The sequence below is a fragment of the Cellulosimicrobium sp. JZ28 genome, assembly GCF_015327065.1.
Classification (GTDB): domain Bacteria; phylum Actinomycetota; class Actinomycetes; order Actinomycetales; family Cellulomonadaceae; genus Cellulosimicrobium; species Cellulosimicrobium funkei.
On sequence record NZ_CP017660.1, the window covers coordinates 3,255,877 to 3,310,625 of the forward strand.

Annotated in this window: 54 protein-coding genes, 1 tRNA gene, 1 other RNA gene, 2 pseudogenes and 1 riboswitch (2 of these 59 only partly in view); of the genes and pseudogenes, 26 read left to right on the plus strand and 32 right to left on the minus strand. The window is 75.0% G+C overall.

Annotated elements, in window-relative coordinates; genetic code table 11:
• Both BJP59_RS14555 and BJP59_RS14560 read right to left on the minus strand, forming a co-directional pair.
• Nucleotides 1-184: the beginning of a histidine kinase gene (locus BJP59_RS14555; protein ID WP_076404492.1), read on the minus strand. It extends 347 nt beyond the left edge of the window; only the first 184 of its 531 coding nucleotides appear in the window; the start codon lies at nt 182-184; its stop codon lies beyond the left edge, outside the window.
• A 94-nt stretch (nt 185-278) separates the two neighbouring features.
• On the minus strand, nt 279-1,094 hold the full coding sequence (locus BJP59_RS14560) for a TSUP family transporter (RefSeq protein ID WP_194521273.1): 816 nt from the start codon (nt 1,092-1,094) through the stop codon (nt 279-281).
• A 112-nt stretch (nt 1,095-1,206) separates the two neighbouring features.
• Between BJP59_RS14560 and BJP59_RS14565 the strand changes: the two genes are divergently transcribed.
• Together BJP59_RS14565 and BJP59_RS14570 are read left to right on the plus strand one after the other, a co-directional pair.
• Nucleotides 1,207-1,572, plus strand: coding sequence for an ArsR/SmtB family transcription factor (locus BJP59_RS14565; protein ID WP_114553842.1), 366 nt, complete (start codon nt 1,207-1,209; stop codon nt 1,570-1,572).
• Nucleotides 1,569-2,123: an SRPBCC family protein gene (locus BJP59_RS14570; RefSeq protein ID WP_194521274.1), complete on the plus strand. Its 555-nt coding sequence runs from the start codon at nt 1,569-1,571 to the stop codon at nt 2,121-2,123. The genes BJP59_RS14565 and BJP59_RS14570 overlap by 4 nt, the downstream gene beginning before the upstream one ends.
• 51 nt (nt 2,124-2,174) lie before the next feature.
• On the opposite strand, the gene BJP59_RS14575 is transcribed toward BJP59_RS14570, so the two are convergent.
• The 9 genes from BJP59_RS14575 to ffs all read right to left on the minus strand — a co-directional run bounded on the left by BJP59_RS14575 (nt 2,175) and on the right by ffs (nt 11,679).
• Complete coding sequence (locus BJP59_RS14575; protein ID WP_043659926.1) at nt 2,175-2,744, minus strand: DUF5063 domain-containing protein; 570 nt, start codon at nt 2,742-2,744, stop codon at nt 2,175-2,177.
• 15 nt (nt 2,745-2,759) lie between these two features.
• Nucleotides 2,760-3,359: a recombination mediator RecR gene (gene recR, locus BJP59_RS14580; protein ID WP_021483478.1), complete on the minus strand. Its 600-nt coding sequence runs from the start codon at nt 3,357-3,359 to the stop codon at nt 2,760-2,762.
• 86 nt (nt 3,360-3,445) lie between these two features.
• A complete protein-coding gene (locus BJP59_RS14585; protein ID WP_163188675.1) occupies nt 3,446-4,312 on the minus strand; it encodes a hypothetical protein in 867 nt (288 codons plus the stop codon).
• The gene (locus tag BJP59_RS14590; RefSeq protein WP_194521275.1) at nt 4,309-4,905 is read right to left on the minus strand and encodes an RNA polymerase sigma factor; all 597 of its coding nucleotides are present in this window, start codon (nt 4,903-4,905) and stop codon (nt 4,309-4,311) included. Before BJP59_RS14590 ends, BJP59_RS14585 begins: the two co-directional genes overlap by 4 nt.
• 43 nt (nt 4,906-4,948) lie before the next feature.
• Complete coding sequence (locus tag BJP59_RS14595; RefSeq protein ID WP_194521276.1) at nt 4,949-8,086, minus strand: DNA polymerase III subunit gamma and tau; 3,138 nt, start codon at nt 8,084-8,086, stop codon at nt 4,949-4,951.
• 78 nt (nt 8,087-8,164) lie between these two features.
• Nucleotides 8,165-8,827, minus strand: coding sequence for a methionine ABC transporter permease (locus BJP59_RS14600; protein WP_021483094.1), 663 nt, complete (start codon nt 8,825-8,827; stop codon nt 8,165-8,167).
• On the minus strand, nt 8,827-10,035 hold the full coding sequence (locus BJP59_RS14605; RefSeq protein ID WP_082774752.1) for a methionine ABC transporter ATP-binding protein: 1,209 nt from the start codon (nt 10,033-10,035) through the stop codon (nt 8,827-8,829). The genes BJP59_RS14600 and BJP59_RS14605 overlap by 1 nt, the downstream gene beginning before the upstream one ends.
• Nucleotides 10,036-10,205: 170 nt before the next feature.
• The gene (locus BJP59_RS14610; protein ID WP_074803104.1) at nt 10,206-11,108 is read right to left on the minus strand and encodes a MetQ/NlpA family ABC transporter substrate-binding protein; all 903 of its coding nucleotides are present in this window, start codon (nt 11,106-11,108) and stop codon (nt 10,206-10,208) included.
• Between the two features lie 474 nt (nt 11,109-11,582).
• Nucleotides 11,583-11,679, minus strand: an RNA gene (gene ffs, locus BJP59_RS14615) — signal recognition particle sRNA small type.
• 166 nt (nt 11,680-11,845) lie between these two features.
• Here ffs and BJP59_RS14620 point away from each other — a divergent pair.
• From BJP59_RS14620 to BJP59_RS14640, 5 genes are all read left to right on the plus strand, one after another.
• A tRNA-Ser gene (locus BJP59_RS14620) sits at nt 11,846-11,931 on the plus strand.
• Between the two features lie 291 nt (nt 11,932-12,222).
• Nucleotides 12,223-12,924 (plus strand): TetR/AcrR family transcriptional regulator, encoded by a 702-nt coding sequence (locus BJP59_RS14625; protein WP_194521278.1) that lies wholly within the window; start codon nt 12,223-12,225, stop codon nt 12,922-12,924.
• Nucleotides 12,921-13,856 (plus strand): ABC transporter ATP-binding protein, encoded by a 936-nt coding sequence (locus BJP59_RS14630; RefSeq protein ID WP_194521279.1) that lies wholly within the window; start codon nt 12,921-12,923, stop codon nt 13,854-13,856. The genes BJP59_RS14625 and BJP59_RS14630 overlap by 4 nt, the downstream gene beginning before the upstream one ends.
• A complete protein-coding gene (locus tag BJP59_RS14635; protein ID WP_228485081.1) occupies nt 13,853-15,517 on the plus strand; it encodes an ABC transporter permease in 1,665 nt (554 codons plus the stop codon). Before BJP59_RS14630 ends, BJP59_RS14635 begins: the two co-directional genes overlap by 4 nt.
• Nucleotides 15,518-15,581: 64 nt before the next feature.
• Complete coding sequence (locus BJP59_RS14640; protein ID WP_194521280.1) at nt 15,582-16,409, plus strand: hypothetical protein; 828 nt, start codon at nt 15,582-15,584, stop codon at nt 16,407-16,409.
• A gap of 28 nt (nt 16,410-16,437) precedes the next feature.
• Here the strand turns inward: BJP59_RS14640 and BJP59_RS14645 are convergent, their stop codons facing one another.
• The 8 genes and pseudogenes from BJP59_RS14645 to BJP59_RS14680 all read right to left on the minus strand — a co-directional run bounded on the left by BJP59_RS14645 (nt 16,438) and on the right by BJP59_RS14680 (nt 24,979).
• Complete coding sequence (locus tag BJP59_RS14645; protein WP_194521281.1) at nt 16,438-16,932, minus strand: hypothetical protein; 495 nt, start codon at nt 16,930-16,932, stop codon at nt 16,438-16,440.
• 131 nt (nt 16,933-17,063) lie between these two features.
• Nucleotides 17,064-17,774: a response regulator gene (locus tag BJP59_RS14650; RefSeq protein ID WP_194521282.1), complete on the minus strand. Its 711-nt coding sequence runs from the start codon at nt 17,772-17,774 to the stop codon at nt 17,064-17,066.
• Nucleotides 17,771-20,283 (minus strand): annotated as a pseudogene (locus BJP59_RS14655) (ATP-binding protein). The gene BJP59_RS14650 and the pseudogene BJP59_RS14655 overlap by 4 nt, the downstream one beginning before the upstream one ends.
• Nucleotides 20,284-20,285: 2 nt before the next feature.
• Nucleotides 20,286-20,900: a potassium-transporting ATPase subunit KdpC gene (gene kdpC, locus BJP59_RS14660; RefSeq protein WP_194227199.1), complete on the minus strand. Its 615-nt coding sequence runs from the start codon at nt 20,898-20,900 to the stop codon at nt 20,286-20,288.
• A 25-nt stretch (nt 20,901-20,925) separates the two neighbouring features.
• Complete coding sequence (gene kdpB, locus BJP59_RS14665; protein WP_194521283.1) at nt 20,926-23,079, minus strand: potassium-transporting ATPase subunit KdpB; 2,154 nt, start codon at nt 23,077-23,079, stop codon at nt 20,926-20,928.
• Nucleotides 23,080-23,082: 3 nt separating this feature from the next.
• On the minus strand, nt 23,083-24,756 hold the full coding sequence (gene kdpA / locus BJP59_RS14670; protein ID WP_194521284.1) for a potassium-transporting ATPase subunit KdpA: 1,674 nt from the start codon (nt 24,754-24,756) through the stop codon (nt 23,083-23,085).
• Complete coding sequence (locus tag BJP59_RS14675; RefSeq protein WP_021480408.1) at nt 24,756-24,845, minus strand: potassium-transporting ATPase subunit F; 90 nt, start codon at nt 24,843-24,845, stop codon at nt 24,756-24,758. The genes kdpA and BJP59_RS14675 overlap by 1 nt, the downstream gene beginning before the upstream one ends.
• Nucleotides 24,842-24,979 (minus strand): hypothetical protein, encoded by a 138-nt coding sequence (locus BJP59_RS14680; protein WP_163188684.1) that lies wholly within the window; start codon nt 24,977-24,979, stop codon nt 24,842-24,844. Before BJP59_RS14680 ends, BJP59_RS14675 begins: the two co-directional genes overlap by 4 nt.
• Nucleotides 24,980-25,208: 229 nt before the next feature.
• On the opposite strand from BJP59_RS14680, the gene BJP59_RS14685 reads away from it, so the two are divergent.
• The 3 genes from BJP59_RS14685 to BJP59_RS14695 are packed head-to-tail and all read left to right on the plus strand — an operon-like array spanning nt 25,209 to nt 26,840.
• Nucleotides 25,209-25,505: a type II toxin-antitoxin system VapB family antitoxin gene (locus tag BJP59_RS14685; protein ID WP_021480409.1), complete on the plus strand. Its 297-nt coding sequence runs from the start codon at nt 25,209-25,211 to the stop codon at nt 25,503-25,505.
• Nucleotides 25,506-25,530: 25 nt separating this feature from the next.
• Nucleotides 25,531-26,181, plus strand: coding sequence for a LytR C-terminal domain-containing protein (locus BJP59_RS14690; protein ID WP_043652283.1), 651 nt, complete (start codon nt 25,531-25,533; stop codon nt 26,179-26,181).
• Between the two features lie 50 nt (nt 26,182-26,231).
• Nucleotides 26,232-26,840, plus strand: coding sequence for a GNAT family N-acetyltransferase (locus BJP59_RS14695; RefSeq protein ID WP_194521285.1), 609 nt, complete (start codon nt 26,232-26,234; stop codon nt 26,838-26,840).
• A gap of 78 nt (nt 26,841-26,918) precedes the next feature.
• Here the strand turns inward: BJP59_RS14695 and BJP59_RS14700 are convergent, their stop codons facing one another.
• The 3 genes from BJP59_RS14700 to BJP59_RS14710 all read right to left on the minus strand — a co-directional run bounded on the left by BJP59_RS14700 (nt 26,919) and on the right by BJP59_RS14710 (nt 29,732).
• Nucleotides 26,919-28,253, minus strand: coding sequence for a uracil-xanthine permease family protein (locus tag BJP59_RS14700; RefSeq protein WP_021480412.1), 1,335 nt, complete (start codon nt 28,251-28,253; stop codon nt 26,919-26,921).
• 99 nt (nt 28,254-28,352) lie between these two features.
• Nucleotides 28,353-29,276, minus strand: a complete 924-nt coding sequence (locus BJP59_RS14705) for an LLM class F420-dependent oxidoreductase (protein ID WP_031315298.1) — start codon at nt 29,274-29,276, stop codon at nt 28,353-28,355.
• A gap of 156 nt (nt 29,277-29,432) precedes the next feature.
• Nucleotides 29,433-29,732 carry a Dabb family protein gene (locus tag BJP59_RS14710; protein ID WP_021480414.1) on the minus strand — a complete coding sequence of 100 codons (300 nt, stop codon included), beginning with the start codon at nt 29,730-29,732 and terminating at the stop codon, nt 29,433-29,435.
• Nucleotides 29,733-29,755: 23 nt separating this feature from the next.
• Here BJP59_RS14710 and BJP59_RS14715 point away from each other — a divergent pair, with 23 nt between their 5' ends.
• Nucleotides 29,756-30,649 (plus strand): LLM class flavin-dependent oxidoreductase, encoded by an 894-nt coding sequence (locus tag BJP59_RS14715; RefSeq protein ID WP_194521286.1) that lies wholly within the window; start codon nt 29,756-29,758, stop codon nt 30,647-30,649.
• A 32-nt stretch (nt 30,650-30,681) separates the two neighbouring features.
• Here BJP59_RS14715 and BJP59_RS14720 read toward each other — a convergent pair whose 3' ends face one another.
• Nucleotides 30,682-30,975: a hypothetical protein gene (locus BJP59_RS14720; RefSeq protein WP_194521287.1), complete on the minus strand. Its 294-nt coding sequence runs from the start codon at nt 30,973-30,975 to the stop codon at nt 30,682-30,684.
• A 137-nt stretch (nt 30,976-31,112) separates the two neighbouring features.
• Between BJP59_RS14720 and BJP59_RS14725 the strand changes: the two genes are divergently transcribed.
• Nucleotides 31,113-31,313: a DUF2510 domain-containing protein gene (locus BJP59_RS14725; protein ID WP_021482786.1), complete on the plus strand. Its 201-nt coding sequence runs from the start codon at nt 31,113-31,115 to the stop codon at nt 31,311-31,313.
• A 31-nt stretch (nt 31,314-31,344) separates the two neighbouring features.
• On the opposite strand, the gene BJP59_RS14730 is transcribed toward BJP59_RS14725, so the two are convergent.
• Both BJP59_RS14730 and BJP59_RS14735 read right to left on the minus strand, forming a co-directional pair.
• Nucleotides 31,345-31,944 carry a dihydrofolate reductase family protein gene (locus tag BJP59_RS14730; RefSeq protein WP_194521288.1) on the minus strand — a complete coding sequence of 200 codons (600 nt, stop codon included), beginning with the start codon at nt 31,942-31,944 and terminating at the stop codon, nt 31,345-31,347.
• 103 nt (nt 31,945-32,047) lie between these two features.
• The gene (locus BJP59_RS14735) at nt 32,048-33,883 is read right to left on the minus strand and encodes an ABC transporter ATP-binding protein (protein ID WP_194521289.1); all 1,836 of its coding nucleotides are present in this window, start codon (nt 33,881-33,883) and stop codon (nt 32,048-32,050) included.
• A 154-nt stretch (nt 33,884-34,037) separates the two neighbouring features.
• On the opposite strand from BJP59_RS14735, the gene BJP59_RS14740 reads away from it, so the two are divergent.
• The 3 genes from BJP59_RS14740 (at nt 34,038) to BJP59_RS20225 (ending at nt 35,456) form a co-directional block, all read left to right on the plus strand.
• A complete protein-coding gene (locus BJP59_RS14740; RefSeq protein ID WP_143311087.1) occupies nt 34,038-34,673 on the plus strand; it encodes a TetR/AcrR family transcriptional regulator in 636 nt (211 codons plus the stop codon).
• Nucleotides 34,670-34,957 carry a hypothetical protein gene (locus tag BJP59_RS14745; protein ID WP_228485082.1) on the plus strand — a complete coding sequence of 96 codons (288 nt, stop codon included), beginning with the start codon at nt 34,670-34,672 and terminating at the stop codon, nt 34,955-34,957. The genes BJP59_RS14740 and BJP59_RS14745 overlap by 4 nt, the downstream gene beginning before the upstream one ends.
• Nucleotides 34,958-35,195: 238 nt before the next feature.
• Nucleotides 35,196-35,456: a hypothetical protein gene (locus BJP59_RS20225; protein WP_061268988.1), complete on the plus strand. Its 261-nt coding sequence runs from the start codon at nt 35,196-35,198 to the stop codon at nt 35,454-35,456.
• Between the two features lie 43 nt (nt 35,457-35,499).
• On the opposite strand, the gene BJP59_RS14755 is transcribed toward BJP59_RS20225, so the two are convergent.
• The 3 genes from BJP59_RS14755 to BJP59_RS14765 all read right to left on the minus strand — a co-directional run bounded on the left by BJP59_RS14755 (nt 35,500) and on the right by BJP59_RS14765 (nt 40,495).
• Nucleotides 35,500-38,238 carry a polynucleotide kinase-phosphatase gene (locus BJP59_RS14755; protein ID WP_194521290.1) on the minus strand — a complete coding sequence of 913 codons (2,739 nt, stop codon included), beginning with the start codon at nt 38,236-38,238 and terminating at the stop codon, nt 35,500-35,502.
• On the minus strand, nt 38,235-39,803 hold the full coding sequence (locus BJP59_RS14760) for a 3' terminal RNA ribose 2'-O-methyltransferase Hen1 (protein ID WP_194521291.1): 1,569 nt from the start codon (nt 39,801-39,803) through the stop codon (nt 38,235-38,237). The genes BJP59_RS14755 and BJP59_RS14760 overlap by 4 nt, the downstream gene beginning before the upstream one ends.
• 191 nt (nt 39,804-39,994) lie before the next feature.
• The gene (locus BJP59_RS14765) at nt 39,995-40,495 is read right to left on the minus strand and encodes an MOSC domain-containing protein (RefSeq protein ID WP_336244576.1); all 501 of its coding nucleotides are present in this window, start codon (nt 40,493-40,495) and stop codon (nt 39,995-39,997) included.
• Between the two features lie 47 nt (nt 40,496-40,542).
• Between BJP59_RS14765 and BJP59_RS14770 the strand changes: the two genes are divergently transcribed.
• The 5 genes from BJP59_RS14770 (at nt 40,543) to BJP59_RS20175 (ending at nt 45,472) form a co-directional block, all read left to right on the plus strand.
• Complete coding sequence (locus BJP59_RS14770) at nt 40,543-41,301, plus strand: TetR/AcrR family transcriptional regulator (RefSeq protein ID WP_194521292.1); 759 nt, start codon at nt 40,543-40,545, stop codon at nt 41,299-41,301.
• Nucleotides 41,302-41,410: 109 nt separating this feature from the next.
• A riboswitch (FMN riboswitch) is annotated at nt 41,411-41,536 on the plus strand.
• 149 nt (nt 41,537-41,685) lie between these two features.
• A complete protein-coding gene (gene pnuC, locus BJP59_RS14775) occupies nt 41,686-42,396 on the plus strand; it encodes a nicotinamide riboside transporter PnuC (RefSeq protein WP_194521293.1) in 711 nt (236 codons plus the stop codon).
• A gap of 165 nt (nt 42,397-42,561) precedes the next feature.
• The gene (locus BJP59_RS14780) at nt 42,562-43,803 is read left to right on the plus strand and encodes an acyl-CoA dehydrogenase family protein (RefSeq protein ID WP_043652250.1); all 1,242 of its coding nucleotides are present in this window, start codon (nt 42,562-42,564) and stop codon (nt 43,801-43,803) included.
• Nucleotides 43,804-43,918: 115 nt separating this feature from the next.
• Entirely contained in the window at nt 43,919-45,151 is a 1,233-nt protein-coding gene (locus tag BJP59_RS14785) for an acetyl-CoA C-acyltransferase (RefSeq protein WP_061268826.1), read from the plus strand.
• 192 nt (nt 45,152-45,343) lie between these two features.
• Entirely contained in the window at nt 45,344-45,472 is a 129-nt protein-coding gene (locus BJP59_RS20175) for a hypothetical protein (protein ID WP_255179672.1), read from the plus strand.
• Between the two features lie 44 nt (nt 45,473-45,516).
• Here the strand turns inward: BJP59_RS20175 and BJP59_RS14790 are convergent, their stop codons facing one another.
• Nucleotides 45,517-46,014 (minus strand): NUDIX domain-containing protein, encoded by a 498-nt coding sequence (locus BJP59_RS14790; protein WP_043658711.1) that lies wholly within the window; start codon nt 46,012-46,014, stop codon nt 45,517-45,519.
• 172 nt (nt 46,015-46,186) lie between these two features.
• On the opposite strand from BJP59_RS14790, the gene BJP59_RS14795 reads away from it, so the two are divergent.
• The 3 genes from BJP59_RS14795 to BJP59_RS14805 are packed head-to-tail and all read left to right on the plus strand — an operon-like array spanning nt 46,187 to nt 48,031.
• Entirely contained in the window at nt 46,187-46,582 is a 396-nt protein-coding gene (locus tag BJP59_RS14795) for a RidA family protein (RefSeq protein ID WP_194521294.1), read from the plus strand.
• Nucleotides 46,583-46,637: 55 nt separating this feature from the next.
• Nucleotides 46,638-47,336, plus strand: a complete 699-nt coding sequence (locus tag BJP59_RS14800) for a phosphatase PAP2 family protein (RefSeq protein WP_194521295.1) — start codon at nt 46,638-46,640, stop codon at nt 47,334-47,336.
• Nucleotides 47,336-48,031 (plus strand): phosphatase PAP2 family protein, encoded by a 696-nt coding sequence (locus BJP59_RS14805; protein ID WP_194521296.1) that lies wholly within the window; start codon nt 47,336-47,338, stop codon nt 48,029-48,031. Before BJP59_RS14800 ends, BJP59_RS14805 begins: the two co-directional genes overlap by 1 nt.
• 142 nt (nt 48,032-48,173) lie before the next feature.
• Here BJP59_RS14805 and BJP59_RS14810 read toward each other — a convergent pair whose 3' ends face one another.
• Nucleotides 48,174-49,916 carry a glycosyl hydrolase family 18 protein gene (locus BJP59_RS14810; RefSeq protein ID WP_194521297.1) on the minus strand — a complete coding sequence of 581 codons (1,743 nt, stop codon included), beginning with the start codon at nt 49,914-49,916 and terminating at the stop codon, nt 48,174-48,176.
• 141 nt (nt 49,917-50,057) lie between these two features.
• On the opposite strand from BJP59_RS14810, the gene BJP59_RS14815 reads away from it, so the two are divergent.
• On the plus strand, nt 50,058-51,566 hold the full coding sequence (locus BJP59_RS14815; RefSeq protein ID WP_194521298.1) for a DNA polymerase IV: 1,509 nt from the start codon (nt 50,058-50,060) through the stop codon (nt 51,564-51,566).
• Here the strand turns inward: BJP59_RS14815 and BJP59_RS14820 are convergent.
• A pseudogene (locus tag BJP59_RS14820) lies at nt 51,461-52,273 on the minus strand (YbfB/YjiJ family MFS transporter); the annotation flags it as partial. The gene BJP59_RS14815 and the pseudogene BJP59_RS14820 sit on opposite strands and share 106 nt — an antisense overlap.
• On the opposite strand from BJP59_RS14820, the gene BJP59_RS14825 reads away from it, so the two are divergent.
• Entirely contained in the window at nt 52,161-53,666 is a 1,506-nt protein-coding gene (locus tag BJP59_RS14825; RefSeq protein WP_442861513.1) for an MFS transporter, read from the plus strand. The pseudogene BJP59_RS14820 and the gene BJP59_RS14825 sit on opposite strands and share 113 nt — an antisense overlap.
• A gap of 76 nt (nt 53,667-53,742) precedes the next feature.
• Here BJP59_RS14825 and BJP59_RS14830 read toward each other — a convergent pair whose 3' ends face one another.
• On the minus strand, nt 53,743-54,408 hold the full coding sequence (locus tag BJP59_RS14830) for a Type 1 glutamine amidotransferase-like domain-containing protein (RefSeq protein ID WP_194521299.1): 666 nt from the start codon (nt 54,406-54,408) through the stop codon (nt 53,743-53,745).
• Between the two features lie 300 nt (nt 54,409-54,708).
• Here BJP59_RS14830 and BJP59_RS14835 point away from each other — a divergent pair, with 300 nt between their 5' ends.
• Nucleotides 54,709-54,749, plus strand: the 5' portion of a protein-coding gene (locus tag BJP59_RS14835) for a GNAT family N-acetyltransferase (protein ID WP_194521300.1). 472 nt of this gene lie beyond the right edge of the window; only the first 41 of its 513 coding nucleotides appear in the window; it begins with the start codon at nt 54,709-54,711; the stop codon falls past the right edge of the window.

The window sequence follows — 54,749 nt, forward strand, 5'->3', positions numbered from 1 at the left end:
CGGGGGCGAGCTCCGCGGAGATCTCCCCCGCCGCGGCGGAGAGCGCGTCGAGGAGGACGAGACGCACGGCCGCGTCCAGCGGAGCGGTCAGGCGCTCGGCGAGCCGACGGCCGTCGTCACCGGCGGCGTCCGCAGCAGCGGCGAGGCGGTCCTGGAGGTCGTCGACATACGGGGTGAGGTCCATGACGCCATCATGGCACCATTTGTGGTGTCACCGCAACCCCTGAATGACAACACGATGACACCACGGGTGACACCCGCCTCGAGACGCCGGGATCTCAGGCCGTGAGGTCGTGGACGACGTCGTACCCGAGCTTGACGATGAGCGCGCCGACGACGACCACGAACACCACGCGCACGAACGCGCTGCCCTTGGCGACCGCCATCCGGGCGCCCACGTACGCCCCGAGCAGGTTGGCCGCGCCCATGACGAGGCCCAGCCCCCACAGCACCGCGCCGTACGGCACGAAGAAGATCAGCGCGCCGGCGTTCGTGGCGAAGTTCGCGATCTTCGCGAGCGCCGACGCCGGCAGGAACGCGTACCCGAGGATGCTCACGAGCGCGATGACGAAGAACGTCCCCGTGCCCGGGCCGAGCAGGCCGTCGTAGGTGCCGATGACGAGGCCGATCCCGGCCGCGGCCCAGCGGTGGCCGTTGCCCTCCCAGCGCAGGTTCGTGGTGTGCCCGAGCTTCGGCTTCGCGATCGTGTAGGCCGCGACGCCGACGAGCACCACGAGGATGATCGGCTTGAACAGGTCGGCCGGGATGCGCGCCGCGAGCGCCGCTCCCCCGACGGCGCCCACGAGCGCCGCGAGCGCCATGGGCCCGGCGGTGCGCAGGTCTGGCCCGACGCGCCGGTAGTACGTCGCGGCGCTCACCGACGTCCCCATGATGCTCGCGAGCTTGTTCGTCGCGAGCGCCTGCACGGGGCTGATGCCCGGGACGAGGAGCAGCGCCGGGAGCTGGACGAGGCCGCCCCCGCCGACGACGGCGTCGATCCACCCCGCCGTGAGCGCGGCGAGGACGAGCAGGAGGACGGTCACGCCGTCGATCTCGAGCCCGCCGGAGACCGGGAGGGAGAGGGCGGGAAGCACCCCCAGTGGTACCACGCCCACGGGGCGCGCCCGGACCGGGTCCACGGCCGGTTCGCGGCGTGGAGGACGCCGCGCCCTTCCCTATGCGTAACCGCACGGTTACGCTTGGCGCATGGACGTGTTCGAGGCCGTCGCCGACGACGTGCGCCGCGACCTGCTCCGCGCGCTGCGGGCGGGGTCGCTCAGCGCGGGCGACCTCGCGCGCGTGCGCGACGACGTCTCCCGCCCGGCCGTGAGCCGCCACCTGCGCGTGCTGCGCGAGGCGGGGCTCGTGGAGGCCGTCGTCGCGGGACGCCGTCGCGTCTACTCGCTGCGGCCCGCCGCGCTCGACCCCCTCGCCGCGTTCGTCGCGGCGCTCACCAGACCCGCCCCGCCCGTCCCGGCGCGGGCGCTCGACGGCCTCGACCTCGAGGTCCGCCGCACGACCCGAGAACGTCGTGCCGGGCGCGGCACGACCCGGCACGAGGAGAGCGCATGAGCGACCCGACGACCCCTTCGACAGCGCCCGTCCCGGCGGCACCCGGTCTGCCGACACCCGGCGGGACGGTGGAGCGCGGGCCCGCGGGCGACGAGCTCGTCGTCACGCGGACGTTCCCCGCGGCGGCCGACGACGTGTGGGCGAGCCTCACGGAGCCCGACCGGCTCGCGCGGTGGATCGGCTACTGGGAGGGCGACCCCGCGACCGGCCGCGTCGAGTTCTTCATGACGGCCGAGAGCGACGACCCCGATCCCGAGGAGTACCGCATCACCCGGTGCGAGCCGCCGCACCGCTTCGCCGGGGTGACGTCCTCGGGCGACCAGACGTGGCACCTGTCCTTCGAGCTCAGCGAGCAGGACGGCGTCACGACGCTGACCTTCCGGCAGCTCCTCGGCCCCGGCGACGACGCCCGGAACATCGGGCCCGGGTGGGAGTACTACCTCGACCGGCTCGTCGCCGTCCGCGAGGGGCGCGACGCCGCCACCGTGCCGTGGGAGCCGTACCTCGCCGGGCTGGCGGACCACTACGGCCGGGCGGCCGACGCCGTCTGACCGTGGGACGCCCGCGGCGCCGAGGGCACCCCAGGAGCCGGGAGTGACGGCTCAGGACTGGAGGGCGTCGTACTCCGCCTCGGTCGCGACGTCGTCCTCGACGTCGAGACGCAGGTGCGCGAGCGCGAGCTGCAGGACGCGCAGCGCGCTCGCGGCGCGCTCCCCCCACAGCGAGACGTAGGAGAACTGCCACCACCACAGGCCCTCGAGCTCGCGGCCGCCGTCGTAGTGCTGCAGGCCCTTCGCGAGGCACTCGGCCACGCACGCGAGGTCGCCCGAGAGCGACGCCGCACCGACCTCGGCGCCGACGAGCGGGTCGGTGATCTCGGCGTAGTCGTCGAACCCGTCGAAGAGCCGCGCGAGCGCCGTCCGCAGCGGGTCCACGTCCGTGTCGCGGCCGGCGTCGGGCTCGAAGCGCTCGACCGGCACGACGTCGCCCACGGCCCCCAGGCGGGCGCCCGCAGCGAGCGCGTCGGACAGCGCGAGGAGCAGGAGCGGCAGCACCGCGCCGGGAGCCGCGCCGGACGCGACCTGCGTCGTCGTGGTGAGGTAGGCGCGGGCCTGCTCCGCCATGCCCTCGGCGATCTCCCGCAGGTCGGGGTCGTTGTGGATCTCCCCCATGCTCGTCACCTCCCGTCAGCCGCCGACGAGGCGGCGGCCCTCGAACGCCCGGCCGAGCGTCACCTCGTCCGCGTACTCCAAGTCTCCACCGACCGGGAGCCCCGACGCGAGGCGGGTCACGCGCAGGCCCATGGGGCCGAGCATGCGCGCGAGGTAGGTCGCGGTGGCCTCGCCCTCGACGTTCGGGTCGGTCGCGAGGATCACCTCGGTCACCTGACCGTCCGCGAGACGGCTCATGAGCTCCGCGATCCGCAGGTCGCCCGGCCCGACGTTCTCGATCGGGTTGATGGCGCCGCCGAGCACGTGGTACCGGCCGCGGAACTCGCGCGTGCGCTCGATCGCGACGACGTCCTTGGGCTCCTCGACGACGCAGATCACCTCGGGCGAGCGGCGCGGGTCCGCGCAGATGCGGCACTGCTCCGACTCCGCGACGTTGCCGCACGTCTCGCAGAAGCGGACGCGCGCCTTCACCTCGGTGAGCGCGTCGGCGAGCCGGCGCACGTCCACCGCGTCGGCGGCGAGCAGGTGGAACGCGATGCGCTGCGCGCTCTTGGGCCCGACGCCGGGGAGTCGGCCGAGCTCGTCGATCAGGTCCTGGACAGCGCCTTCGTACACGCCCCCAGCCTACGGGGCGCGGCCCGCACGGCGGACCCGGCCCGCCGCCGTCGCGGACAGGCCGGGTCCGTGCCCGGGCACCGGGGTCAGTCCGGGAGCTCGGGCGTCACGGTCCGCGTGGTGCCGTCCGTGTACGTCGCCTCGTAAGCGAGGGTCGGCAGCGGGCCGCCCTCGCCGTCGGGACCGTCCACCGTCTCCGGGTCGAAGATCGGCCCGGGCCACCAGGCCACGAAGCGGCCGTCCTCGAGCGTCGTCTCGACGGCGGTCCCGTCCGCGAGCCGGAGCGTGAGCGCCACGACGTCGGCGCCGGCACGGCCACCCGTCATCGACAGGACGGGACGCTCGCGGCTCCACGGGTAGGCCTTGCCGCCCGACTGGAACATCGCGCCCTCCGCGACGCCCCGGGCGGAGGGGACGAGGTCGCCACCGCCCGCGGACCCGGCGGAGACGTCCTCCGCCTCGTCCGCGCCCGGGGGCAGGTAGCCGACGCACGACGACTGCAGCGTCTGCCCCTGCGCGTCGTCGTGGAGGTACATCACGGCCGCCCACGAGCCGCGACGCTCCGCGAGCACCACGTCGTCGACGGTCACCGCCCGCTCGGAGCCCAGCCGCGCCTGGCACGCCGCGTCGAGCACGGCGAGGTCCTGCGAGGAGAGGGCGTCCGGCTCGGGCGTCCACGACGCGAGCGCGTGCGGTGCCGGACCGACGAACGGGAGCGCGAACGCCGCCGCCGCGGCGGCGGCCACGGCCACCGGGATGCCGATCCGGCGGGCCGCGCGGCGCCGGGCCTGCACGGCGAGGTGCCCGACGGCGAGCGCGCCCGTCGTGCCCGGCTCCTCGCCGGCGAGGATGCGGTCGAGGCCCTGCGCCGCTCGCGCGGCCTCGGCGGCGGAGAGGTCGGACGCGGGGGCGTGATCGAGCCCGCGGAGCATGGTCAGGTCGTCGTGCGTCATCGGAGCGCCTCCTGGGCGGTGACGTCGAGGGATGGGGTCGGGAGGGCGGCGGGCCGGTGGTCCTCGCCGTCCGCGCCGGTTCCCTCGTCGAGGGCGAGCAGCCGGCGGAGCGCCGTGCGAGCGCGGTGCAGGCGGAGCCGGTAGGCGACCGCCGAGATGCCGAGGACGCGTCCGGCGTCAGCGGACGGCAGGTCCTCCCAGAGGAGCAGCGACAGCACCTCCTGCTGCTCCGGGGTGAGCCGGCGCCACGCCGCGGCGAGGTCGGAGCGCGCGGCGGTCTGCTCGTCGGGGGTCGGGAGCATCGGCTCGGGCTGCGCGGCGAGCCGGACACCGAGCGCACCGCGTCGCGTGCTCGCCCGCCGGTCGTTGAGGAGGCAGCCGCGCGCGACCCCGAACAGCCACGCCCGTTGCGCGTCCCGGGTCGGTGGGAGGTCGCGCATCCGCCGCCACGCGACGACGAACGCCTCGTGGACGACATCCTCGGCGTGGTCGTCGTCAGTGCGTCGCCGCACGAAGCGCAGCACGTCGGCGTACGTGTCTCGGTAGAGGTCGCGGAACCGTTCCTCACGGTCCGCCACGGGAGGTGGGCTCATACCTCGTACGTGTCCGGCAGCCGGCCCGCTGTTTCGAGGGGCGTCAGCCCTGGTCCTGGATCTCCTCGATGATCTTGCCGTCGAGCAGGCTCACCACGAGCGCGGTCCCGACGAGGCCCGTCGAGACGATGTCGGGGTCGTCGGCGGACGGGAGGTCGTCCATGGGGTCGGCCGTGGACGGTTCGCCCCGCCGGGCGGGTTCCTCAGCGGGCCGCGGGACGCGGGCCGCCGCGATCGCCGCGCGAGCGGCGGAGACGCCGCGCAACGGTGCGGCCGACGTGCCTGCGGACGCCGGTGCGGCGGGGGCCGCCGCGCGGGCGGGCGCCCCCTGCGACGAGGCCGCGGGCGACGCCGCGGACGGCCGTCCGGGCGCCGTCGGCGCGGTGGCGGCGGACGGCGCGGTGCGGGCGGGGTCCTGCGTGGGGGTCGGGGTGGTCGGCGGGGCCGGTTCGAGCACGGGCTCCGGCTCGGGGCCGTCGTCGAGGTCGGCGGGCGGCTCCGGGGGCAGCCCCGCGAGCCACGCCTCGTCCGCGCTGTCCGCGCGCGGTGCGGGCGCCGGCGCGGACGCCGGGACTGACGCCCCGGCGAGCCAGGCCTCGTCGGCGGCGTCCACCACGGTCGAGCCGGCCGGCGGCGCGGCGGGTGCGGTCTCGGTGCTCGGTCGTTCCTGGAGCGCGACGGAGGCGCGCGGGGTCTCGTGCGCCTCCGCGGCCTCGCTCGCCGGGCGGGAGGTGCTCGCGGAGCGGGCGGCGCCGGGCGCGCTCGGCGCCGCGACGGTCGAGACCGGGACTCCTGACTGCGCGCCGCCCGAGCCGTGGAGGGCGGCAGCCCCGGCGCTCGCCGAGGCGGACCCCGCGGGGCCGGACGCGGCGGGAGCCGCTGCCGTCGGGGCGGACGACGTGGCGACGGGCGACGCAGGGCCCGACGGCGCGGGGCCGGCGGACGGCGCGGGCGGAACCGGCGCAGGGCCGGACGACGGCGCCGAGCCACCGCCCGCCGGGCCGCCCTCGTCGAGGCGCGGCTCGACGCGGACCTGGAGCCCGAGCGTCTGGTAGACGACGTCCTGGACCGCGCTCGTGTGCCGGGACGACGAGAACGTCCGGGCCAGCCCGGGCGAGGGGAAGGCGAGGTAGAGCACGTCGGCGCCGAGCTCCGCGACCTGCGCGTTGGCGCTCACCAGCGACCACGTCACGGGGCTCGCACGCAGGTTCTCGAGGACCTCCGGCCAGCGCCGGCGCAGCTCCTCCGTCGTCAGGGCAGGGCTCGCGCCACCCGCCGCCGGAGCAGACGACGCAGCCGCCTCCTGCCGGGGAGCCGCCTCGCGCGGCGTCGACGGCCGCGGGGTCTCCTCGCGCGGCGCCTCCTCGCGTGACGCCTCCGGGCGCGACGTCTCCGGGCGCGATGCCTCGGGGTGCCGTGCCTCGGGGGCGTGGGAGGGAGCATCCGCCGAGGCAGCAGAGGCAGCGGTCTCGCGGGCGCCGTCGTCCGGGGCCTCGGACTCCGCGACGGACGTCGTGCCGGACTCGGTGCCCGACGTCGCGTCGGACGCGGTGCGGGGCGGGGCGCTCGCCGCACCGGACACGGGTCCGGTCCGCTCGGGGGCGGACGCCTCGGCAGGCGCGGTCTCCTCGCCCCGCGCGGACGAGTGCGTGGGAGCGGACGACCCGACGGCCGACACGGCGCTGTCGACCGCCGACGACCCCGCGCCGTCGGCCGCGCGCGACGCGGCAGCGGGCGACGCGGAGACGTCGCTGGACGGGCGCTCCTGCTCCGGCGCGGCGGGAGCCGCGACGCGCCCGACCGGTGTCGGGTCCTGCGGGGCCGGCGCGCTCGCCGGTGCCGCGGCGGGCTGGCCCGGTCGCGCGGGCCGGAGCGCCGCGCGGACGGCAGCGGCACCGGTGAGGCCCGAGGAGGGCGCGCCGGCCGGAGCAGCAGCCGGGGCCGTCGCGGTGGCCGCGGCGGCGTCGCCCGGGGCGGGCGTCCCCGCGGCCGGGGGGACCACGACGTTGCCCAGGCCTCCGCGCTCGAGCCGGTCGAGGCGCGCCGCGAACCCGGCCGCGCCGTCGTCCGCCCCGGGAAGGAGCAGGCGGGCCATGAGGAGCTCGAGGTGCAGGCGGGGCGACGTCGCGCCCGTCATCTCGGTGAGCGCGGCGTTGACGAGGTCGGCGGCCCGGGACAGCTCGGCCACCCCGAGATGCTGCGCCTGCGTGCGCATGCGGTCGAGCTGGTCGGCGGGCTGGTCGCGCAGGACGGCCTGCGCCTCGTCGCCCGACACCGCGATGACGATGAGGTCGCGCAGGCGCTCCAGCACGTCCTCGACGAAGCGCCGCGGCTCGTGCCCCGTCGCGATGACGTGGTCCACGACCCGGAAGATGCTCGCGCCGTCGCGCGCGGCGAGCGCGTCCACGACGTCGTCGAGCAGGGTCGCGTGGGTGAAGCCGAGGAGCGCGACCGCGCGCTCGTACTCGACGGCGCCGTCCTCGGCACCCGCGATGAGCTGGTCCATGACGGACAGCGAGTCACGGACCGAGCCGCCGCCCGCGCGCGTGACGAGCGGGACCACGCCGCTGCCGATCGACACGCCCTCGGCCGCGCACAGCTCCTCGAGGTAGGGGCCGAGCACGTCCGGCGGAACCAGGCGGAAGGGGTAGTGGTGCGTGCGGGAGCGGATGGTGCCGATGACCTTGTCCGGCTCCGTCGTCGCGAACACGAACTTCACGTGCTCCGGCGGCTCCTCGACGAGCTTGAGCAGGGCGTTGAAGCCCTGCGGCGTCACCATGTGCGCCTCGTCGAGGATGAAGATCTTGTACCGGTCGCGCGCGGGAGCGAACGCCGCGCGCTCGCGCAGCTCGCGCGCGTCGTCCACGCCGTTGTGCGACGCCGCGTCGATCTCGACCACGTCGAGGCTGCCCGGGCCGCCGCGCGCGAGCTCGACGCACGACGGGCACTGCCCGCACGGCGTGTCGAGCGGGCTCTCGGGGGTGTTGCGCTCGCAGTTGAGCGTGCGCGCGAGGATGCGCGCGCTCGTCGTCTTGCCGCACCCTCGGGGCCCGGAGAACAGGTAGGCGTGGTTCACCCGACCGCTGCGCAACGCCTGCATGAGCGGTGCGGTCACGTGGTCCTGACCGATCACCTCGGCGAAGGTCTCGGGCCGGTAGCGGCGGTACAGGGCGGTGCTCACCCCGGTCACTCTAGACGTCGCGACCCACACGCACGAGGTCGCTCCGCCGTCGGTCCCGCCGGTCCCGGCCCGGCCGCGTCAGCGGTGCAGCGCCTTGCGCGCGAGCCAGTTGCCCAGCAGCTGCGCGACCTGCACGATCGCGATGATGACGAGCACCGTCACGACCACGACCCCCCAGTTGTAGCGCTGGTAGCCGTAGACGATCGCGAAGTTCCCCAGCCCGCCGCCGCCGATGATGCCGGCGATCGCCGACATGTCGAGCACCGCGATGAAGAGGAACGTGTAGCCGAGGATGAGCGGCGCGAGCGCCTCGGGCACGAGCACCGTCGTGATGATGCGCCACGACGACGCGCCCATGGCGCGCGCCGCCTCGATCACGCCCGGGTCGATGCCCACGAGGTTCTGCTCGACGATGCGGCTCGTGCCGAACGCCGTCATCACCGACAGCGGGAAGATGAACGCCTCCGTGCCGAGCGTCGTCCCGACCACCTGGAGCGTCACCGGCCCGAGCAGCGTGACGAAGATGATGAACGGGATCGGCCGCACGATGTTGACGAGCACGTTGAGCACGCCGAACACCCAGCGGTTGGCGAGCAGGTTGCCGCGCCGCGTCACGTAGAGCGCGATGCCGAGCGCGAGGCCCGCGACGCCGCCCGTGAGCAGGGCGACTGACACCATCTGGAGCGTCTGGCCGAACGACTCGACGAGGATCGGCCACAGCTGGGACCAGTCGCGGTTCATCAGCGGCCTCCGAGGTTGCCGTGGCGGAAGAGGGTGTCGCGGGCGAGACCGTACGGGTCGCCCGGGTCGTCGTCGGTCGGGTCGGGGGCGTCCTCGTCGGCCGGAGCCGCGGCGAGGCGCGCGACGCGCGGGTCGTCGAGCGGGTGCTCCGCCGTCCCGAGGTCGACGACGTCGGCGCGCTCGCCCAGCGCGAGGAGGAACGGCGCGATGCGGTCCTCGGGCGCGTCGAGCTCGACGGTGAGCGACCCGAACGGCCGCTCCCCCACCTCGGAGATGCCGCCGTAGACGACGGACCCGTCGACGTCGTGCTCGCGCAGCAGGCGGAACAGGTCCGTCCCGGTGCTCGCGCCCTCGCGCACGCCGACCGTCACGAGCCGGCCCGGGTGGCGCTCGCGCAGGCGGGCGAGCGTCTCGCGCGACGGCCGGTCGTGCAGCGCGGTGCCGACGAACCGCTGCGCGGCGTCGGCGCGGGGCGCGGAGAAGACGTCGTACACGTCGCCCGTCTCGACGACCCGCCCGTGCTCCATCACGGCGACGCGGTGGCACGTCGAGCGCACGACCTCCATCTCGTGCGTGATGACGACGATGGTGATGCCGAGCTCGGCGTTGACGCGCCGCAGGAGCGCGAGGACCTCGCGGGTCGTCTCGGGGTCGAGCGCGGAGGTCGCCTCGTCGGCGAGGAGGATCGTGGGCTGCGCCGCGAGCGCGCGGGCGATCCCGACGCGCTGCTTCTGCCCGCCCGAGAGCTGGCGCGGGTACGCCTTCGCCTTGTCGGCGAGCCCGACGAACGCGAGGAGCTCGGCGACGCGCGCCGCGCGCTTCTCGCGCGACCAGCCCGCCACCTTGAGCGGGTAGGCCACGTTCCCCGCGACGGTGCGGGACGACAGCAGGTTGAACTGCTGGAACACCATCCCGATGCGCGAGCGCACCTCGCGCACGCGGCGCTCGGACAGGCCCGTGATGACCTGCCCGTCGACGACGACCTCGCCGCTCGTCACCGTCTCCAGCGCGTTGACGAGCCGCACGAGCGTCGACTTCCCGGCGCCGGAGTAGCCGATGACGCCGAAGATCTCGCCGCGGCGGATGGACAGCGAGACGTCGTCGACCGCGTGCACGGCACCGTCGCCCTCGCCGAAGGTCTTGCTCACGTGGCGCAGCTCGATCGCGGGCTGCTCGTCACCACCCGGGTCGCGGGGGACGTCGGTCACGTCGGAATCCTCTCGTCGGAGGCCGGGCCGAGGGCCGGGCCGCCTGGCGCGGTCGGGGGCCCGCCGTCGGGCGAGCCGTCCGCCTGCCATCGTCTCTCCCCGGCACGACGGCGCGCGAGGGCGGGCGCGTCGTGCGCGCCCGCCCTCCCGTCGCCCGGGACGTGCCGGGGTCAGCCGCGGATGTCGGCCTCGATGCCCGCGAGGATCTCCTGGAGCTCCGCCGGGGAGTTCTCCTTGATGACGGCGGTGCCGCCCGACGCCTTCTTCTCGGCCTCGACGACCTCCGGCGAGTGCGAGAGCTCGGCGAGCTTGAGCAGCGTCTCGTCGTCCTTGTCCTCGGCGCGCGCGACCCACACGTTGATGTAGGGCTTCGCGGCGTCGGAGTCGGGGTCGTCCTGGAAGAGGGCCTCGTCGGGCGAGAGGCCCGCGTCCTCGACGAAGTCGTTGTTGATGATCGACGCGTCGACCGACTGGAGCTGGATCGGGGTCTGCGCGGCGTCGACGGGCGTGACGGTCACCTTCGAGCTGGGCAGCACGTCGGCCTCGGTGGAGATGGAGCTCCCGCCGTCCTTGAGCTCGACGAGGCCGGCCTCCTGCAGCACGAGGAGCGCGCGGGCGAGGTTCGTCGGGTCGTTGGGCACGGCGACCTGGCCGCCGTCGGGGATCTGCTCGAGCGACGTGTGCTTCGTCGAGTACAGGCCGAGCGGGTAGACGGCGGTCGCGCCGATGGGCTGCAGGTCGTCGTTCGCGTCCACGTTGTAGCCCGCGAGGAACTGCAGGTGCTGGAACTGGTTCACGTCGAGCTCGCCCTGGGACAGCGCGGGGTTGGCCTGCGTGTAGTCCTGGAGGTCGACGAGCTCGACGTCGATGCCCTCGGCCTCGGCCTGCTCCTGGAAGACGGCCCACTTGTCGTCGGACGCGCCGACGACGCCGACGCGGATCGGGCCCTCGTCGCCGCTCTCGCCGGAGGCGCCGCCCGAGGAGTCGCCGCCACCGCACGCGGTGAGGGTCAGGGCGGCCGTCGCGGCGATCGCGGTCCAGGTCAGACGCTTGCGGGTGGTGGAGAACGACATGGGGGTTCCTTCCGATGACGGCGGCGCGGTCACGGGTGGCGACCGGCACGGCCGGGGGTGCAGGGGGTCCCTGCGAGGCGGTGGGGTTCGGGGTGCTTCCGGCGGGCCATCAGCCACGCGGCGAGCGGGGGCCGGTCGTCGTCGAGGACGACGCGGCGGGTGCGGCGCAGGTCTCCCTGCGGGTCACGACGGCGTCAGCAGCCGCACATTCGCCCGGTGCGCACGCGGCGACAGCACGACGAGCCGGCGCAGGCTGCTGCGCGCGGGGTCGTGGTCACGACGTGCTGGCGGGTCATGCCGACATCATGGGCACGACGGCGGCCCGCACGCCAATCTCCGACCGCGAAAGTCCACGATGTGGACCGGAAAGTGGCCGCATGTCGGGAACGGAAGCCCCTCGACCGGGAGGAAAGGGGCGAATGCCACGTGGTCGCCGACAGCGCGGCCCGACGGCGGAGCGGGCGGTCCGGGGACGCAAAGGACCCCTCGCACACCCACCAGAGCTCACCTACCCTTGCTGCCTTCCGGCCCTGGGGGAGTTCGGCGAGATGATGCCGCACGAGGGGTCTGCACCCACCCTAGCCCAGGTCGGCGCCGCGCTCGAAACCCGCTCCGCCGCGCACCGCAACGCCCGCCCCAGCACAGGCTCCCCGGAGGCGATTCGGCCGGGGCGCCGCCGTCCGGTATCCTCGTTGCGCTGCTGTCGGTGCGCATCCGTGCGTCGCCGACCGTCGCCAGGAGGATTCGCCTAGTGGCCTATGGCGCACGCTTGGAAAGCGTGTTGGGTTAACAGCCCTCGGGGGTTCGAATCCCCCATCCTCCGCAGACCGAAGGGCCCGCCGCACTCGCGGCGGGCCCTTCGTCGTCGGGGTGCGGGCGCACACCGAAAAGGCCCGTCGCACAGGTGCGACGGGCCTCTCGACGTCCCGACGGTCCGACGCGCCGGGACGTGGCGCCGGCGGTGCCGCCGACGGCTCCCCCCAGCCTACGGGTGTCCGGCCCGGAACGGCAGGGGTGGAGAGCCCCGGAGTCCCGGATCTTCGCCACATCCACCCACCCTGGGAGCCCCCTGGACCCCTAGACAGCCGTTGAACGCGTGTTTAGTCTATTGAACATGCGTTCAGAGCAGCCACCGCGGGCCGGTCGGGCCACGCCCGCGCCGTCGGGCACCGACGACCTCACGACCCGCGCCCGCATACGGGACGCCGCGATCTCGCGGTTCGCGCGCGACGGGTTCGGCGCGCCGCTGCGCACCATCGCGGCGGACGCGGGCGTGAGCGCGGCGCTCGTCGTGCACCACTTCGGCTCCAAGGACGGGCTGCGCCGGGCCTGCGACGCGTACGTGTTCGACGCCGTCCGCGCCGCGAAGACCGACGCGATCTCGCCGCAGGACCCGGCGGCCGGGCCCATGGCGCTGTTCACGCAGCTCGCCGGGATCGAGGACTACGCGCCCGTGTTCGAGTACACGCTGCGCAGCCTCCAGGCGGGCGGCGACCTCGCGCGGTCGTTCGTCGAGCACCTCACGCAGGTCACGCTCGAGTACATGGAGGACGGCGTCGCCGCCGGGGTGATCCGCCCGAGCCGCGACGAGCCGGCCCGCGCGCGGTACCTCGTCTCGCTCTCCCTCGGCTCGCTCCTCGTCGACGGCGCGCTGCGCGAGCGGACCGAGCCGCGCGACCCCGAGACCGACCTCCGCGAGTACGTCGAGCGCGTGATGCTGCCCGCGCTCGAGGTCTTCACCGAGGGGCTCTTCGTCGAGCCGACGCTGCTCGACGCGTACGTCCGGCACACCACCCACCAGGAGGAGACGCGATGACGAGCACGACCCCCGCCGTCGAGGTGCACGACCTGCGCAAGGCGTTCGGCCACGTGCAGGCGCTCGACGGCCTCGACCTGACCGTCCGCGCGGGCGAGGTCGCCGGGTTCCTCGGACCGAACGGCGCCGGCAAGTCGACCACGATCCGGGTGCTGCTCGGGCTGCTGCGCGCCGACTCGGGGACCACCCGGCTGCTCGGCGGGGACCCGTGGCGCGACGCCGTCGACCTGCACCGCCGCCTCGCGTACGTGCCGGGCGACGTGAGCCTGTGGCCGAACCTCACCGGCGGCGAGGCGATCGACCTGCTCACCCGGCTGCGCGGGCGCGTCGACCCGCGCCGCAAGGCGCTCCTGCTCGAACGCTTCGAGCTCGACCCGTCGAAGAACGCGCGCACGTACTCCAAGGGGAACCGGCAGAAGGTCGCGCTCGTCGCGGCGTTCGCGTCCGACGTCGAGCTGCTCGTGCTCGACGAGCCGACGTCGGGCCTCGACCCCCTCATGGAGTCGGTGTTCACGCAGTGCGTGCGCGAGGTCACGGCGGAGGGCCGGTCGGTGCTGCTCTCGAGCCACATCCTCGCGGAGGTCGAGAAGCTGTGCGACACCGTGACGATCATCCGCGCCGGCCGCACGGTCCAGTCCGGCACGCTCGCCGAGCTGCGGCACCTCACGCGGTCGTCGGTCACCGCGGTGACCGACCGCGACCCCGCCGCCCTCGACGCGCTCGACGGCGTGCACGACCTCCTCGTCGAGCCCGGCGCCGACGGGACCCGAGCCCGGTTCGACGTCGACAACGACCACGTGCAGCCCGTGCTGCGCGCGCTCACCGACCTCGGGCTGCGGTCCGTCACGGTCACCCCGCCGTCGCTCGAGGAGCTGTTCCTGCGCCACTACGGCGACGAGCTCGCCCAGCTCGACGGGGCCGGTGCGCTGTGAGCGCCCCCACCGCGGCACCGCCCCGCGGCCGAGGCGCCGCCGTCGCTCCCGAGCCTCCCCGCCCGGGCCGCGCGGCGACGGGCTGGCTCACCCTGCTGCGCTTCGTCCTGCGCCGCGACCGGGTCCGTATCCCCGTGTGGACGGCGTCCGTCGCGCTCCTCTTCGGGTACGCGGCCGTCGCCCTCGACACGCTCTACCCGACGGCCGCCGACCGCCAGGCGCGCGCGGCGCTCGTCTCGAGCCCGGCCGGGATCATGCTGTCCGGGCCGCAGTACGGCATCGAGGACTACACGCTCGGCGCGATGATCGCCAACGAGATGGCGCTCACCGTCATGGTCGCCGTCGCGATCATGAGCATCTTCCTCGTCGTGCGGCACACGCGCGCCGAGGAGGAGACCGGCCGGGCCGAGCTCGTCCGGGCGGGCGTCGTGGGGCGGCACGCACCCGCGACCGCGGCGTTCGTCGCGGCGGTCGTCGCGAACGCGGCCATCGCGCTCGCGACCGGCGTCGTGCTCGTCGCGACCGGGCTCGACGCCGTGGACTCCCTCGCGCTCGGCGCCGCCGTCGGGGTCACGGGCCTCGTGTTCGCCGCCGTCGCCGTCGTGACGAGCCAGGTCACCGAGCACGCGCGCGGCGCGAGCGGGCTCGCGCTCGCCGTGCTCGGCGTCGCGTTCCTGCTCCGCGCCGTCGGCGACGTGCAGGAGGAGCACGGGAGCTGGGTCTCGTGGCTCTCCCCCATCGGGTGGGCGCAGCAGATCCGGGCGTTCGTCGACCTGCGCTGGTGGCCCCTCGGCCTCTCCGTCGCGCTCGTGGTGCTGCTCCTCGCCCTGGGCGCGGCGCTCGCCGCCCGGCGCGACCTCGGCGCCGGGCTCGTGCCGCCCCGCGCGGGCCGGCCCGACGCCGCCCGCTGGCTCGCGAGCCCGCTCGCCCTCGCGTGGCGTCAGCAGCGCGCGTCCGTGCTCGCGTGGGCGATCGGGGTCGGCGTCACGGCGCTCGCGTGCGGGACGTTCGTCGACTCGGTGGGCGACATGGTCGCGACCAACCCCGAGGTCGCCCAGATGATCGGCGACGCGTCCGACCTCGTGGCCGGCTTCGTCGCCGTCATGGCGCTCTTCCTCGGGCTCGGCGCAGGCGGGTTCGCCGTCGCCTCGGCCCAGCGCGCGCGGGGCGAGGAGACCGCGGGGCGGCTCGAGCCGGTGCTCGCGACAGGCGTCGGGCGCGTGCGGTGGCTCGCGGGCCAGCTCGTCGTGACGCTGGTCGGGACGTGCGTGCTGCTGGCCGTGAGCGCCGTCGGGCTGTGGCTCGGCGCCCTGAGCGTCGGGGAGGACGCGTTCGGCCTCGGGGACCACCTCGCCGCGTCGTTCGCGTACCTGCCCGCGGTCGCGGTCGTCGCGGGGGTCGGGGTGGCGGCGTTCGGGTCGCGCCCTGGCCTCGCGGCGCTCGCGTGGGCGCTCCTCGCCTACTCGTTCGTCGTGACGATGTTCGGCGCCCTGCTCGACCTCCCGTCGTGGGCGAGCGGGCTCTCGCCCTTCTGGCACGTGCCCCAGCTCCCCGGGGCCGACGCCGAGCCGTGGCCCTTCCTGTGGCTCACGCTCCTCGCCGTCGTGCTCGTCGCGCTGGGCCTCGCGGGCTTCCGCCGCCGCGACGTCCCGCGCCCCTGACGCGTGGCCGTCGTGGGCTCCGGCTAGGCTCGATCCACCTTTTCCGACCACGGAGGTGACGGTCATGTCCACGCCCGACCGGAGCGACGCGACGCGCTCGGCCAGGGCCACCCTGCACGAGTGGGTCGACGCGATCCCCACGCGGGAGCCGACCGAGGGTGCCGGAGCGCGCGAGCCGCGCACGTGGGTCGCGGCCCTCGCGCTCGAGGGCACGTGGCTGGGCCTGTACCAGGACGCGTACCGGTTCACCGAGACGGAGTGGGACGAGCTGGTCGACGACCTCTCCCGGTACGCCGACGTCCGGCCGCCCGCGCGCGCCGTCGTGTTCCGCGACGTCGAGCTCGACGAGGACCCGTTCCGCGACGACGAGCGCCCGCTCGTGGACGCGGTGCTGCGGGTCGCGCTCGAGGAAGGGGTCGAGAACGTCACCTTCGCCGCGGTCGCGCGGCGGTGCGACCGCAGCGAGTCGACCCTGCGGTCGATGTTCGGGGACGCGGAGACGCTGGTCGACGACGTCGCGATCGAGGTCGTGCAGTCCGGGTTCGACGACCTCTCGCCGCTGCGGCTCGACCCGTCGCGCGCCGCGGTCGCGGCGTCGGTCGCGGCGCTCGACGACTCGCGCAAGGCGGCGGCGCTCCTGCGCCTCTACGCCCTCGGTGGGGTGGCGCGCGACGACGTGCCCGAGGGCCAGCACACGGTCCACGCGGACGTGCTGCGCGCGTGGCGGGAGGAGGGCGCGCCGTCGTCGCTCGTGCTCGCGGCGCTCGCGTGCGACGGCTGGCGGGCGGGCGAGCGGCAGCGCGCGCTGCTCTTCCCTCCGGCCCTGCCGGGTGCGGTCGTGCGCGAGCTCGCGCGCCTCGTCGACGACGCCGCGGTCCCCGTGACGCCGTAGCGGTCCCCTCACGGCCCGCGGCTCCCGCTCAGCGCCGGAGCTCGCGCTCGTGGACGACGCCGGGGCACGGGACCGCGACGACGTCACCGCGCCGCAGGTCCTCGGGGAGCCGCGCCACGCCCCCGGCGCGACCGGGGGCGGGGTGCACGGTGAAGCGGCGCAGGGGTGCCGCCGAGACGCGGCCGACGAGCCGGGCCTCCTCGACCGCCGCGCCGCACGCGTCGAGGTCGGCGTCGAGCCACAGCTGCCGGTGGTGGCCGCCGAGGCGCGGGACGACGTCCTCCACCCCGGCGAGCACGACGCACCGCGGCGACGCCTCCCACAGGCGCCCCACGCGGCCGGGGTCGGCGCTCGCGGGCACGTGGACGGTCGGGGTCGCGCGCAGCCGGGCGCAGGCGGCGAGGCTCGTCCCGTCGACGAGCACGTCGTGCGGGGCGAGGACGGTGCCGCCCGGCCAGGCCGACGAGGGAGCGCCGCGCAGCGCGGCGAGCCGGGCGGAGAACGCGGTGTGCACGAGGGTCATGGCTCCGGTCTACCGCGCGCGGCGGGGGCGGAGACCGGGCCTGACGGAACGCACACGGCCCGCGCCCGGATCCTCACGGCCTCCCGACGGGCGTGGTCGCCGCCCGTCGGGAAGCCGCCCGCGGACGGCCCTCAGGACGCCGCGGTCGGCGCCCCGGGGTCCGGCTCGAAGCGGTAGCCCATGCCCGCCTCGGTGAGCAGGTAGCGCGGGGCCGCCGGCTCCGGCTCGAGCTTCTTGCGGAGCTGCGCGACGTACAGGCGCAGGTAGCCCGTGTCGCTCACGTGCTGGGAGCCCCAGATCTCCGTGAGCAGCGTCTGCCGCGTGACGAGCTTGCCCGGGTTGCGGACGAGCCGCTCCAGCACCTGCCACTCCGTCGGGGTGAGCCGCACCTGCTCGGTCTGGCCGTCGCGCACGCGCACGACGCTGTGGGCCGACAGGTCGACCGTCACGTCGCCCAGCACGACGACCGGCGCGGAGTCCTCGTGCGCGACGCGGCGCGTGAGCGCGCGGATGCGGGCGAGCAGCTCCTCGATGGAGAACGGCTTCGTGACGTAGTCGTCGGCGCCCGCGTCGAGGGCCTCGACCTTGTCGGCGGCGCCCGTGCGCCCGGACACCACGAGGATCGGGGCGTCCGACCAGCCCCGGACGGCGTGGACCACGTCGAGGCCGTCGAGCTCGGGCATGCCGAGGTCGAGCATGAGGACGTCGGGCCGGTGGTCGATCGCGCGTGCGATCGCCTGCGAGCCCGAGGTCGCCGTGATGATCTCGTAGCCCTGCGCGGTGAGGGTGATGCGCAGGGCGCGCAGGATCTGCGGGTCGTCGTCGGCGATGAGGATCTTCATGGCGCGCTGGTCTCCGGTGCGTCGGGGTGGGGCGTCGGGCCCGCGGCGGGCAGGGCCACGACCATGGTGAGCCCTCCGCCGGGGGTGTCCTCGGGGTGAGCGTGCCGCCCATGCCCTCGACGAACCCCTTCGACAGCGCGAGGCCGAGCCCGAGGCCGGTCGTGTTGTCGGTGTCGCCGAGGCGCTGGAACGGCACGAACACGTCCTCGCGCCGCTCGGGCGGGATGCCCGGGCCGTGGTCGACGACGCGGATCTCGACCGACCCCCCGAACGCGCTCGTCGAGATCCGCACGCGCTCGTCCGGCGGCGAGTGCCGCGTCGCGTTGGCGAGCAGGTTGACCAGCACGCGCTGGAGCAGCACCGGGTCGGCGACGACCGCGGGGACGTCGAGCTCGAGGTCGAGCTCCACCTGGGCGGGCCCGAGACCGAGCTCGTCGAGCGCCGGCAGCACGACGTCGGCCGGCTCGACCTCGGTGCGCGACACCCCGAGCACGCCCGCCTCCAGCCGGCTGACGTCGAGCAGGTCGGTGATGAGCGTGCCGAGCGCGCCGAGGCTCTCGTCGGCGGTCGCGAGCAGCTCGTCCCGGTCGGCGGGGCTGAGCGCGCCGCGCGTCGAGCGCAGGCCGCTCACGGCGGCGGTCGCGGCGCTCAGCGGGCGGCGCAGGTCGTGGCTCAGCGCCGAGAGCAGCGCGCTGCGCACGCGATCGGACTCGGCGAGCTGGTCCATCTCGCTCGCGACCTCGGCGAGGTCGCTGTGCTCGAGCGCGGCCTCGAGCTGGACCGCGATGACGTTGAGCAGGCGCCGCTCGGACGCGGCGAGGTCCGGCCCGAACAGCTCGAGGTCCGCCCGGTCGTCCACGCGCACCGTCGTGCTGGGCGTGCCCGGCCCCGGGTCGCCGTCGGCCGCGAGCTCCGTCCCGGAGACGACGAGCCGCGCCCCCACCATGCCGAACGCCTCGCGCGCCCGGCTCACGAGGGCCTGCACGGCGTCCTGCCCGCGCAGGACGCTGCCCGCGACCGTGGCGAGCACCTCGGACTCCGCGGCCGCCCGCCGGGCCGCGCGCGTCGTGCGCGCCGCGCGGTCGACGACGACGCTCACGAGGACGGCGATGACGACGTACAGGACGAGGGCCACGAGGTGGAACCGCTCGCCCACGGTGATCGTGTGCAGGGGTTCGACGAAGAAGTAGTCGAGCGTGACGCCCGACAGGACCGCGGCGTAGACCGCGGGCCAGACGCCCCCGACGAGCGCGACCACGACGACGAGCAGCTGGTACGCCAGGACGTCGGTCACGAGCGTGTCCTCGTCGCGCGCCGTGACGAGGAGCCAGGTGAGCAGCGGTCCGCCGACGAGCGCGAGGACGAACCCGGCGACGCGACGGCGCAGGGTGAGCGCGCCGCCCGAGCGGGGCAGGCGCGCCCCTCCCCCGGCGGCGGCGTGGTTGACGATGTGGACGTCGATGTTGCCCGCCTCGCGCGTGACCGTCGCCCCGATGCCGGGGCCGCTGAGGGCCGACGCGAGCCTGCCCCGGCGCGAGACCCCGATGACGAGCTGCGTGGCGTTGACGCCCTTGGCGAACTCGACGAGCGCGGTGGGGACGTCGTCGCCCACGACCTGGTGGTACGTCCCGCCGAGCTGCTCGACGAGCGCGCGCTGGTGCGCGAGCGCGCCGGGGGCCGCGTCGCGCAGGCCGTCCTGCGTCGTGACGTGCACCGCGAGGAGCTGGCCGCCCGCCGACCGCGCGGCGATCCGGGCGCCGCGCCGCACGAGCGTCTCCCCCTCGGGGCCGCCCGTGAGCGTCACGACGACGCGCTCGCGCGCCTCCCACGTGCTGTCGATCCCGTGCTCGGTCCGGTAGAGCTGGAGCGCCGCGTCCACCTCGTCGGCGAGCCAGAGCAGCGCGAGCTCGCGCAGCGCGGTGAGGTTGCCGAGGCGGAAGTAGTTCGACAGCGCCGCGTCGACGCGCTCGGCCGGGTACACGTACCCGCCCGCCAGACGGTCGCGAAGCGCCTGGGGCGCGAGGTCGACGACCTCGATCTGGTCGGCGCCGCGCAGGACGGCGTCGGGGATCGTCTCGCGCTGCACGGCGCCCGTGATCTTCTCGACCACGTCGTTGAGCGACTCGATGTGCTGGATGTTGACGGTCGAGATGACGTCGATCCCGGCGTCGAGCAGCCGGTCGACGTCCTGCCAGCGCTTCTCGTGGTCGAGACCCGGCGCGTTCGTGTGCGCGAGCTCGTCGACGAGCGCGACGTCCGGGCGCCGCGCGAGGACGGCGTCCAGGTCGAGGTCCGTGAGCTCGACGCCCCGGTGGGTCACGCGGACGCGCGGCACCACCTCGAGGCCCTCCGCCATGGCCGCCGTCGCGGCGCGGCCGTGGGTCTCCACGACCGCGACCACGACGTCCCTGCCCTCGTCGCGCAGACGGCGGCCCTCCTCGAGCATGGCGTAGGTCTTCCCGACGCCGGGCGCCGCGCCGAGGAGGACCCGCAGCCGTCCGCGCGCCATGCTCAGCCTCCGATCCGGTCCAGGGCGACGTTGAGCTCGAGCACGTTCACCGTCGGCTCGCCGAGGTACCCCAGCGCACGTCCCCCAGTGTGCCGCGCGACGAGTTCCTCGACCTGCGCGGTGGTCAGACCGCGCGCCGCCGCGACGCGGTCGACCTGGACGGCGGCGTAGGCCGGGCTGATGTGAGGGTCGAGGCCGGAGCCCGAGGCCGTGAGCGCGTCCACGGGGACGTCGGCCGGGTCGATGCCCTCGAGCTCCGCGACCTGGGCGCGCCGCTCCGTGATCGCGGCGACGAGGTCCGCGTTCTCGGGGCCGAGGTTCGAGCCCGACGACGCCGCGGCGTCGTACCCGTCGCCCGCGGCCGACGGCCGGGGCTGGAAGTACTCGGGCAGCGGGTCGCCGTCGGCGTCGGTGAACGCCTGGCCGAGCAGGGCCGACCCGACGACCCGGCCCGCGCCGTCGTGCACCAGCGAGCCGTCGGCGCGCGCCGGAAGGACGAGCTGCCCGACGCCGGTGACGACGAGCGTGTACCCGACGCCGAGGAGGAGGGTGAGGACGAGCATCGCCCGGGTCGCGACCCAGACGACCCGCCCGGTGCTGCGTGCCGTGGTGTTCATGGGGTTCTCCTGGTCGTCGTGCGGGTCAGTAGCCGGGGAGGAGGCGCACGACGAGGTCGATGAGCCAGATGCCGACGAACGGCGCCACGAGGCCGCCGACGCCGTAGACGAGCAGGTTCCGCCCGAGGATCGTCGAGGCGTCGGCCGGCCGGTACCGCACGCCGCGCAGCGCGAGCGGGATGAGCAGCACGATGACGATCGCGTTGAAGACGATCGCCGACAGCACCGCCGACGACGGCGAGCTGAGGCCCATGACGTTGAGCACCTCGAGGCCGGGGAACACGCCCATGAACATCGCGGGGATGATCGCGAAGTACTTCGCGACGTCGTTGGCGATCGAGAACGTGGTGAGCGCCCCGCGCGTGATGAGGAGCTGCTTGCCGATGCGCACGACGTCGATGAGCTTCGTCGGGTCGGAGTCGAGGTCGACCATGTTGCCGGCCTCCTTCGCGGCCGACGTGCCGGAGTTCATCGCGACGCCCACGTCGGCCTGCGCCAGGGCGGGCGCGTCGTTCGTGCCGTCGCCCGTCATGGCGACGAGGTTGCCGCCCTCCTGCTCGGCGCGGATGAGCGCGAGCTTGTCCTCGGGCGTGGCCTCGGCCAGGAAGTCGTCGACGCCGGCCTCCTGCGCGATGGCGGCGGCGGTGAGCGGGTTGTCGCCCGTGATCATCACCGTGCGGATGCCCATCGACCGCAGCTCGGCGAAGCGGTCCGCGATGCCCTCCTTGACGACGTCCTTGAGGTGGACGACGCCGAGCACGCGGCTCGCGCCGTCCGGCGTGCGCACCGCGACGACGAGCGGCGTGCCGCCCGACTGCGCGACCTCCTCCACGACGTCGTCGAGCTCCGCGAGCACGCTCGACGCCGCCCGCTCGCCGCCCTGCTCGACCCACGCCGTCACGGCGGAGCCGGCGCCCTTGCGGATCTGGGTCCCGTCCGGCTCGTCGAGCCCCGACATCCGGGTCTGCGCCGTGAACGGCACGATCTCGCCCGGCGCGGTCGGCCCGACGTCGAGGCCCCCGCGGCGCGCGAGCTCGACGATCGACGTGCCCTCCGGCGTCGGGTCCGCGAGCGAGGACAGCGCGGCGGACCGGACGAGCTCGCGCTCGTCCACGTCGCGCAGCGCGACGAACCGCGCGGCCTGCCGGTTGCCGTAGGTGATGGTGCCCGTCTTGTCGAGCAGGAGTGTCGTGACGTCGCCCGCCGCCTCGACCGCGCGGCCGGACATCGCGAGCACGTTGCGCTGCACGAGGCGGTCCATCCCCGCGATGCCGATCGCCGAGAGCAGCGCGCCGATCGTCGTCGGGATGAGGCAGACCAGGAGCGCGACGAGGACGGCGACGCTCACGGGGCTCGCCGCGTACGACGCGACGGGGTTGAGCGTGAGGGCGACCACGACGAACACGATCGACAGCGACGCGAGGAGGATGCTCAGCGCGATCTCGTTCGGCGTCCGCTGCCGGCTCGCGCCCTCGACGAGCGCGATCATCCGGTCGACGAACGTCTCGCCCGGCATCGAGGTGACACGCACGACGATGCGATCCGACAGGACGCGCGTGCCGCCGGTGACGGCGGACCGGTCGCCGCCCGACTCGCGGATCACCGGCGCGGACTCGCCCGTGATCGCGGACTCGTCGACCGACGCGATGCCCCACACGATCTCGCCGTCGCCGGGGACCAGCTCCCCCGCCTCGACGACGACGACGTCCCCCAGCCGCAGGTCGGCCGAGGACACCTCGACCGCGCGGGCGCGCAGGGCGCCGGGGTCGCCCGTCTCGTCGTACGCGGCGACGCGGTGCGCGACGGTCGCGGTGCGGGTCCGGCGCAGCGAGTCGGCCTGGGCCTTGCCGCGGCCCTCGGCGACCGACTCCGCGAGGTTGGCGAAGAGGACGGTGAGCCACAGGAACACGGCGATGACCGCGGTGAAGGACCCGGGGACGGGCGTGCCGCCCGACTCCTCCGGGCCGCCGAGGAACGGCTCGACGACCGCGATCACGGTGGTGAGCGCGGCCCCGACCCAGACGAGGAACATCACGGGGTTGCGCCACATCTGGCGCGGGTCGAGCTTGCGGAACGCGCCGGGCAGCGCCTGGCGCACCTGCGACCAGGTGAAGAGGCCGCCGGTGGTCGCGGCCGGCTGGTGCACGGCGCGCGGGGACGGGTGGGTGAGCGTGGACATGGGTTACAGCAGCCCTTCAGCCAGGGGACCCAGCGCGAGAACGGGGAAGTACGTGAGCGCGGTGAGGAGGACCACCACGCCGATCAGGAGCCCCACGAACTGGGGGCGGTGGGTCGGCAGCGTGCCGACGGTGGCGGGCACCTTGTCCTGCTGCGCGAGCGAGCCCGCGAGCGCGAGGACGAGGACGATCGGCACGAACCGGCCGAGCAGGATCGCGACGCCGAGCGCGGTGTTGAGCCACGGGGTGTTCGCGGTGAGCCCGGCGAACGCCGACCCGTTGTTGTTGGCCGCGGACGTGAAGGCGTACAGCACCTCGGTCGTGCCGTGCACGCCGGGGTTCCAGATCGACACCGTCTCGACGCTCTCGCGCACGGGCGGGATCGCGAAGCTCAGGGCCGTGCCGGCGAGCACGAGCGTCGGCGTCACGAGGATGTAGAGGCTCGCGAGCTTGATCTCGCGCGGCCCGATCTTCTTCCCCAGGTACTCCGGCGTGCGACCGACCAGCAGGCCCGCGATGAAGACCGCGATGACGGCGAGCACGAGCATCCCGTACAGCCCGGAGCCGACGCCGCCCGGGGCGACCTCGCCGAGCATCATGTTGAGCAGCGGGAGCATCCCGCCCAGCGCCGTGTAGGAGTCGTGCATCGAGTTGACCGCGCCGGTCGACGTCGTGGTGCTCGTGGTGGCGAAGAGGGTCGAGCCGATGATCCCGAACCGCGCCTCCTTGCCCTCCATCGCACCCCCGGCGAGCTGCGGCGCGGTGCCGTTCCCGGCGGACTCCAGCGCGGTGAGCGCGACGAACGACGCCACGAAGAGCACGCCCATCGTCGCGAGGATCGCGTAGCCCTGGCGGTCGTCGCCGACCATGCGGCCGAACGTGCGCGGCAAGGAGAACGGGATGACGAGCATGAGCAGGACCTCGACGACGTTCGTCCACGCCGACGGGTTCTCGAACGGGTGCGCCGAGTTCACGTTGAAGAACCCGCCGCCGTTCGTGCCGAGCAGCTTGATGACCTCCTGCGAGGCCACCGGCCCGCCCGGCACGCTCTGGGTGCCGCCCGCGAGGGTCGTGACCTGCGTGAAGCCGTCGAAGTTCTGCGCGACCCCGCCGACGAGCAGCACGACCGCGCCGACGAGGGAGATCGGGAGCAGGATGCGCAGGCACCCGCGCACGAGGTCCACCCAGAAGTTGCCGATCGTGCCGACCCGGCGGTACGCGAAGCCCCGCACGAGCGCGACGGCGACCGCCATGCCGACCGCCGCGGACACGAAGTTCTGCACCGCGAGCCCGGCGAGCTGCACGGTGTAGCCGAGCGTCTGCTCCGGCGAGTACGACTGCCAGTTCGTGTTGCCCACGAACGACGCGGCCGTGTTGAAGGCGAGGTGCTCCGACGGCGCGGGCAGCCCGAGCGAGTACGGCAGCCACTGCTGCGTGCGCTGGAGCAGGTAGAGCAGCACGAGGCCCACGGCCGAGAACGCGAGGATGCTGCGCAGGTAGGCGGGCCACGTCTGCTCGGAGCGGGGGTCGACGCCCAGGACGCGGTACAGGCCCCGCTCCACCCGCCAGTCCTTCGGCGAGGAGTAGACCCACGCCATGTGGTCGCCCAGCGGGCGGTAGAGCGCCGCGAGGACCAGGGCGACGGTCCCGAGCGCGAGGAGCGCGAAGATCCAGGTCATCAGAAGCGCTCCGGTCTCACGAGCGCCACCACGAGATACACGATCGCCGCCGCACCGAGAGCCACGGCGAGAAGCTCGAGCACGATCACAGCTTCTCCACCGCCTTCCCGATTCCGGCGACCAGCACGAACACGGCGATCACGCCGAGCACGTAGACGATGTCGAGCACGAGACGTCCCCAGGTCGAGACCGACGGCCCCCTGTCGGGCGGCCGGGCACCCACCGGACGGGGCGCCGACGACGATCGAACACCCGCTCCGGGACGGCGGAGCCCGTCCTCACGGGACCCATACGGGCCGGGGCGCGACGCTAACGATCTCCTGACGGTCGGACGTCGGTCCGGGCGGTCGCGGACGAGCCCGTCGGTTCCCGTGGGGAGTTCGTGACGAGTGCGTGACCGACGCCCCGCCATCGGGGGCGGCGGCCGCCGTCGGGCACCTAGGATGTCCCGCATGATCTTCAAGGCCGTCGGCGACGGGCGCCCCTACCCGGACCACGGCCGGGTCACCGCCCGCGACTGGGCGGAGGTGCCCCCGCGTCAGGTGCGCCTCGACGAGCTCGTCACCACCAAGCGCACGCTCGACCTCGACGCGCTCCTCGCCGAGGACTCCACGTTCTTCGGCGACCTGTTCGCGCACGTGGTCGAGTTCGACGGCGTCCTCTACCTGGAGGACGGCCTGCACCGCGCCGTCCGCGCCGCGCTGCAGCAGCGGGCGATCCTGCACGCGCGCGTGCTGACGCTGCGATGAGCGGCCGGTCCGGTAGGTTGCTGGCGTGACACTCCGCCCCGACACCGCGCGCGCCGTCCGCCGCCGGCGCATGCACGAGCGCCAGGCAGTCGTGTTCGGGCTGCTCATCGCGGCGCTCGCCGTCGTCGGGATCGGCGCCCTCGCCGTGTACACCGGCGCGATCGAGGCGCCGTTCGACCGGGAGCTGTCCTCGCCCGAGGCCGTCGACGACCTCGCGGACGTCAAGGTCCCCTGCCTCGCGGACGGCACCCTGCCCGTCGCCACCGGCGACATCCAGGTCAACGTGTACAACGCGTCCGGCAAGGACGACCCGCTGGGCCGGCTCAACCAGGACATCCTCACGTCGCGCGGGTTCGCGGTGCTCTCGACGGGCAACGCCCCGGACCTCGACGGCGACGGGAAGTCCGACGTCGTGTCGCGCACGCAGATCCACTTCGGTGCCGCGGGCGTCGCGCAGGCGTACACCCTCGCCGCGCACTACGAGAACCCGGGCCTCGTGCTCGACGCGCGCGAGGACGCGACGGTCGACCTCTACGTGGGCGCCGACTTCGAGAACATCGTGGACCCGGAGCTCGTCGGCCTGTCCGGCGACGTCCCGCTCGAGAGCCGTGCGGGGTGCGTCCCGATCGAGGAGATCACGCCCCGCCCGCTGCCCGTGCCGCCCGCCGAGGGCTAGCACGTCCCGGCCCGGCGCCCGCCGGGCACCCTGACCGCCGAACGGTACCCATGAGCACCCTGCCCCTCCGGCCCGCCCGGACCACCGACCCCGCCGAGGTCGACCGCCTGTACGAGATCTGCCTGCGGACCGGTGCGTCCGGCGCCGACGCGAGCGGGCTCTACGCCGACCAGCGCCTGCTCGGCGAGGTCTACCTCGGCGCGTACCTCGCGCTCGAGCCGGGCCTGGCGTCCGTCGTCGAGGCCGACGGCGTCGTCGCCGGCTACGTGCTCGGCGCCCGCGACACCGCCGCGTTCGAGGACCGGTGCGAGCGCGAGTGGTGGCCGCCGCTCCGGGAGCGCTACCCCCTCGGGAGCTTCCCCGCGGCGTCGCGCGACGAGGCGCTCGTCGAGCAGATCCACCGCCCGCACCGCACGGACCCGTCCGTGCTCGGCGACTACCCGTCGCACCTGCACGTCGACCTGCTGCCGTCGGCCCAGGGCGGCGGCAACGGCCGCCGCCTCATGGAGGTGCTCTTCGCCGCGCTGCGCGCCGCCGGGTCGCCCGGGGTGCACCTCGGCGTGGCGGAGGACAACGCGTCCGCGATCGGCTTCTACGAGCACCTCGGCTTCACCCGGCTCGACGTCGCCGAGGGCCTCGTCCTGGGCCTGCGCCTCTAGCCGACGGCCCGGCGGGCTCGCGCCTGCCGGGCCGTCGTCTCTATGGAGCCTCCGAGGAGGCCGCTCCCGCGCGTCGCGTCAGCGGGCGTCCTCGACCGTCTCGTGGACGGCGGGCTCGTCGCCCCCGGGGGCCGACGCCGGGCTCGCGGGCTCCTGCGTCGTGCCGCGCCACCGCGAGAGGTTCCGCATCACGTGGTAGATCACGAGCGCCGCGGCGGTGCCCAGCGCGATCCCCTCGAACGTCAGGTCGCCCACGGCCCACGTGAAGTTGGCGATGCCGACGACGAGCGGCACGGCCGCGGTCGTGAGGTTGACCGGGTCGGAGAAGTCGACCTTGTTCTGCACCCAGATGCGCGCGCCGAGGATGCCGATCATGCCGTAGAGCATGGTCGCGGCACCGCCCAGGACGCCGACCGGGATCGTCGCGATGAGCGCGCCGAACTTCGGCGACAGGGAGAGCACCAGCGCGGTCGCTGCGGCGACCCAGTACGCCGCGGTCGAGTACACGCGCGTGGCGGCCATGACCCCGATGTTCTCGGCGTACGTCGTCGTGCCCGAGCCGCCGCCGACCCCCGCGAACGTCGTCGCGAGGCCGTCGGCGAAGAGCGCGCGGCCGGTGAGGTCGTCGAGGTTCTTGCCCGTCATCGCCGCCACCGACTTCACGTGCCCGACGTTCTCCGCGATGAGCACGAGCACGACCGGGACGAACAGGCCGAGCACGGCGACGTCGAACGTCGGCGTGACGAACTCCGGGAGCCCGACCCAGGCAGCCTTGCGCACCGCGTCGAACGACACCTCGCCCTGGATCACGGCCACGACGTAGCCGACGACCACGCCGACGAGGATCGACAGCCGCCCGAGGATCCCCTTGAACAGGACGCTCACGAGGATGATCGCGGCGAGCGTGACGACGGCCGTGACCGGCGCCTGCTGGAAGTTGCCCCACGCCGCCGGGGCGAGGTTGAGCCCGATGAGCGCGACGATCGTGCCCGTGACGATCGGCGGCATGACGACGTCGATCCACCGCGCGCCCGCGACGTGGACCAGGAGGCCGACGGCCGCGAGCACGAGGCCCGTGACGAGGATCCCGCCGACCGCGACCGACTGGCCCTGGGACGCGGTCGCCGCGCCGATCGGCGCGATGAACGCGAAGCTCGACCCGAGGTAGCTCGGGAGGCGGTTCCGCGTGATGAGCAGGAACCCGACCGTGCCGATCGCCGAGAAGAACAGCGTCGTCGCGGGCGAGAAGCCCGTGAGGAGCGGCACGAGGAACGTCGCGCCGAACATGGCGACGACGTGCTGCATCCCGATCCCGATGGTCCGCGGCCAGGTCAGACGCTCGTCCGGGTCGACGACGTCCCCCGGTCGGACCGTCTTCCCGTCACCGTGCAACCGCCACCCGATGGCGCTCATGTCTCTCCCGTCCGTGAAGCCCGTGTGAAAAAACCCCCGGTGCAGGGTAGTGGTCCGACGTCACGGCGGTGTTTCCGGGGCGACCCGTGGGCGCGGGCGTCACGGCAGCTGCGGCACGACCTCGCTCGCGACGAGCTCCAGGTGGTCGAGGTCGTGCAGGTCGAGCACCTGGAGGTAGAAGCGCGTCGCGCCCTGCTCCGCGGCGGCCGCGATCTTGTCCGCGACCTCGCCGACCGTGCCGGCCAGACCGTTGCGGCGGACCTCGTCGGGCTCGCGCCCGATCGCGTCGGCCCGACGGCGGAACTCCGCCTCGTCCTTGCCCACCGCGACGACGAACGCCGCCGAGTACACGAGCGAGTCGGGGTCGCGGTCGGCGTCGAGGCACGCGGCGCGCACGTTCTCGAACCGGTCGGGCAGGACGCCCGGGTCGGGGAACGCCGCGTTGAACTCGCTGGCGTACCGGGCCGCGAGCGCCGGGGTGCGCCGGGGCCCGTGGCCGCCGACGATCACCGGGACGCGCTCCTGCGCGGGCTTCGGCAGGGCCGGGGAGTCCGTGAGCGTGTAGTGCTCGCCGCTGAACGAGAACGTCTCGCCGACCGGCGTCTCCCACAGCCCGGTGATCACCGCGAGCTGCTCCTCGAGGATCCCGAACCGCTTCTCCGGGAACGGGATGCCGTACGCCTCGTGCTCGCGGGCGTACCAGCCCGCGCCGAGGCCGAGCTCGACGCGGCCGCCCGACATCTGGTCGACCTGCGCGACCTGGATCGCGAGCACGCCGGGGTGGCGGAACGTCGCCGACGACACGAGCGTGCCGAGCCGGATGCGGCTCGTCTCGCGGGCGAGGCCGGCGAGCGTCGTCCAGGCGTCGGTCGGGCCGGGCAGCCCGTCGCCGTCGCCCATGACGAGGTAGTGGTCGGAGCGGAAGAAGGCGTCGAAACCGAGGTCCTCGGTGGCCTTCGCGACAGCGAGGAGGTCGTCGTAGGACGCGCCCTGCTGGGGCTCGGTGAAGATGCGCAGGTCGATCTGGGTCATGCCGTCACCCTGCCACACCGCGCGCCCACCCCCGCCCGCACGACGCCCCTTCCGCGAAGTAGGACGTGCGGTCGCGAACGAGGACGCGCGGAGCTCTACCTAGCGCCGGGACGTCCTACCTCGCGGGCCACGGCGGACGCGGTGCGGTCAGTCCGCCAGAGGGACGAGGTCGAGCTCCTGGAACTCCGCGACCTCGGGGATCCACCGCTCAGCGACGAAGCGGCGGTGGTCCGGGTGGGCGTCGTACGCGGCGTACGCGGCGTCGTCGTCGAACACCATCGAGAACTGGAACGTCAGCGGGCTCTTCGGGCTCACCTGGCGCGAGACGGTGAAGTCCCGGACGCCTGGGACCCCGGTGAGCGTCGTGCGGGCGGTGCCGAGGAACTCGGCCTCCTCCGCGCTGCCGGCGGGGTGGACGAGGCGGAAGGCGACGGTGTGCTGGATCACTCCTCCACCCTAGGCTGGCGACCATGCGCGTGAGCACCGTGATCCTGCCGATCTACCCGTGGCGCGAGGGCCGGGACGTGTGGCGGTCCGCCGACGACCTCGGGTTCCACGCCGCCTACACGTACGACCACCTGTCGTGGCGGTCGTTCCGCGACGGCCCGTGGTTCGGCGCGGTCCCGACGCTGGCCGCCGCGGCGGGCGTCACCGAGCGGGTGCGGCTGGGCACGCTCGTGTCGTCGCCGAACTTCCGCGAGCCGGTGACGTTCGCGAAGGACCTCATGACGCTCGACGACCTGTCGGGCGGGCGCGTGACCGTCGGCCTCGGTGCGGGGACGACGGGCTTCGACGCGACGGTCCTCGGCGGCGAGCCGTGGTCGCCCCGGGAGCGCGCCGACCGGCTGCGCGACTTCACGATCCTGCTCGACCGCCTGCTCACCGAGCCCGCCGTCACGCACGACGAGGGGCACTACCGGGCGCACGAGGCGCGGACCATCCCCGGGCCGGTCCAGTCGCCCCGGGTGCCCTTCGCGATCGCCGCGACCGGCCCGCGCGGGCTGCGGCTGGCCGCGCGCTACGGGCAGGCGTGGGTGACGACGGGCGACGGCCGCCTCGGGGACGACGCGACCCCGGCGCAGTCGCGCGCCGCCGTCCGCGACCAGGTGCAGCGGCTCGACGCGGCGTGCCGCGACGCCGGTCGCGACCCGGGGTCGGTGGAGCGCATCCTGCTCACGGGCTTCACGCCCGACCCCGCGCTGGAGTCCGTCGACGCGTTCGTCGAGACGGCGCACGGGTACGCGGAGGCCGGCATCACGGAGATCGTCGTCCACCGGCCCATCCCGGGCACCCAGTTCGCGGCCGACGAGCGCGTGTTCGAGCAGATCGCGACCGACGGCGCCGCGCAGGTCGCCGGGCTGTAGGGGCGCGGGCCGTCACGCCTCGGGGTGACGGGCTAGAACAGGACGTCGAGCACGAACCGGACCGGGGCGGTCACCGTCTCCCACAGCACACGCCCGGCCGACCTCTGCTCGAGGCGCGCCAGGCGCGCGGAGAAGACGGCGGCGGCGATCCCCCCGAGGACCGCGGCACCCAGGCAGATTCCCACGAGCCACGGCGGCAGGTCGACCAGGTAGCCGACGAGCGACAGCACGGCGGCGACCCCGCCCAGCACGAGGCTGACCACGAGGCCCCACGTCCCGACGGGGTCGAGCTCGGGGCCGCTGCGCGCCTCCGGGGTGTCCTCCACGCGCACAGTGTGCCGCACCTCCGGCACGTCCTCCCGCTCGGGTGGAACCTCTCGGGGCGTCGCTGCGTGTCAGAGACAGAGGGCCCGCGACACATGCCGTGCGGGGGCTCACCGGACCGGGACCGCGAGGAGGCGACGTGCGCAAGGCACCGGCGGGGTGGTACGCGGACGCACCGGGCTCGGGGAGCGAGCGCTGGTACGACGGCGCGGCGTGGACCGACCGGACGCGCGAGCGCCGGGCGCGGGACGACGTCGGCCCGTGGCGGCGGGTCGTCGTGCTCGGGTCGGTGGTCGTGCTGGTCGTCGCGGCGCCGCTCCTCCTCGCCGTGCTCGGCTGAGCCTGCCGGAGAGCGCCCGCTGGGAGACGCGTCAGCCGAGCGGCCCCCGCACCCGGTAGGTCACGTGGGTCACCTGGGACGCCGCTCGCACGGCGACGGTCTCGAGCGCGAGGGGCGGGACGCCGTCGAGCACGCGGTCGCCGTGGCCGAGGACCTGGGGCACGACGTGCAGCCGGAGCTCGTCGAGCAGCCCCGCCGTGATCACCTGGTTGATGGTCGCGGCCCCGCCCGCGATCGCGGCGTCCCGGTCCCCCGCGGCCTCCCGCGCCTGCGCGACCGCTGACTCGACGCCGTCGGTGACGAAGAAGAACGTCGTCCCGCCCTCCAGGACGAGCGGCTCGCGCGGGTGGTGCGTGAGCACGAACACCGGCGCGTGGTACGGCGGCTCCGGGCCCCACCAGCCCTGCCAGTCCGGGTCCCACTCCCCTCGTCCGGGCGTGAACATGTTCCTGCCCATGACGAACGCCCCCGCGTCGACGATCGCGGCGATCTCGGCCGCGTTCTCGTCGGCGGTCTCGACCATCCACCGGTGCAGATCAACGCCCGCGCCGAACGGATGCTCCAGCGTCTGGTCGGGGCGCGAGGAGTACCCGTCCATCGACACCGCCACGTCGCACGTCACGTTCCCCATGCCGCCCTCACCCTCCGCGGTCCGCGTGCGCCGCGGCCGCCGTCGTCCGTCCTGACGACACGTCCGACCGCGGGCGGGCGCGGAACTCATCGCCGCACCCGGGTCAGCGCGGTGCGGGGGCCTCCTCGGTCGCGATGCGGAGGGCGGCGACGAGCTCGCGGTAGAGCTCGTCGGTCGCGAGGAGCTGGGGGTGCGTGCCGCGCGCGCGGACGCGGCCGTCCTCCATGACGAGGATGACGTCGGCGTCGATGACCGTGGACAGGCGGTGCGCGATGGTCACGACGGCGCGGTCCCGGGCCAGGTCCTCGATGACGGCGTGCACAGCGGCCTCGGTGAGCCCGTCGACCTGGGCGGTGGCCTCGTCGAGGAGCAGCACGTCGGGCGCGTGCAGGACGGCGCGCGCGAGGGCGACGCGCTGGCGCTCGCCGCCCGAGACGGTCGTCCCGACGAGCGACGTGTCGAGGCCGTCGGGCAGCGAGCGCACCTTGGCGTCGAGCCGCACCTGCGCGAGCGCCGCCCACATCGCCTCCTCCGTCGCGGCGGGGTCCGAGAGGCGCAGGTTCTCGCGGATGGTGCCCGGCACGACGGGGGTCTCCTGCTCGACGTACGCGAAGCGGCGCCGCACGTCGTCGAACGTGAGGTCGTCGTAGGGCACGCCGTCGAGGAGGATCCGCCCCGACTCGGGCTGCAGGAAGCGCAGCAGGAGCGAGAAGGTCGTGGTCTTGCCCGCCCCGGACGGGCCGACGATCGCGACCTGCCCGCGCGCGGGCACGTCGAGGTCGAGGTCGCGCACCACGGGCTCGCCGCCCGGCAGGTAGCGCGCGGTGACGCCGCGCAGCGACAGCCGCGGCGCGGCGTGCGGGGCCGCCGTGCCCGACGCCGCGCCCACCCCGGCCGGACGACGCGCGGCGGGGTCGTCGTCCTCCTCCGGCTCGATGGCCTGGACCTCGCGGATCCGCCCCGCGGCCGCGATGCCGGCCTGGAGCTGGGTGACGTTCATGGTCAGGCCCGTGACAGGCTCGACGATCTGGAACGCGTAGAGCAGGAACGCGACGAGGCTCGACACGGCCAGGAGCCCCTGGTCCACGCGCCAGGCGCCGAGCGCGAGGATGACGATGATCGCGAGCTGGATGCCGCCCCCGGCGATGCTCCAGGCGACCGCCTCGGTCCGCACGGCCCGCACGCTGTGGCGCGCGGAGTCCTGCGCGTCGTCGAGCACGCGGTCGATCTGGCGGCCCTCCGCGCGGCTCGCCTTGATGGTGCGGATCGCGCGCAGCCCGCCCTCGAGCGTGCCGCCCAGGCTGCCGAGCGACTCCTGCGCCTTCTCCTGCGCCTTCGCGATGCGGGGCATGAGGGCGCCCACGAGGACGCCGATGACGACGATCGCCCCGAGCGTCGTGCCGAGCAGGACGAGGTCGAGCACGCCCATGAGGACGACCGTCCCGACCAGGGACACCGCCAGGTTCACGAGGTTGACCAGGCTCGACGACGCCGCCTCGCGCAGCAGCACCGTGTCGGACGTGACGCGCGTGACGAGCTCGCCCGTCGGACGGCCGGTGAGCGCGCCGATCCGCGCGCGGAAGAAGCGCCGCACCATGGACGACCGCGCGTCGAGCACCACGCGCTCGGCGAGCGTGCCGAGCAGGACCCACTGCCACAGCCCGAGCACGAGCCCGACGACGAGCAGCCCGACGAGCGTGAGCACGGCCGGGGTCAGCGACTCCCCCGTGCCGAGCGTGTCGAGCACCCACTTGGTGACCATCGGCGTCGCGAGGGTCGCGGCCGTCGTCCCGAGACCGAGCACGAGGCCGAGCAGCAGGGTCCGGCGGTGCGGGCGGACGAACTGCCACAGCACCGCGAGGCGCGGGAGGAACGGGCCCCGCGGGGTGGCGTCGCGAGGAGCGGACGGGGCCTCGTGCGTGGTGGAGGTCGGGGACATGTCGTCAACCATGGTTGACATCCTCTCTCGTGTCAACCGTCGTTGACGCGGCGCGGGCGGTCGCGCGCCGGAGCGCTCGACGCCCCTAGTGGAACACGAGTGTTCCACTCGTGACAACCGGCGTTCCGTCACGACGCGGGCTATCGTGGGCCGCGTGACGGCACGAACGAGCGCGCGGAGCACCTCCGCGGCCACGCCCTCCGGAGCGGCACCCGACGCGCCGCCCACGAGCGGCACCCGCACCCGGACCCGGCGCGCGATCCTCGACGCGGCCGTCTCGGTGCTCAGCACGGACAAGTCCGCGTCGCTCGGCGACGTCGCGCAGGCTGCCCAGGTGGGCCGCACGACCCTGCACCGCTACTTCCCCGAGCGCGCCGACCTCGTCGAGGCGATCGGCGCCGAGACCGTCGAGCGCACGCGCGCGGCGATCACCGCCGCGCGGCTCGACGACGGGCCCCCGGCCTCGGCGCTGCGTCGCCTCGCCTTCGAGTACTTCGACCTCGGCCCCTGGTACATGGTGCTGTTCACCGAGCTCGCCGACGCCGAGTCCGCGTTCTGGGCCGAGTCCGAGCAGGCCGAGGAGCCGGTGCGGGAGCTGCTGCGCCGCGGGCAGGAGGCCGGCGTCGTCGACGACCAGCTCAGCGTGGCGTGGATCGTCCGCACCCTGTGGTGGATGCTCTTCAACGCGTGGTCCATGGCCGACGACGGCGAGATCTCGCGCGCCGACGCGCTCCGCATGGCCGTCCGCAGCATCGAGGGCGTCGCCCTCACGCGCGAGGCCCGCGCATGAGCGTCAGCCCGGGGCCGGCACCCCGCCCCGGCCTCGGCGAGCGGCTGCGCCGCTGGTGGCAGCGGGCCGACGACGTCCGGAGCGGCGTGCGCTGGGCGAGCGTCGCGACCGTGCTCGGCGGGATCGTCGTCGCGGTCGTGTGCCTCGTGCTCGTGCTGCGCGGCCGGGTGTGGGCGTGGGTCCCGCTGGTGGTCGCGGGGGCCGTCGCGCTGCGCGAGGTCCGCTACCTGCAGCGCGCCGCCCGGGGCGGCCGGCCCCGGTACCAGGAGAACGCCCCGCGCTGACCGCCGAACGGTCGCTCGTCCGGGCGGTCGTGCGGTCGGCCGTGGGGGTCGCCCGTGGGGTCGGCGGTGCGAGAGCGTGCACCTCGGGGGCCACGAGGACCACGCGCTCGTCATCCGGAGGTCGCACCCCGGCGCGCCGCAGGATCCACCGGACGGGCGACGCGCCCGGGGTGCGCCGCGGGACAGACTGTCGGTACGGCGCCGGTCAGCGGCGCCGGCCAACCTCCGGAGGCGCACCGTGACCCCCACCCCCGCCCGGGACACCGCGTTCCCCGCCCACGACGGCGCACCCGAGCAGCCGTCCGCCCGCGCGGCAGCGCGCGGTCTGCGCTTCACCGCGCGCCGCGCGTCCCGGGCCCGACGGCGGGGCGCGGCCCCCGCGCGTCGGCCCGCCGTCCCCCCGGTCGAGCGGGCGAACGGCTGGGTCGTCGCCCTGGCCGTCGCCGCCGGCGCGGTGCTCTTCTCGACCCTCGCGATGAAGGCGTTCCTCGGCGGCTGACCCACCCCTGTCCCCACGACGCCCGCAGCGCGGCCGAGGCGCCTCAGAGCCGGGGGTCGACCGGTTCCGACTCCAGCGCCAGCACCGCGAACACCGGTTCGTGGACGCGCCACGTCGGCTCGCCGCGCGCGACCCGGTCCAGCGCCTCCAGACCGAGCGCGTACTCCCGCAGCGCGAGCGAGCGCTTGCGCCCCAGCGACCGCTCGCGGAGGCGCTCGAGGTTGCGCTCCTCGGTGTACTCGGGGCCGTAGATGATGCGCAGGTACTCACGGCCGCGGACCTTGAGGCCGGGCTGGACGAGCCCGCCGCCCTTGCCCGGCGCCCCCTGTCGCCGCACGAGGTTGGCGAGCGGCTTGACGACCATGCCCTCTCCCCCGGCTGCCGTCAGGTCTTCCCACCACGCCGTGCCCTCGGCGCGCGACGCCTCGTCGGCGAGGTCCACGACCACGCGTCGCGTCGCCCGGAACAGCGCCGGGTCCGCGGCGACGAGCGCGTCCACGACGCCGAGGTGCCACAGGTGGTCGCGGTCGGCGTACGTCGCTCCGGTGACCTCCGGCGAGCCCGGTCGCCCGGCCGTCCCGCTCGCGAGCACCTGGAACGGGGCGACCTGGACGCCGCGCAGCGGGTCGGCCCCGCCGCCCCCACCGTTGCCGACCGCGCCCGTGTCCCAGCGGTAGCGCCGGTACGCCTCGACGAAGAGCTCGGCGTCGGTCGCGCGCCGCGCCGTCCGACGGCGCAGCTCGCCCACGTCGACGCCCCGCGCCTCCGCCGCAGCGAGGGCCGCGAGCGCCGCGGGCATGACGGCGCGCGCGGCCGCGCCGACGCTCGCGTACTGGTCGCGCAGGAGCTGGTCTGCCTTGAGCGACCACGGCAGGACCTCGGCGTCGAGCAGGACCCAGTCGGCACCGCGCGCGTCCCACGTCCCGGCCGCGTCGAGGGCCGCGGCGACCCGCGCGAGGAGGAGCTCCGTCGTCGGGCCGTCGAGGAACGACCGCCCGGTGCGGGTGTGGACGGCGCCGGGCGCCTCGATGCCGAACCGCTCCGCGACGACGCGGGAGCCGCCCGGCCCCGAGTCGCGCGCGACGAGCAGGACGGCGCGCGACCCCATGTGCTTCTCCTCGCACACCACGCGGTCGACGCCGTCGCGCGCGTACGCGGCGAACGCGCCGTCGGGGTGCTCGAGCATCCCGGGCAGCGTCGAGGTCGCGACCGGGCTCATCGTCGGCGGCAGGTGGAGCAGCAGGCGCGGGTCGACGGCGAACCGGCTCATCACCTCGAGCGCCCCCGCCGCCTGCTCCTCGCCCACGGTCACGCGCCCGTGCGTCGCCGTCTCGACGCCGCGGCGGCCGAGCACGTCGGTGACGCTCAGCAGGTCGTCCGCGCGCGCGGGCGATCCGGGACCGGTCGCGCCATCGGGCAGGAAGGGGCGCGCGGGCGCGTAGTACTCGCGCGCGGCGGGCACCTGCACGACCTCCCTCTCGGGGTAGCGCAGCGCGGACAGCTTCCCGCCGAAGACGCACCCGGTGTCGAGGCACATCGTGTTGTTGACCCACTCGGCCTCGGGCGTGGGCGTGTGCCCGTAGAGGACCATGGCGCGTCCGCGGTAGTCGTCGGCCCACGGGTAGCGCACGGGCAGGCCGAACTCGTCGGTCTCGCCCGTGGTGTCGCCGTACAGCGCGAAGCTGCGCACGCGGCCCGACGCGCGGCCCTGGTAGGACTCCTTGAGCCCGGCGTGCGCCACCACGAGGCGACCGTCGTCGAGCACGAGGTGGGACACGAGGTCACGGCAGAACGCCTCGACCTCGCGCCGGAACTGCTCGGGCTCCGCGGCGAGCTGGGCGAGCGTCGTCTCGAGGCCGTGGGAGACCTTCACGTCGCGCCCGCCGAGCGCGCGCACGAGCTTGTGCTCGTGGTTGCCCGGCACCGCGAGCGCGTGCCCCGCACGGACCATGCCCATCGCGAGCCGCAGCACCCCCGGGGAGTCGGGCCCGCGGTCGACGAGGTCGCCGAGGAGGATCGCGCGCCGGCCCTCGGGGTGCACGGCGTCGACGGGCCGGCCGGCGTCGTCACGCACGACGGCGTAGCCCAGCACCCCGAGCAGCGCCACCAGCTCGTCGAGGCAGCCGTGGACGTCGCCGATCGCGTCGAACGGACCGTGCTCGTCGCGACGGTCGGTGAGCAGGGGCGTGCGCACGACCTGGGCCGCCGCCACCTCGTCCTCGCCGCGCAGCACGTGCACGGTGCGGAAGCCCTCGCGCTGGAGGGTCTTCAGCGACGACCGCAGCGCCGCACGCTGGCGCTTGACGACGTGCGCGCCGAACCCGCGGTCCGGGCGCGCCGCGTTCCGCTCCACCGCCACCTTCTCCGGCAGGTCGAGGACGATCGCGACGGGCAGGACGTCGTGCGCGCGGGCGAGCGCGACGAGCGACCCGCGGGCCTCGCGCTGCACGTTCGTCGCGTCGACGACGGTGAGCAGGTTCGTCTCCAGCCGCTTGGACACGATGGTCTCCAGGACCTCGAACGCCGCGCGCGTGGCCGCCTGGTCGTTCTCGTCGTTCGACACGAGCCCGCGGCACACGTCCGACGACACCGTCTCGTACGGCCCGAAGTGCTCGCGCGCGAAGGTCGACTTCCCCGAGCCGGACACGCCGACGAGCACCACGAGGCTCGACGCAGGCACGCGCAGCTCGCGCGTCGTGCTCGGGGTCGAGGTCGAGGTCGGGGTCGGGGTCGGCGTCGCGCCCGAGGTCGGGCTCGCGCTCTCGGTCGCCTGCCCGGTCATCGGGTCTCCTCCGTGGTCCGTGCCGCGGCCGGGGCCGGCGCGGCGTCGGGCGACGCCGCGTCCCCGACGAGGGTCAGCACCGCCATCTGGGTGGGCGCCCCGACGTCGGGGGCGAGCGGGCCGACGTCGCGCAGCTCGACCGCGTACCCGTAGCGCTCCCCCGCCGCGGCCGCCCACGCGCGCAGCTCCGCACGCGTCCACTCGAAGCGGTGGTCGGGGTGGCGCACGCGCCCGCCGCCGGGGCCGTCCAGCAGGTTCGGGTAGTGGACGTTGTACTCGGCGTTCGGCGTCGTCACGACGACGGTCCGCGGCCGGGCGTGGCCCAGCACCGCGGCCGTGAGCGCGTCGAGGCGCGACGGGTCGACGTGCTCGACGACCTCCATGAGCACCGCGGCGTCGAACCCCGCCACCCGGTCGTCCACGTACGTGAGCGACGACTGCACGAGCCGCACCCGCTCCCGCTCGGCGTCGCTCGCCTCGTGCAGGCGCAGGCGCGCCGCCGCCCGCTCGAGCTCGCGCGCCGACACGTCGGTCCCGAGCACGCGCGTGAAGGTCCGGTCCGCGGCGAGGCGACGCAGGAGCGCGCCCTCGCCGCACCCGAGGTCGACGACGGTCCGTGCCCCGGCGTCGTGCAGGGCCGCGAGCACCGCGTCGGCCCGCTGCCGAGCGAGCGGCGGCTCCGGCGTGCCCTCGGCGTCGCCCGCCGTGACGGCGCCGGTCTCCGTCATGGCGCCCTGCGGGCCGACGTCGGACGACGGGGCGCCGGCCGGCATGCCGGCGGCGGGTGCGGCGTCCTCCTCGGGGACGTCCCCGTCGAGCGCGGTGAGACGCGCGGTGGCGTCCTCGACGTAGCGGCGCTGGTGCGCGAGGTAGCGGCGCAGGATCTGCGCACGCTCCGGGTGGTCCGCGAGCCAGCCGCCGCCCGCGCGCACGAGCTTGTCCACCTCGTCGGTCGAGACCCAGTAGTGCTTCGCGTCGTCGAGCACGGGCAGCAGCACGTAGAGCTGCGCGAGCGCGTCCGCGAGCCGCCGGGTACCGCGCAGCCGCAGGTCGACGTGGCGCGACGCGCCCCACGACGGCACCGTCGGGTCGAGCGGCTCCGCCGTCGCCGTGACGCTCCACCCCAGCGGCTCGAACAGCCGGCGCGCGAGGTCCGCGCCGCCCCGGCACGGCAGGGACGGCACGTGCACGTCGAGCGGGATCGGGGCGTCCGCGAGCGCCGGTCGTGCGTCGCACCGGCCGCTCATCGCCGTCGCGAACACCTTGCCGAGCGCGACCGCGACCATCGACGACGCGGCGTACGGGCGGTCGTTCACGTACTGCGCGAGCGCGAACGCGTCGCCGCCGCCGAACCGCTTGTTCCGCACGATCCCCACCGGGTCGACCTCGAGCAGGAGCGCGGCCTCGCACCGCTCCGCCGTCGCCTCGGGGTAGAAGACGTGCGCGCGGCCGACGGGCAGGTCGAACACCTGCGCCCGGTCCGGGTGCTTGTGCAGCAGGAAGCCGAGGTCGGTGGCGTCGTCGAGCGTCCCGGGGGACGCCGTCGCGGCGAGGGTCACGAGCATGGCCGCCATGGTGCCACCCGGCGGGGACCACGGCACCGGGTTTGTGGACGACCGTCGGGGCTGTGGACGGCCGTCGTCTCACCCGCTCCAGCCGTCGACGCGGGGGTCGCCACAGGTCTACCGTCGAAGCACGGGCGCCACTGCCGACGGCATGCGCCCGGCCACCGTCGGGCCGGAGGCCGCCCCGGGGCTCAGACCCCGCGGGCACCCGCCTCGTCCCACACCACGACGTCGCCCGCCCGGACCGTGCCGGACGACAGCAGACGGCACACGACGCCGCCCCGCGCGTGCATCGCGCGCATGGCGCCGGGCGCGATCCAGTCGTCGAGCAGCCGGCACGGCGCGGCGATCCGGAGCACCTGCAGCTCGACGTCCCCGATCCGCAGGAACGACCCCGGCTTCGTGGGCAGGTCGCCGTGGGTGAGCGTGACGTTGCGCCGGGTGAGGCCGGGGTCGATCTCCTGCGCCCGAGGTCCGCGGAGGCGGCCGCGAGGTCGGTGAGCGTCTGGATCGTCACGTGCCGGTGCTTCGACCCGTGGTACCGGTCGCCGACGAGGCCCTTGCCCTCCTCGGCCTCGACCGACGCGACGACCCGCGTCGGCAGCCGACGGGCCTTCGCGACGTGGATCGCGTGCACGCGAGGCTGGTCCGGCATGGCACCAGCCTCGCACCCGGCGCCGCCCGGGGGCCACCGCCCCCGGGCCGGGCGAGCGCCGGGTACCGGTGTACCGTCCGGTGCATGACCGACGTCCGCAGCCGCACCCATGCCCAGGCCGTCGACGCAGCGATCGAGCTCTTCACCCGCAAGGGGTACGAGCAGACGACCGTCGAGGAGATCGCCGACGCCGCCCAGGTCAGCCGCGCCACCTTCTTCCGCCGCTACGGGTCCAAGGAGGACGTGGTCTTCGCGGACCACGAGCTCCTGCTCGACGAGGTCGTCGTCATGCTCGCCGCGACGCGGCCCGTGCCCGACGCCGAGGGGCACCTCACGCCCGACCCGACGGTCGACCCGTACCTCGAGGTGTGCCGCGCGGCGCGGCTGGTGTTCGACCACCACGTCGGGCAGCGCGAGACGTCCCTGGCCCGCTGGCAGCTCCTCCAGCAGGTGCCGGCGCTGCGCGACCGCGAGCTCGTGACGACCCACCGCTACGAGCGCGCGTTCACCGCGTACCTGCGCGACGCGCTCCCGCCGGACGAGCGCCGCTCGACGGCGTCCATCGCGTTCGCGGCGTCCGTCGTCGCCGTGCACAACGCGCTCCTGCGCCGGTGGCTGCGCTCCCCCGAGCAGGACCTGCGCCCCCAGCTCGAGGAGGCGTTCGCGGACCTGCGCCGCGCCGCCGTCGGCCGGTACGCCGCGCCCGACGCCGCCGCCCGGGAGCGCAGCGGGGACGGCGTGCCCGCGGCGCGCCGCGTCGTCGTGACCGTGGTGGACGCGGACGCGGACGCGCAGGGCGTCGCGGACGACGTCGCGCGCGCCGTCCGCGACGCCCTGGCCTGACCCCTCCCGCCCCGCCCCGCCGTGTTCCAGTCCGTGGGACGGTGCGGTGCGACTCCCGTGCCCGGGGAATGCGCGAGTAGCATCGGCGGTTGCAGAACGCAGTACGCACGAACGTGCTCCGGGGTCGGTGCAATTCCGAGCCGGCGGTGACAGTCCGCGACCCGCGCCCACGCGCGGTTGACCTGGTGGAACTCCAGGACCGACGGTGAAAGTCCGGATGGGAGGAAGCACGTGCGGCGCGGCCGTCCTCGGCCGGGCTCTCGCGAGCCCGCGCGACGGGGCGCGGTCTCGCCGTGGTGAGCGACGCCGTCGGGCCCTCGTGGCCCGGCCCCGCCGCCCGCCCTCACCCCGGAGCGCCCGTGCCCGGGAGGACGAGGACATCCGATGGACCTGATCCACGCGCTGTTCGACGCGCAGCTGACGATCGGCGACCAGCACCTGCTGTGGCGCGAGATCGTGGGCAACGGGTTCGGCCTGGCGTCGGCGCTGGGCGGCATGCGGCGCAAGGTGTGGGCGTGGCCCGTGGGCATCGTCGGCAACCTGCTGCTGCTCACGGTGTTCCTCGGCGCGGTGTTCGCGACGCCCAACCCCGTCAACCTGCTCGGCCAGGCCGGTCGCCAGGTGATGTTCGTCGTCGTGTCGGTCTACGGGTGGGTGCAGTGGCGCAAGACCCAGGCGCGGCTCGGTGACGCCGACGCGGACAGCCACGGCGTCGCCGTCGTGCCGCGCTGGGCGTCGTGGCGCCAGCGCGCGTTCCTCGTCGTCGCGCTCGTCGGCGGCACGGCGCTGCTGACCCCGGTCTTCCGCGCGCTCGAGTCGTACGAGCCCGTCTGGGCCGACGCGTGGATCTTCATGGGCTCGCTGCTCGCGACGTACGGCATGGCGAAGGGCTGGGTGGAGTTCTGGCTCATCTGGGTCGCCGTCGACGTCGTGGGCGTGCCGCTGCTGATCTCGGCCGGCTTCTACGCGTCCGCGTTCATGTACGTGTTCTACGGCGCGTTCACGCTCGTCGGGTTCTTCGTGTGGTGGCGCGTCAACCGCCGCGCGGCCGCCGCTGCCGAGGCGGACGCCGCGGCGGCGGGCGCGCCCGCCTGACCCGCCGGTCATCCGGCCCCACCCACCCCGATACCCCGTCTCGATTGACTGAGACGGGGTATCGCTGCACTATGGGAGGGACCGCCGCCGACGCCGGGCCCGCACCCCGGGCCACCGCGTCGAGGACGGTCGACCGACCGCAGCCGCCCTCCCAGGGGAGCACCGATGCCCACCACCCCGATCATGCCCGGCGTCACCGAGCCCACCTACGACCTCGCGACCCCGCTCGACCTCGACTACGCCGGCGCGTTCGCCGACGCGACCGAGGAGGACCGCGCCCACCTGCAGCGCGTCCGGCAGTTCGTCCAGGACGAGGTGCTGCCCGTCATCGACGACTACTGGGAGCGTGCCGAGGTCCCGTTCGACCTCGTCAAGCGCATGGGCGAGCTCGACCTGCTGCGCGACGGTGTCGACGTCGACGGTCGTCCGCACGTGAGCCAGCTCGCGGCAGGCCTCGCCGCCATGGAGATGTCGCGCGGCGACGGCTCCGTCGCGACGATCTGCGGCGTCCAGGGCGGCCTCGCGCTGCGCAGCATCCAGATGCTCGGCTCCGACGAGCAGCGGGCGAAGTACGCCGAGCCCATGGCGCGCGGGGAGATCCTCGGCGCGTTCGCGCTCACCGAGCCCACCCACGGCTCGGACTCCGTCTCGCTCGAGACGACGGCGCGCAAGGAGACGCGCGACGGCGTCGAGGGCTACGTGCTGAACGGCGAGAAGAAGTGGATCGGCAACGGGTCGTCGGGCCACGTCACGGTCGTGTGGGCGCGCCTCGTCGGCGACGACGGCGATGGTCAGGTCCACGGGTTCGTCGTGCCGCAGGACACCCCGGGCTACACGGGCACGACCATCACCGGCAAGGTGTCGCTCCGCGCGATCTGGCAGGCGCACGTCGTGCTCGACGACGTGTTCGTCCCCGCCGAGAACGCCCTGCCCGGCGCGCGGTCGTTCAAGGACACCTCGCGCGTGCTCTTCGCGACGCGCCTCGGGGTGGCGTGGGCCGCCGTCGGGCACGCCGTCGCGTGCTACGAGGCCGCGGTCGCGTACGCGAAGCAGCGCGTCCAGTTCGGGCGCCCGCTCGCCGCGAACCAGATGGTGCAGGAGCGCCTCACGCGGATGCTCTCGACGATCACGCAGCTCCAGCTCCTCGTCGCGCAGATGACGCGGCTCGACGAGGCGGGGACGCTCACCGGCCCGCAGGCGTCGCTCGCGAAGTACACGTGCACCCGCGGGGCACGCGAGGTCGCGGCGAGCGCGCGCGACCTGCTCGGCGGCAACGGGATCCTGCTCCAGAACCGCGTCGCGCGGCACTTCGCCGACATCGAGGCCCTGCACACGTACGAGGGCACCGAGTCGGTCCAGGCGCTCATCGTCGGGCGCGACATCACGGGCGTCTCCGCGTTCGTGTGACGGTTCCGAGGGCGCACGCCCTCCCTCCGCTCCCCGGCGCCGCTCGCCCCTCCTCGCGGCGCCGGGGCTCCTTCCTGTTCGCCCCGTCTCCTCGCCCTCCCCGGATCGGAGTCCCATGAGCACCGACGCCAGCCCCCTGCCCGACGCCGCCGCCGTCACCCCCGAGGACGAGGTCACCCCGGTCCTCCTGCACGGCGCGCGCACCCCCTTCGCGCGCTTCCGCGGCGCGCTCGCCTCGCTCTCGGCGGCCGAGCTCGGTGCGCACGCGATCCGGGGCGCGCTCGCGGCCGCGGGCGTCGCGCCGGAGCAGGTCGACACGGTGATCGTCGGGCAGGTCGTGCAGGCGGGCGCCAAGCAGGGCCCCGCGCGCCAGGCCGCGATCCTCGCGGGCCTCGGCTGGGACGTGCCCACCGTGACGATCAACAAGCTGTGCCTCTCGGGCCTCACCGCGATCATCGACGCGGCCCGGCTGGTCCGCACGGGCGAGGCGAGCGTCGTCGTCGCGGGCGGCCAGGAGTCCATGACGAACGCGCCGCACCTCGTCGTCGGGTCGCGCTCCGGGTTCGCGTTCGGGGACGTGACGATGGCCGACTCGCTCACGCACGACGGCCTGAACGACCCGTTCAGCGGCGAGGTCATGGGCGAGCTCACCGACCGCGGCTGCGCGACGCGCGGCATCGGCCGCCCCGAGCAGGACGCGTTCGCGCTGCGCTCGCACCAGCGGGCCGCCGCGGCGCGCGACGCCGGGCGCCTCGCCGAGGAGATCGCCCCCGTCGAGGTGCCGCAGCGGCGGGGTGAGCCGGTCGTCGTCGAGCACGACGAGGGCGTGCGCGCCGACACGACGCTCGAGGCCCTGGAGCGCCTGCGCCCCGCCTTCGTGCAGGACGGGACCATCACCGCCGGGTCGAGCTCGCCCCTGTCCGACGGCGCGGCGGCGGTCGTCGTCGCGAGCCGTGCCTTCGCGAAGCGCAACGGCCTGCCGTGGCTCGCCGAGATCGGTGCGGCGGGGCAGGTCGCGGGACCCGACAACTCGCTGCACTCCCAGCCGGCGCGGGCCATCGAGGCCGCTGTGAAGCGCGAGGGGATCGCCGCCGCGGACCTCGACCTCGTGGAGATCAACGAGGCGTTCGCCGCCGTCGCGCTGCAGTCCGTCGCGGACCTCGGCATCGACGCGGACGTCGTCAACGCCGACGGCGGCGCCATCGCGCTCGGCCACCCGGTCGGCGCGTCGGGCGCTCGGCTCGCGCTGCACCTCGCGCTCGCGCTCCGTCGCCGCGGGGGCGGCGTCGGCGCGGCGGCGCTGTGCGGCGGCGGCGGCCAGGGGGACGCGCTCGTCCTGCGCGCCTGACCCTCCGGGCGGGCCCCCTCGGGGCTCCACCGCGCGAGCCGACCAACCCTGGTGCACGATGCTGCACCAGGGTTGGCGCGTTTCGGCCACCGCGGTGTGACGCAGATCGCGCCACGCCGGCCGGGTTTCGCGTCATGGATCGCGTCTGACGTGGTCCCTCTCCCTGGAACCGCCCCCCACGAGAGGACCGTCATGACCACCGTGACCGACGCAGCCCGCCGTACCGCGAGCCGTGCGCGCCGCTCGCACCTGTCCGCCGTCGCCGTCGCGCTCGTCGGGCTCGCCGCAGGCTTCGCCGCGGCGCCCTACCTGCTCGGCTGACGCCTCCCGCTCGACGAGCCCGGGACCGCGGTCCCGGGCTCTCGTCATCCCTCGGTCGTCGTGCTCCGCGCCGGCTCGCGCGCGAGCAGCTCCTCCAACCGGTCGAGCAGCGGGACCTGGCCCGCGACCACGAGCCCGCGGGCGCGCGCGAGCGCGAACCAGCCGGCCCGGTCGAGCTCCGGGAACTCCTGCATGCGCCCCGAGCGCGGCGGCCACTCCAGCGCGAACGTGTTGCTCGCGATCGTCGTGACGTCGAGGTCCGCCTCCCGCGCCCACGCCGCGACGAGCTTGCCCGCGCGCTGGCGCACCGTGCCGAGGTCGAGGTCCGGCGCCGCGCCGGCGGGGGCCGGGACGCCGAGCTCCTCGGCGAACTCGCGCAGCGCCGCCGCGTGCTCGTCCTCCCCCGGCTCCACCTCGCCCTTGGGGATCGTCCACCCGCCCGCGTCCTTGCGCGCCCACAGCGGGCCCCCCATGTGCCCGAGGAGCACCTCGACGACGTCGGCACGGAACCGGTAGAGCACGAGCCCTGCTGACTGCTTCACCCCTCCTTCCTACACAGCCGACGCCGGACCGGCCCGTCGGAGCCGCGCGGACCACCCGCCGGGGGCGTTTCGGGGTCGTGTCCGGTGGCCTGTCGGGGGTCTGTCGGGGGTCTGTCGGGGGCACGGCGTAGCGTCGGCAGCACCAGGACCGGGACCGCAGAAGGGGACGACCATGGCCACGCAGAGCGTCACGCACCTCAACCCGCCCGGGCTGCACCGCAACCCGGCGTTCTCGCAGGGCACGATCGTCGAGACCGGTCGCACGCTCTACGTCGGGGGCCAGAACGGCACCGACGCGGACGGCGCGATCGTCGAGGGCGGCATCGCGGCCCAGACGGCCCAGGCGCTGCGCAACGTCCTCGCAGTGCTGGCCGAGGCAGGCGCCGGGCCGGAGGACGTCGCGCGACTCGCCGTCTACCTCGACCCCGAGGCCGACCTCATGGAGGGGTTCGGCGCCGTCGGCGAGGTCTGGGGCCCGCACCCCGCCGCCGTGACCGTCCTGCGGGTCGGGATCGCGCGACCGGGCGCGCTCGTCGAGATCGAGGCGGTCGCGGCGCTCCCCGCCTGACGCGGGGCACCGGCTCCCGCGCGCGACGACACGGGGGTGCCGCTACTGTCCGGGGGTGCCAGCCCACCGGACCCCGTACCGCGCCCTCTGGCGGGCCGCGGCGTACGGGGTCGCGGCCTCGCTTCCCGTGCTCGCGCTCGCGTGGCTCGTGCGCGCGGAGTCGGGGGTCGTCGTCGACGCGGACCGTGCCGCCGTCGCCGCGGCGACCCGGTTCGCCGGCGAGCGCCCCGCGCTCGAGAGCGCGCTCCTCGTGGGGCAGGAGGCCCTGGCCGCGCGGTGGATGAACCTCGCCGCGATGGGCGTGTGCGTCTGGGCGTGGCGACGCCACGGGCTCGGGTCGCGCGCGGCCTGGGCGGCGGGGACGATCTGGGGCGCGTGGGCGCTCGGCCTCGGCGCGAAGGAGGTCGTCGGCCGCGCGCGGCCCGTCCTCGAGGACGCCGTGTCGACCGTGCCGGGCGCGAGCTTCCCCTCCGGGCACGCGATGAACGCGGCGGCCGTCGGGGTGACGCTCAGCGTGCTCGTCTGGCCGCTGCTCGGGCGGCGAGGCCGCGTCGCGGTGGTCGGCGGTGCGACGGCGCTCGCCCTCGTCACCGCGGCCGACCGCGTGCTGCTCGGCGCGCACTACCCGTCTGACGTCGTCGGCGGGATCCTCCTCGGCGGCGCGGTCGCGGGGGCGTCTGCCGTCGGCTACCACGGGTGGACCGCCGCGCGGTCCGGCCGTCCCTCCGGTGACACTCCCAGGAACGAGGTCTGATGCAACCCTTCGTGCACCGCTACGAGCTGGACACGACCCGCCCCACGGCGAAGGAGGTGCTGCGCGACGTCGGCCTGCGGGCGTTCCTCCCGGGAGCGGTGCTGTGGGTGGTCATCGTCGCGACGGGCTTCCTCGTCACCGGGCCGCTCGGCGACCTGCCGGGCGAGGTCGCGGTCAACCGGTGGTTCGAGCAACGGCGCACGCCGTTCTGGGACACCGTCACCGACGTGCTCTCCCTCATCGGCACGACCGAGTTCATCATCGGCGGCACGCTGCTCACCGTCGCGCTCGTGTGGTGGCGCACCCGGCAGTGGTGGTTCGCCCTCGTGCCCGCGCTCGCCGTCGCGCTGCAGGCGCTGATCTTCCTCACGTCGTCGATCGTCGTGGGGCGCGAGCGGCCCGACGTCTCGCGGCTCGACGAGGCGCCCCCGACGTCCAGCTTCCCCTCGGGGCACACGGGCGCGTCGGCGGCGTTCTACCTGACCCTCGCCCTGCTCGCGCAGCGCATCACGAACCCCGCCCTGCGCGTCGTCGTGACGGTGCTGTGCTGCCTCGTGCCGCTCGGCGTGGGTCTCTCGCGGCTCTACCGCGGCGCCCACGGACCGGCGGACGTCGTCGTGGGACTCCTCAACGGCATCGTGTGCTGCGTCCTCGCGTGGCACTACCTGCGCCGCGACCTGCGCTCGAAGCGCTGAGACGCCGAGATCGCGCTCGCGGCGCCCCGTCGGCGACGCTCTCCCCCGACCACGACGACGGCGGGCCCGGTCCGAAGACCGGGCCCGCCGTCGTCGTGCGGGGGCGGTCCGGGCGCGCGCGGCACCCGGACCAGCCGTCAGATCAGGCGCACAGACCCACCGGGTCCCACGAGCCCCACGTCACGGAACCGGGGAGCTCGCCCTTCGTCCACCACTGGGCCCTGTAGTTCACGCCGGCGCGGGACACGGTCTGCCCGCCGGTGTAGACGGCCTCGCGCGACCAGGCCGGGGCGCAGACCGCCGCCTCGACCTCGGGCGCGGTGCCGCAGGGGCCGATCTTCTTCCAGGCGTTGCTGGCGCCCGGCTCCTGGTTGCGGGTCCACCACTGGGCCTTGTACTCCGCGCCCTCGTGCGAGACGACCTCACCACCGGTGTAGACGCCCGTGCCGTACCAGGGCACCGCGCACTCCTCGGCCACGCCGGGACCCGGGGTCGCGGCGCGCAGCGTCGAGCCCAGGGCGTCGCCGAGCTCGTTGCGGTAGTCGCCGGAGAGGTCCCACCACATCGCGCCGCCGTAACCCTGCGTCGCGACGAACTCGGCCTTCGCCGTCACGGACGCCGGGTCGTCGTAGCTCCACCACTGGTCGCCGTTGTACAGCCAGCTCGCGCCGATCTTCGGGTCGAAGAACTTCTTCCCGCCGAAGGAGCGCAGCTCGGCGTACGTCTTGGTGCCGACGTACCCGGCGGCGGGCTGCCAGCCCTTCGTGCCGTCCTTGACGCCGTACCAGCCATGGCCGTAGGCCGCGAGGCCCGCGTTGATCTGCGACGGGTCCGCGCCCGCGTTCACGTACATGCCGAGGGCGCCGTCGAGGCCGAGGCCCCAGTTCTCCGCGCCGTCGGGGTGCAGGTTGCCCTGGTGGCCCGTCTTGTTCGGGACCCAGCCGCCGTGGAAGTCGTAGCCCTGGACGTTGAGGAAGTCGACGACCGCGAACAGGCGCGGGTCGAGCCAGCCGCCCTGGCCGGCGTTCCAGCCGCCCGCGGGCGCGAACGCCGTCAGCAGGTAGTCCTGGCCGGTCGTCGCGCCGCGCGCGTCGAGCTCGGCGCGGAACTCCTCCATGAGGAGCAGGAAGTTCTCCTTGTCCTCCGGGCGGACGTTCGCCGTCTCGCCGCCGGTGACCGGCCACTCCCAGTCGATGTCGATGCCGTCGAAGATGCCGGCCGCGACGCCGGGGCCGCCCTTGCCGTCGACGACCGGCAGGTTGCCGTCGATGTAGAGGTCGAGGCACGAGTCGACGAGCCGCGTACGACCCTCGGCCGTGGACGCCGCCTCGGAGAAGTTGTCCGACCAGGTCCAGCCGCCGAGGGAGACGAGGATCTTCGTCTCCGGGCTGACGGCCTTGAGCTTCTTGAGCTGGTTGAAGTTGCCGGCGAGCTTCTGGCCCGGCTTGTCGGCCTTGCCGTCGACGGAGTCCGCGGCGGGCACCTCCGCGACGAAGTCGTTGAGGGGGTCGCCCTCGCCGGGGACGTCGGCGATGTCGCACACCAGGTCGGTCGTGACGTTGCCGAACGCGTAGTTGATGTGGGTGAGGTCCTCGATCGCTCCGGTGCGCACGAGGTCGGCCACGTGGAAGTCGCGGGTGACGCGCGAGTCGGCCATGACGTAGCCGACGCTGCGGAACCCGTTGATGTCCGACGGCCCGGCGACGGAGGCCGCCGGCTTGGCCGTGGGCTGGGGTGCCGCCGCGGCGGGCGACGCGAAGGTGGCGGCCGTGAGGGCGAGCGCCCCGACGACGGCGGAGGCCGTGACCACGCGCGAGCGTCGTGGCGAGGTCCTGGCGAACGAGCGGCCGGGGGCAGCCGCGCTGGGTGTCGATCGATCGGTCATGAAGGCCTCGTTGCTCTTCGGCCCGGGCTGGGGATCCCGGGATTTGTTCGGTCTCCTGCAAGATACCCGTGCGCCTCCCCGTAACGCCAGGGTCCGAACGAAACTGTTACCGCTGTCGGTGGCAGGGCGCAGAGTAGGGCGGTGAGCTTCGACCGTGCGCCGCACGCCCCCGTGCTGCGCGCCCGCCCGACGATCGCGCACCTCGACGCCGACGCGTTCTTCGCCGCCGTCGAGCAGCACCAGCGGCCGTCCCTGCGCGGGCGCCCGGTGCTCGTCGGCGGCGTGGGGCCGCGCAGCGTCGTCGCGACGGCGTCGTACGAGGCCCGGCAGTACGGCGCCCGCTCGGCGATGCCGATGGAGCAGGCGCGGCGGCTGTGCCCGCCGTCGACGGTCGTCGTCGTGCCGCGGTTCGCCGCGTACTCGGCCTACTCGGCACGGATCATGGCGGCGTTGCGCGAGGTGACGGACCTCGTCGAGCGCGTGAGCATCGACGAGGCGTTCGCCGACGTCGCCGCGGCCGTCGGGCCGGAGACCGACCTCGAGGCGCTCGCCACGGGGATCCGCGAGCGGGCGCGCGAGCTGAGCGGCCTGCCCGTCTCGCTCGGGCTCGGGCGGTCCAAGCTCGTCGCGAAGCTCGCCTCGGAGGCCGCGAAGCCGGGCGGGGTCCGGGTCGTCGGGGCCGACGACGAGGACCCGTTCCTGCTCGACCTGCCCGTGCGGGCGCTGTGGGGCGTCGGCCCGGTGTCGGCCGCGCGGCTCGACGAGCTGGGGGTGCGCACCGTCGCCGACCTGCGCCGCCAGCCGCTCGACACGCTGCTCCTCGTCGCGGGCGAGGCGGGCGGCACCAACCTCTACCGGATCGCGCGCGGCTGGGACGACCGCCCGGTCTCGACGGTGCGGGAGCGCAAGTCCGCGGGCGCGGAGCACACGTTCGACACCGACCTTCACGGCCGGGCCGCGATCGCCGCGGCGCTCGATCCCGTGGTCGACGCCGCCCTGGCCCGCCTCGAGCGGCACGCCGTCGCGGCGCGCACCGTCGTGGTCAAGGTGCGCCTCGCGTCGTTCACGACCCTCACCCGCTCGGTCACGCTCTCCCGCCCGACGACCGACGAGGGCGCCCTCCGCGACGCGGCCCACCGCGCGCTGCGCCTCGCGGACGTCACCGAGCCCGTCCGCCTGCTCGGGGTCGCGTTCCACGCGCTGTCCGAGCACGCGCAACTCATGCTGCCGCTCGGCGCGGACGCGCCGGAGGACCCCGCCGTTCCGATCGCCGCAGAGGTGGTGGGCGCTGAGGCGGCGGGCGATGAGGCGGTCGGCACCGAGGCGGTCGGTGCAGAGTCGGTGGGTGCAGAGTCGGTGGGTGCAGAGTCGGTGGGTGCCGAGGCGCCCGGCGCGGCCGCGACCGGCCCCGTCCGGACGACGGCCGCCCTCCTCGCCCCCGGCCTCGACGTCGCGACCCCGGCTGACGGGCGCGGGTGGGTCGTGCGCGTCGGCGACGACGGCCGCGTCGCCGTCCGCTTCGAGACGGCGCGGACCGGCCCGGGCTACCAGCGCTGGGTCGACCCGGAGGCGGAGGAGCTCGCGCTCGTCGAGCCGCTCGGCCCGGACGGCGAGCCCGTGCGCGCCTCGCCCACGGACGACGACGCGTAGCGGCGAGCCGTCGCGCCCGCGCGCGTGTCGTCCCCACCCGTCCCGCCCGCGCTCGTCCCGTCCGCGCTCGTCCCGCCCGCGCTCGTCCCCTCCGTCCCGGTCCTGCCCGACGCCGGGCGGTCGGCGCGCTGCCGACCGGGCCCCGCGCCGTCGGGCACGCGCGGGACGACCCCCGCCGCGACGAGGAGGAGCGCCGCGCCCACCCAGAACGCGGCCTGCGGTCCGACGACGTCGCTCAGCCCGCCCGTCGCGAGCGCGCCGACCGCCTGCCCGGCCGTGAGCGCGACGAAGAGCGCGGCGGTCGCGCGTCCGGCGGCGTGCGGGCGCAGCGCTGTGCCCCACGCGATGAGCACGCCGCTCAGGGCGGTGTAGGCGCCGCCGAAGAGCGCGCCTGCGACGGCGACGACGGGCACGCTGCCCGGGGTGAGTGCCAGGGCGGCGGTGCCGACCGCCGTCGCGACGGCCGTCACGACCCAGGCGCCGCGCAGGCCGAGCACGCGGACGGCGTCGCCGCTGAGCGCGCCGAGGACCGCCGCCACGCCGAGGAGGCACCAGAGGGCCGCCGTCGTGCGGCCGGGGAGGCCGCCGGTCACCGTGACGAGGTCGCGCCCGAACGTCCAGACCGCGGCGCTGCCGACCCCGGCCACCGCGGCCGCGACCCCGGCGCGCCCGAGCGACCGCCCTCCCTCGCCGCCGGACGCGGGCGGCGACTCGGGGGCCGCGGGCCAGCGCGCGCTCCGGTCGACGACCGCCGCCGTACCCACCGCCCCGACCGCAGCGGCCGACGACGGCGGCTCGCTCATCGTCGGGCGGCTCGCCCAGGGCCTCGGCGCGGCCGCGATCCTGCCCTCGACCCTGTCGACCGTGAACGCGACGTTCCGCGGCAAGGACCGGGCCGCGGCGTTCGGGGTGTGGGGCGCCGTCATCTCCGGCGCCGCCGCGGTCGGCCCGCTCGCGGGCGGGTGGATCACGACGTCGTTCACGTGGCCGTGGATCTTCCTCGTCAACGTCCCCGTCGGCGCGCTCGTCATGGTCGGCGCCTACCTCTGGGTGCCCGAGACCCGCGCGCACGCGTTCGCCCCCGGGCTCGACCTCGTCGGGCTCCTGCTGTCCGCGCTCGGGTTCGGCGCGCTCGTGTTCGGGCTCATCGAGGGCCAGACGTTCGGCTGGTGGAGCCCGAAGGGGGGCGTCGAGCTGCTCGGGGCGACCTGGCCGGCGTCCGCGCCCGTCTCGCCCACCCCCGTGTTCCTCGCCGCCGGGCTGCTCCTGCTCGTGCTCTTCGTCCTGTGGGAGCGGCACCGCGCGCGGGTGCGGCGGTCCGCGCTGCTCGACCTCACGCTCTTCCGCATCCCGACGTTCCGGTGGGGCAACGTCGCCGCGACGACCGTCGGCGAGTTCGGCATCATCTTCGTCCTGCCGCTCTTCCTCGTGAACGTGCTCGCGCTGTCCACCATGGGCGCCGGGCTCGTGCTCGCGGCGATGGCACTCGGCGCGTTCCTCTCCGGCGCGTCGGCGCGTCACCTTGCCGCCGCCGTCGGCGCCCCGCTCGTCGTGGTCATCGGCCTCGCGCTCGAGATCGTCGGGGTCGCCGCCGTCGCGCTCACGGTCACCGCTACCGTCTCCCCGTGGCTGCTCGCGGCCCTGCTCGTGGTCTACGGCGTCGGGCTCGGCCTCGCCTCCGCGCAGCTCACCAGCACGACCCTGGTGCAGGTGCCCGCCGAGGAGTCCGGACAAGGCTCCGCCACGCAGTCGACGGCGCGACAGGTCGGCTCCGCGCTCGGGACCGCGCTCGTCGGGACCGCGCTCGCCGTCCTGCTCGCGAGCGCCGTGCCCGCGGCCCTCGACGGCGAGGGCCTGCCCGACGCCGAGGTCACGCGCCTCGCCGACGCGACGAGCGGCTCCGCCGGCGACGTCATCTCCCAGCTGCGCGCCGAGGGCACGCACGGCGAGCTCGGGCCGCAGGAACCCGAGGTCGTCGACGCGCTCGCGTCCGGGTTCGCCGACGCGACCCGCGGGTCGCTGCTCGTCGCCGGAGCGTTCCTCGTGCTCGGCCTCGCGTCCGCGACGGCCGTCGTGCGGGCGTCGCGCCGATCGGCGTGAGGGTCGCGCCCGACGCCGGAGCGAGGGTCGAGCCGGCGCGGGGTCGAGCCCGGGGCCGGGTCGAGCCTGCTCGGGGTCACGCTAGGCGGTGCCAGACGCCCTCGGACACGACCTCGACCGCGCCGTCGACCACGAGGGCGGTCTCGTCGTCGACCGCGTAGGCCGGCCCGCCCAGGGCGGCGGCCCACCGCCGCGCCGCGGCCTCCGTGTTGTCGGGCAGGTCCGGGTGGCCCAGGTGGGGGAACATCGAGAAGTCGACGAGCCCCAGCGGCGTCGCGTCCTCGCCGTCGGGCGGCTCCCACCCCACGAACTCCTCGCCGATGCGCGGCGTCAGCGCCATGCTGCCGCCGCTCATCCCGACGTAGACCGTGTCGGTGAGCGACGGCACGAGGTCCGCGAACCCCGACCGCCGCATCCAGTACGCCAGGTACCCCGCGTCACCGCCCGCGGCCAGCAGCACGTCCGTCTCCCGGACGAGCGGCACCCAGCGGTCCGCGGGGATGCTCGGCAGCGCAGTCAGCTCCAGCACGCCGACCGACCCCCACCCCAGACCCGCCATGTGGTCCGACTCCCCCGTGATGAAGTCCCGGGCGTTCTTCCCCGGCCCTACCCACGGGTGGCCGTACAACGCCGTCGGGATGCACAGCGCGGTGCACTCACCGATCGGCCGACCCAGTAGCCCGACGAGCGCTCCCTCGATGGTCGGGTTCGTGACTCCCCCTGACGTGAGCAACAGCTTCATCGCGTCCTCCTCGGCTCCGGCGGTCTGCACAGCAGACCGCTGCGCAGAGGGGAACTCATCGCCAGCGGCGGGCGCCACCTTGGACGACTCGCGAAAGGAGCCGCCCCGGGGCGCGTGCGACCACCCGGCGCGCTGTCCTGCTGGTGATCCGCGCAGCGCCTCGCCGCCTCTCCGAAGGACGGGGCCGGACGGGTACGACGACGCAGCCTCGGTATTGCGTGGCACCCCCCTTCGCGTGTGGCCGGCGCCCCGTAGAGTGGCCGGAATTCTCGCTCAGGTGTACGGAAGGCAGTCGTCAGGATGCTCATCGCGCGACCGTTCAGCCCCGAAGCCCTCAAGCT

What these genes read in the sequence shown, in the direction of transcription:
- pnuC (WP_194521293.1), top strand. Translation starts at nt 41,686, where the DNA reads ATGGACCTGATCCACGCGCTGTTCGACGCGCAGCTGACGATCGGCGAC.
- BJP59_RS20175 (WP_255179672.1), top strand. Translation starts at nt 45,344, where the DNA reads ATGACCACCGTGACCGACGCAGCCCGCCGTACCGCGAGCCGTGCGCGC.
- BJP59_RS14785 (WP_061268826.1), top strand. Translation starts at nt 43,919, where the DNA reads ATGAGCACCGACGCCAGCCCCCTGCCCGACGCCGCCGCCGTCACCCCC.
- BJP59_RS14685 (WP_021480409.1), top strand. Translation starts at nt 25,209, where the DNA reads ATGATCTTCAAGGCCGTCGGCGACGGGCGCCCCTACCCGGACCACGGC.
- BJP59_RS14630 (WP_194521279.1), top strand. Translation starts at nt 12,921, where the DNA reads ATGACGAGCACGACCCCCGCCGTCGAGGTGCACGACCTGCGCAAGGCG.
- BJP59_RS14745 (WP_228485082.1), top strand. Translation starts at nt 34,670, where the DNA reads ATGAGCGTCAGCCCGGGGCCGGCACCCCGCCCCGGCCTCGGCGAGCGG.
- BJP59_RS14770 (WP_194521292.1), top strand. Translation starts at nt 40,543, where the DNA reads ATGACCGACGTCCGCAGCCGCACCCATGCCCAGGCCGTCGACGCAGCG.
- BJP59_RS14600 (WP_021483094.1), bottom strand. Translation starts at nt 8,827, where the DNA reads ATGAACCGCGACTGGTCCCAGCTGTGGCCGATCCTCGTCGAGTCGTTC.
- BJP59_RS14810 (WP_194521297.1), bottom strand. Translation starts at nt 49,916, where the DNA reads ATGACCGATCGATCGACACCCAGCGCGGCTGCCCCCGGCCGCTCGTTC.
- BJP59_RS14570 (WP_194521274.1), top strand. Translation starts at nt 1,569, where the DNA reads ATGAGCGACCCGACGACCCCTTCGACAGCGCCCGTCCCGGCGGCACCC.
- kdpC (WP_194227199.1), bottom strand. Translation starts at nt 20,900, where the DNA reads ATGAACACCACGGCACGCAGCACCGGGCGGGTCGTCTGGGTCGCGACC.
- BJP59_RS14735 (WP_194521289.1), bottom strand. Translation starts at nt 33,883, where the DNA reads ATGTCCCCGACCTCCACCACGCACGAGGCCCCGTCCGCTCCTCGCGAC.
- BJP59_RS14695 (WP_194521285.1), top strand. Translation starts at nt 26,232, where the DNA reads ATGAGCACCCTGCCCCTCCGGCCCGCCCGGACCACCGACCCCGCCGAG.
- kdpA (WP_194521284.1), bottom strand. Translation starts at nt 24,756, where the DNA reads ATGACCTGGATCTTCGCGCTCCTCGCGCTCGGGACCGTCGCCCTGGTC.
- BJP59_RS14565 (WP_114553842.1), top strand. Translation starts at nt 1,207, where the DNA reads ATGGACGTGTTCGAGGCCGTCGCCGACGACGTGCGCCGCGACCTGCTC.
- BJP59_RS14610 (WP_074803104.1), bottom strand. Translation starts at nt 11,108, where the DNA reads ATGTCGTTCTCCACCACCCGCAAGCGTCTGACCTGGACCGCGATCGCC.
- BJP59_RS14575 (WP_043659926.1), bottom strand. Translation starts at nt 2,744, where the DNA reads ATGGGGGAGATCCACAACGACCCCGACCTGCGGGAGATCGCCGAGGGC.
- BJP59_RS14700 (WP_021480412.1), bottom strand. Translation starts at nt 28,253, where the DNA reads ATGAGCGCCATCGGGTGGCGGTTGCACGGTGACGGGAAGACGGTCCGA.
- BJP59_RS14730 (WP_194521288.1), bottom strand. Translation starts at nt 31,944, where the DNA reads ATGGGGAACGTGACGTGCGACGTGGCGGTGTCGATGGACGGGTACTCC.
- BJP59_RS14645 (WP_194521281.1), bottom strand. Translation starts at nt 16,932, where the DNA reads ATGACCCTCGTGCACACCGCGTTCTCCGCCCGGCTCGCCGCGCTGCGC.
- BJP59_RS14795 (WP_194521294.1), top strand. Translation starts at nt 46,187, where the DNA reads ATGGCCACGCAGAGCGTCACGCACCTCAACCCGCCCGGGCTGCACCGC.
- BJP59_RS14585 (WP_163188675.1), bottom strand. Translation starts at nt 4,312, where the DNA reads ATGACGCACGACGACCTGACCATGCTCCGCGGGCTCGATCACGCCCCC.
- BJP59_RS14830 (WP_194521299.1), bottom strand. Translation starts at nt 54,408, where the DNA reads ATGAAGCTGTTGCTCACGTCAGGGGGAGTCACGAACCCGACCATCGAG.
- BJP59_RS14590 (WP_194521275.1), bottom strand. Translation starts at nt 4,905, where the DNA reads ATGAGCCCACCTCCCGTGGCGGACCGTGAGGAACGGTTCCGCGACCTC.
- BJP59_RS14640 (WP_194521280.1), top strand. Translation starts at nt 15,582, where the DNA reads ATGTCCACGCCCGACCGGAGCGACGCGACGCGCTCGGCCAGGGCCACC.
- BJP59_RS14755 (WP_194521290.1), bottom strand. Translation starts at nt 38,238, where the DNA reads ATGACCGGGCAGGCGACCGAGAGCGCGAGCCCGACCTCGGGCGCGACG.
- BJP59_RS14780 (WP_043652250.1), top strand. Translation starts at nt 42,562, where the DNA reads ATGCCCACCACCCCGATCATGCCCGGCGTCACCGAGCCCACCTACGAC.
- BJP59_RS14625 (WP_194521278.1), top strand. Translation starts at nt 12,223, where the DNA reads ATGCGTTCAGAGCAGCCACCGCGGGCCGGTCGGGCCACGCCCGCGCCG.
- BJP59_RS14715 (WP_194521286.1), top strand. Translation starts at nt 29,756, where the DNA reads ATGCGCGTGAGCACCGTGATCCTGCCGATCTACCCGTGGCGCGAGGGC.
- BJP59_RS14805 (WP_194521296.1), top strand. Translation starts at nt 47,336, where the DNA reads ATGCAACCCTTCGTGCACCGCTACGAGCTGGACACGACCCGCCCCACG.
- kdpB (WP_194521283.1), bottom strand. Translation starts at nt 23,079, where the DNA reads ATGTCCACGCTCACCCACCCGTCCCCGCGCGCCGTGCACCAGCCGGCC.
- BJP59_RS14760 (WP_194521291.1), bottom strand. Translation starts at nt 39,803, where the DNA reads ATGCTCGTGACCCTCGCCGCGACGGCGTCCCCCGGGACGCTCGACGAC.
- BJP59_RS14650 (WP_194521282.1), bottom strand. Translation starts at nt 17,774, where the DNA reads ATGAAGATCCTCATCGCCGACGACGACCCGCAGATCCTGCGCGCCCTG.